Annotated in this window: 51 protein-coding genes (1 of these 51 running past the window's edge); 29 read left to right on the forward strand and 22 right to left on the reverse strand. The window is 71.4% G+C overall.

Annotation, left to right across the window (positions count from 1 at the left end):
• Nucleotides 1-109 precede the first annotated feature (109 nt).
• Nucleotides 110-1384: a diguanylate cyclase gene (locus tag QQ657_RS05255; protein WP_284740911.1), complete on the reverse strand. Its 1275-nt coding sequence runs from the start codon at nt 1382-1384 to the stop codon at nt 110-112.
• A 209-nt stretch (nt 1385-1593) separates the two neighbouring features.
• Here QQ657_RS05255 and QQ657_RS05260 point away from each other — a divergent pair, with 209 nt between their 5' ends.
• Nucleotides 1594-1878 carry a hypothetical protein gene (locus QQ657_RS05260; protein ID WP_284740912.1) on the forward strand — a complete coding sequence of 95 codons (285 nt, stop codon included), beginning with the start codon at nt 1594-1596 and terminating at the stop codon, nt 1876-1878.
• 30 nt (nt 1879-1908) lie between these two features.
• Here QQ657_RS05260 and QQ657_RS05265 read toward each other — a convergent pair whose 3' ends face one another.
• The 3 genes from QQ657_RS05265 to araD form a co-directional block, all read right to left on the reverse strand.
• Nucleotides 1909-3108 (reverse strand): MFS transporter, encoded by a 1200-nt coding sequence (locus tag QQ657_RS05265; protein WP_284740913.1) that lies wholly within the window; start codon nt 3106-3108, stop codon nt 1909-1911.
• A 51-nt stretch (nt 3109-3159) separates the two neighbouring features.
• The gene (locus tag QQ657_RS05270) at nt 3160-4959 is read right to left on the reverse strand and encodes a VanW family protein (protein ID WP_284740914.1); all 1800 of its coding nucleotides are present in this window, start codon (nt 4957-4959) and stop codon (nt 3160-3162) included.
• Between the two features lie 129 nt (nt 4960-5088).
• A complete protein-coding gene (gene araD, locus QQ657_RS05275; RefSeq protein WP_284740915.1) occupies nt 5089-6801 on the reverse strand; it encodes an L-arabinonate dehydratase in 1713 nt (570 codons plus the stop codon).
• A gap of 76 nt (nt 6802-6877) precedes the next feature.
• On the opposite strand from araD, the gene QQ657_RS05280 reads away from it, so the two are divergent.
• Genes QQ657_RS05280 through QQ657_RS05290 form a run of 3 tightly spaced genes read left to right on the forward strand, consistent with a single transcriptional unit; the run spans nt 6878 to nt 9012 of the window.
• The gene (locus tag QQ657_RS05280) at nt 6878-7531 is read left to right on the forward strand and encodes a GntR family transcriptional regulator (RefSeq protein WP_284740916.1); all 654 of its coding nucleotides are present in this window, start codon (nt 6878-6880) and stop codon (nt 7529-7531) included.
• A complete protein-coding gene (locus tag QQ657_RS05285) occupies nt 7528-8019 on the forward strand; it encodes a metallophosphoesterase family protein (RefSeq protein WP_284740917.1) in 492 nt (163 codons plus the stop codon). The genes QQ657_RS05280 and QQ657_RS05285 overlap by 4 nt, the downstream gene beginning before the upstream one ends.
• Before the next feature lie 9 nt (nt 8020-8028).
• The gene (locus tag QQ657_RS05290) at nt 8029-9012 is read left to right on the forward strand and encodes a PHP domain-containing protein (RefSeq protein WP_284740918.1); all 984 of its coding nucleotides are present in this window, start codon (nt 8029-8031) and stop codon (nt 9010-9012) included.
• Here QQ657_RS05290 and QQ657_RS05295 read toward each other — a convergent pair.
• The 3 genes from QQ657_RS05295 to QQ657_RS05305 all read right to left on the reverse strand — a co-directional run bounded on the left by QQ657_RS05295 (nt 8978) and on the right by QQ657_RS05305 (nt 11259).
• Nucleotides 8978-9559, reverse strand: coding sequence for a L,D-transpeptidase family protein (locus QQ657_RS05295; protein WP_284740919.1), 582 nt, complete (start codon nt 9557-9559; stop codon nt 8978-8980). The two genes, QQ657_RS05290 and QQ657_RS05295, sit on opposite strands and share 35 nt — an antisense overlap.
• The gene (locus tag QQ657_RS05300; protein WP_284740920.1) at nt 9559-10404 is read right to left on the reverse strand and encodes a chitosanase; all 846 of its coding nucleotides are present in this window, start codon (nt 10402-10404) and stop codon (nt 9559-9561) included. The genes QQ657_RS05295 and QQ657_RS05300 overlap by 1 nt, the downstream gene beginning before the upstream one ends.
• Nucleotides 10405-10668: 264 nt before the next feature.
• A complete protein-coding gene (locus QQ657_RS05305; protein WP_284740921.1) occupies nt 10669-11259 on the reverse strand; it encodes a TetR/AcrR family transcriptional regulator in 591 nt (196 codons plus the stop codon).
• A 66-nt stretch (nt 11260-11325) separates the two neighbouring features.
• Between QQ657_RS05305 and QQ657_RS05310 the strand changes: the two genes are divergently transcribed.
• Nucleotides 11326-12789 (forward strand): flavin-containing monooxygenase, encoded by a 1464-nt coding sequence (locus QQ657_RS05310; protein WP_284740922.1) that lies wholly within the window; start codon nt 11326-11328, stop codon nt 12787-12789.
• Between the two features lie 25 nt (nt 12790-12814).
• On the opposite strand, the gene QQ657_RS05315 is transcribed toward QQ657_RS05310, so the two are convergent.
• Both QQ657_RS05315 and QQ657_RS05320 read right to left on the reverse strand, forming a co-directional pair.
• A complete protein-coding gene (locus QQ657_RS05315; RefSeq protein WP_284740923.1) occupies nt 12815-13975 on the reverse strand; it encodes a saccharopine dehydrogenase family protein in 1161 nt (386 codons plus the stop codon).
• A gap of 201 nt (nt 13976-14176) precedes the next feature.
• Nucleotides 14177-14812, reverse strand: a complete 636-nt coding sequence (locus QQ657_RS05320; RefSeq protein WP_284740924.1) for a GOLPH3/VPS74 family protein — start codon at nt 14810-14812, stop codon at nt 14177-14179.
• Nucleotides 14813-14987: 175 nt separating this feature from the next.
• On the opposite strand from QQ657_RS05320, the gene QQ657_RS05325 reads away from it, so the two are divergent.
• From QQ657_RS05325 to hrpA, 5 genes are all read left to right on the forward strand, one after another.
• Nucleotides 14988-16451: an APC family permease gene (locus QQ657_RS05325; RefSeq protein WP_284740925.1), complete on the forward strand. Its 1464-nt coding sequence runs from the start codon at nt 14988-14990 to the stop codon at nt 16449-16451.
• Complete coding sequence (locus tag QQ657_RS05330) at nt 16448-16582, forward strand: hypothetical protein (RefSeq protein ID WP_284740926.1); 135 nt, start codon at nt 16448-16450, stop codon at nt 16580-16582. Before QQ657_RS05325 ends, QQ657_RS05330 begins: the two co-directional genes overlap by 4 nt.
• Before the next feature lie 48 nt (nt 16583-16630).
• Nucleotides 16631-17794 carry a lactate 2-monooxygenase gene (locus QQ657_RS05335; protein ID WP_284740927.1) on the forward strand — a complete coding sequence of 388 codons (1164 nt, stop codon included), beginning with the start codon at nt 16631-16633 and terminating at the stop codon, nt 17792-17794.
• Between the two features lie 116 nt (nt 17795-17910).
• A complete protein-coding gene (locus QQ657_RS05340; protein ID WP_284740928.1) occupies nt 17911-18261 on the forward strand; it encodes a hypothetical protein in 351 nt (116 codons plus the stop codon).
• A 167-nt stretch (nt 18262-18428) separates the two neighbouring features.
• Entirely contained in the window at nt 18429-22271 is a 3843-nt protein-coding gene (gene hrpA, locus QQ657_RS05345) for an ATP-dependent RNA helicase HrpA (RefSeq protein WP_434056723.1), read from the forward strand.
• Nucleotides 22272-22273: 2 nt separating this feature from the next.
• On the opposite strand, the gene QQ657_RS05350 is transcribed toward hrpA, so the two are convergent.
• Complete coding sequence (locus QQ657_RS05350; RefSeq protein WP_284740930.1) at nt 22274-22762, reverse strand: hypothetical protein; 489 nt, start codon at nt 22760-22762, stop codon at nt 22274-22276.
• Between the two features lie 148 nt (nt 22763-22910).
• Between QQ657_RS05350 and QQ657_RS05355 the strand changes: the two genes are divergently transcribed.
• Complete coding sequence (locus QQ657_RS05355) at nt 22911-24692, forward strand: sialidase family protein (RefSeq protein ID WP_284740931.1); 1782 nt, start codon at nt 22911-22913, stop codon at nt 24690-24692.
• Nucleotides 24693-24776: 84 nt separating this feature from the next.
• On the opposite strand, the gene QQ657_RS05360 is transcribed toward QQ657_RS05355, so the two are convergent.
• Nucleotides 24777-25175, reverse strand: a complete 399-nt coding sequence (locus tag QQ657_RS05360) for a hypothetical protein (protein ID WP_284740932.1) — start codon at nt 25173-25175, stop codon at nt 24777-24779.
• Between the two features lie 158 nt (nt 25176-25333).
• Complete coding sequence (locus tag QQ657_RS05365) at nt 25334-27025, reverse strand: bifunctional 3'-5' exonuclease/DNA polymerase (protein WP_284740933.1); 1692 nt, start codon at nt 27023-27025, stop codon at nt 25334-25336.
• A gap of 161 nt (nt 27026-27186) precedes the next feature.
• Here QQ657_RS05365 and QQ657_RS05370 point away from each other — a divergent pair, with 161 nt between their 5' ends.
• Complete coding sequence (locus tag QQ657_RS05370) at nt 27187-28821, forward strand: acyl-CoA synthetase (RefSeq protein ID WP_284740934.1); 1635 nt, start codon at nt 27187-27189, stop codon at nt 28819-28821.
• Here QQ657_RS05370 and QQ657_RS05375 read toward each other — a convergent pair.
• Nucleotides 28816-29148, reverse strand: coding sequence for a nuclear transport factor 2 family protein (locus tag QQ657_RS05375; protein WP_284740935.1), 333 nt, complete (start codon nt 29146-29148; stop codon nt 28816-28818). The two genes, QQ657_RS05370 and QQ657_RS05375, sit on opposite strands and share 6 nt — an antisense overlap.
• Before the next feature lie 40 nt (nt 29149-29188).
• Between QQ657_RS05375 and QQ657_RS05380 the strand changes: the two genes are divergently transcribed.
• A complete protein-coding gene (locus tag QQ657_RS05380) occupies nt 29189-32152 on the forward strand; it encodes a helix-turn-helix transcriptional regulator (protein WP_284740936.1) in 2964 nt (987 codons plus the stop codon).
• A 10-nt stretch (nt 32153-32162) separates the two neighbouring features.
• Here the strand turns inward: QQ657_RS05380 and QQ657_RS05385 are convergent, their stop codons facing one another.
• Nucleotides 32163-33089 carry a hypothetical protein gene (locus QQ657_RS05385; RefSeq protein WP_284740937.1) on the reverse strand — a complete coding sequence of 309 codons (927 nt, stop codon included), beginning with the start codon at nt 33087-33089 and terminating at the stop codon, nt 32163-32165.
• Between the two features lie 367 nt (nt 33090-33456).
• On the opposite strand from QQ657_RS05385, the gene QQ657_RS05390 reads away from it, so the two are divergent.
• Genes QQ657_RS05390 through QQ657_RS05410 form a run of 5 tightly spaced genes read left to right on the forward strand, consistent with a single transcriptional unit; the run spans nt 33457 to nt 37217 of the window.
• Nucleotides 33457-34209: an SDR family oxidoreductase gene (locus QQ657_RS05390; RefSeq protein ID WP_284740938.1), complete on the forward strand. Its 753-nt coding sequence runs from the start codon at nt 33457-33459 to the stop codon at nt 34207-34209.
• Nucleotides 34206-35261, forward strand: coding sequence for a phosphotransferase family protein (locus QQ657_RS05395; RefSeq protein WP_284740939.1), 1056 nt, complete (start codon nt 34206-34208; stop codon nt 35259-35261). The genes QQ657_RS05390 and QQ657_RS05395 overlap by 4 nt, the downstream gene beginning before the upstream one ends.
• Nucleotides 35262-35918, forward strand: coding sequence for a histidine phosphatase family protein (locus QQ657_RS05400; protein WP_284740940.1), 657 nt, complete (start codon nt 35262-35264; stop codon nt 35916-35918). It begins immediately after the preceding gene.
• A 10-nt stretch (nt 35919-35928) separates the two neighbouring features.
• A complete protein-coding gene (locus QQ657_RS05405) occupies nt 35929-36840 on the forward strand; it encodes an SMP-30/gluconolactonase/LRE family protein (RefSeq protein WP_284740941.1) in 912 nt (303 codons plus the stop codon).
• The gene (locus tag QQ657_RS05410; RefSeq protein WP_284740942.1) at nt 36834-37217 is read left to right on the forward strand and encodes a VOC family protein; all 384 of its coding nucleotides are present in this window, start codon (nt 36834-36836) and stop codon (nt 37215-37217) included. Before QQ657_RS05405 ends, QQ657_RS05410 begins: the two co-directional genes overlap by 7 nt.
• On the opposite strand, the gene QQ657_RS05415 is transcribed toward QQ657_RS05410, so the two are convergent.
• The 4 genes from QQ657_RS05415 to QQ657_RS05430 are packed head-to-tail and all read right to left on the reverse strand — an operon-like array spanning nt 37214 to nt 40989.
• Nucleotides 37214-38041: an enoyl-CoA hydratase family protein gene (locus QQ657_RS05415; protein WP_284740943.1), complete on the reverse strand. Its 828-nt coding sequence runs from the start codon at nt 38039-38041 to the stop codon at nt 37214-37216. The two genes, QQ657_RS05410 and QQ657_RS05415, sit on opposite strands and share 4 nt — an antisense overlap.
• Nucleotides 38038-38730 carry an SDR family NAD(P)-dependent oxidoreductase gene (locus QQ657_RS05420; protein WP_284740944.1) on the reverse strand — a complete coding sequence of 231 codons (693 nt, stop codon included), beginning with the start codon at nt 38728-38730 and terminating at the stop codon, nt 38038-38040. The genes QQ657_RS05415 and QQ657_RS05420 overlap by 4 nt, the downstream gene beginning before the upstream one ends.
• On the reverse strand, nt 38727-40244 hold the full coding sequence (locus tag QQ657_RS05425; protein ID WP_284740945.1) for a benzoate-CoA ligase family protein: 1518 nt from the start codon (nt 40242-40244) through the stop codon (nt 38727-38729). The genes QQ657_RS05420 and QQ657_RS05425 overlap by 4 nt, the downstream gene beginning before the upstream one ends.
• Nucleotides 40237-40989: a creatininase family protein gene (locus QQ657_RS05430; protein ID WP_284740946.1), complete on the reverse strand. Its 753-nt coding sequence runs from the start codon at nt 40987-40989 to the stop codon at nt 40237-40239. Before QQ657_RS05430 ends, QQ657_RS05425 begins: the two co-directional genes overlap by 8 nt.
• A gap of 47 nt (nt 40990-41036) precedes the next feature.
• On the opposite strand from QQ657_RS05430, the gene QQ657_RS05435 reads away from it, so the two are divergent.
• The 5 genes from QQ657_RS05435 (at nt 41037) to QQ657_RS05455 (ending at nt 45877) form a co-directional block, all read left to right on the forward strand.
• On the forward strand, nt 41037-41852 hold the full coding sequence (locus tag QQ657_RS05435) for a PaaX family transcriptional regulator (protein ID WP_284740947.1): 816 nt from the start codon (nt 41037-41039) through the stop codon (nt 41850-41852).
• The gene (locus QQ657_RS05440) at nt 41849-42643 is read left to right on the forward strand and encodes a tryptophan 2,3-dioxygenase (RefSeq protein ID WP_284740948.1); all 795 of its coding nucleotides are present in this window, start codon (nt 41849-41851) and stop codon (nt 42641-42643) included. The genes QQ657_RS05435 and QQ657_RS05440 overlap by 4 nt, the downstream gene beginning before the upstream one ends.
• Nucleotides 42640-43833 carry a kynureninase gene (locus tag QQ657_RS05445; RefSeq protein WP_284740949.1) on the forward strand — a complete coding sequence of 398 codons (1194 nt, stop codon included), beginning with the start codon at nt 42640-42642 and terminating at the stop codon, nt 43831-43833. The genes QQ657_RS05440 and QQ657_RS05445 overlap by 4 nt, the downstream gene beginning before the upstream one ends.
• Nucleotides 43834-44003: 170 nt before the next feature.
• A complete protein-coding gene (locus QQ657_RS05450) occupies nt 44004-45077 on the forward strand; it encodes a Glu/Leu/Phe/Val dehydrogenase dimerization domain-containing protein (RefSeq protein WP_284740950.1) in 1074 nt (357 codons plus the stop codon).
• A complete protein-coding gene (locus tag QQ657_RS05455; RefSeq protein WP_284740951.1) occupies nt 45074-45877 on the forward strand; it encodes a serine hydrolase in 804 nt (267 codons plus the stop codon). Before QQ657_RS05450 ends, QQ657_RS05455 begins: the two co-directional genes overlap by 4 nt.
• Nucleotides 45878-46019: 142 nt before the next feature.
• Here QQ657_RS05455 and QQ657_RS05460 read toward each other — a convergent pair whose 3' ends face one another.
• A complete protein-coding gene (locus QQ657_RS05460; RefSeq protein ID WP_284740952.1) occupies nt 46020-46967 on the reverse strand; it encodes a LysR substrate-binding domain-containing protein in 948 nt (315 codons plus the stop codon).
• 84 nt (nt 46968-47051) lie between these two features.
• Here QQ657_RS05460 and QQ657_RS05465 point away from each other — a divergent pair, with 84 nt between their 5' ends.
• Complete coding sequence (locus tag QQ657_RS05465; RefSeq protein WP_284740953.1) at nt 47052-48005, forward strand: MBL fold metallo-hydrolase; 954 nt, start codon at nt 47052-47054, stop codon at nt 48003-48005.
• Between the two features lie 126 nt (nt 48006-48131).
• On the opposite strand, the gene QQ657_RS05470 is transcribed toward QQ657_RS05465, so the two are convergent.
• Nucleotides 48132-48317, reverse strand: coding sequence for a DUF5302 domain-containing protein (locus QQ657_RS05470; RefSeq protein WP_284740954.1), 186 nt, complete (start codon nt 48315-48317; stop codon nt 48132-48134).
• 82 nt (nt 48318-48399) lie between these two features.
• The gene (locus QQ657_RS05475; protein WP_284740955.1) at nt 48400-49356 is read right to left on the reverse strand and encodes a winged helix-turn-helix transcriptional regulator; all 957 of its coding nucleotides are present in this window, start codon (nt 49354-49356) and stop codon (nt 48400-48402) included.
• A 137-nt stretch (nt 49357-49493) separates the two neighbouring features.
• Between QQ657_RS05475 and QQ657_RS05480 the strand changes: the two genes are divergently transcribed.
• From QQ657_RS05480 to QQ657_RS05500, 5 genes are all read left to right on the forward strand, one after another.
• Nucleotides 49494-50966 (forward strand): carotenoid oxygenase family protein, encoded by a 1473-nt coding sequence (locus QQ657_RS05480; RefSeq protein ID WP_284740956.1) that lies wholly within the window; start codon nt 49494-49496, stop codon nt 50964-50966.
• Nucleotides 50963-52657 (forward strand): class I adenylate-forming enzyme family protein, encoded by a 1695-nt coding sequence (locus QQ657_RS05485; protein ID WP_350310639.1) that lies wholly within the window; start codon nt 50963-50965, stop codon nt 52655-52657. The genes QQ657_RS05480 and QQ657_RS05485 overlap by 4 nt, the downstream gene beginning before the upstream one ends.
• Nucleotides 52658-52661: 4 nt before the next feature.
• A complete protein-coding gene (locus QQ657_RS05490) occupies nt 52662-53855 on the forward strand; it encodes an acetyl-CoA acetyltransferase (protein WP_284740958.1) in 1194 nt (397 codons plus the stop codon).
• Entirely contained in the window at nt 53852-54823 is a 972-nt protein-coding gene (locus QQ657_RS05495; protein ID WP_284740959.1) for an LLM class F420-dependent oxidoreductase, read from the forward strand. The genes QQ657_RS05490 and QQ657_RS05495 overlap by 4 nt, the downstream gene beginning before the upstream one ends.
• A 70-nt stretch (nt 54824-54893) precedes the next feature.
• Nucleotides 54894-55412 carry a pyridoxamine 5'-phosphate oxidase family protein gene (locus QQ657_RS05500; RefSeq protein WP_284740960.1) on the forward strand — a complete coding sequence of 173 codons (519 nt, stop codon included), beginning with the start codon at nt 54894-54896 and terminating at the stop codon, nt 55410-55412.
• A gap of 131 nt (nt 55413-55543) precedes the next feature.
• Here QQ657_RS05500 and QQ657_RS05505 read toward each other — a convergent pair whose 3' ends face one another.
• A protein-coding gene (locus QQ657_RS05505; RefSeq protein ID WP_284741277.1) for an SGNH/GDSL hydrolase family protein crosses the window boundary here: on the reverse strand, nt 55544-56141 show its 3' portion. Its footprint extends 245 nt past the window's final position; 598 of the gene's 843 nt are visible here — the last part of the coding sequence; its start codon lies off the right edge, out of view; its stop codon occupies nt 55544-55546.

Here is a 56141-nt window from a genome sequence, read left to right on the forward strand (position 1 = left end):
GGCGCCCCCCCCCCCCCCGCCCCGCCCCCCCCCCCCGCCCGGGCCTCTCCCGCCCACCCCCCCCCCCCCGCCCCGCCCCCCCGCGCCCCCCCCCCCCCCCCCCCCCACTTCAGAGGACGTCGGGGATCTCCGGGCGGGACAGCTCGGTGCGGGTGTCGGCCAGCACGACCCGGTCGCGGCCCGCCGCCTTCGCCTCGAACACCGCGTCGTCCGCGGCCTGCAGCAGGATCGTGTACTCCGTCGCCGTTTCCGGGTACACCGCCGCGCCGATCGACGCCGTCAGGCCGTCGATCACCTCGGGCTTGCCCGGGCGGATCACCGGGACCGGCACCTCGATCCGGGCGATCGCCGCGCGGATGCGGTCCGCGATGGACACGATCTCCGCGCTCGTCGCGCCCGGGAGCAGCACCACGAACTCGTCGCCGCCGAACCGGCCGACGTAGTCGCCGCCGCGCACCGAACCCTGGATCGCCGCCGCGATCGCGCGCAGGACCTCGTCGCCCGCCAGGTGGCCGTTGCCGTCGTCGATGGCCTTGAAATGGTCGAGGTCGATCATCAGCACGCCCGCGGTCGACGACAGCTCCGCCGCGCGGGCCAGTTCGTTGCGCGCCAGCTGGACCCAGAACTCCGGCGCGAGCAGTGCGGTCTTGGAGTCCGTGCGCGCGGCGGCCTGGAACTGCGGCAGCAGCAGGCCGATGTGCAGCGCCACCGGGGTCACCATGAGCACCGGCAGCAGCCACGGCCGGACCGTCATCACCAGCGCGATCCCGCAGCCGACGCCGACCGCGGCCAACACGATCAGCACGTCCGACGGGTTCCCGAACGCCTGCCGCGGCGGCTTTCCCGGGTTGCTCATCAGGATCGCGAGGATGACCAGTACGTAGTTGAGTCCGAAGTAGACGATCCCGGCCAGCAGCAGTGCGGTCATCCCGCCGAAACCGTCCAGGTACGGCACGTACGGCGCCACGTGCCCGGTGCCGGCCGACAGCACGGCACCCGCCGCGAAACAAGCGAGGATGACGGTGGCCCCGGAGAACACTTTCCGGTGAATCACGCCCCGTCGCTTGTAGACGCGCACCCACGCGTGGGCGTAGCTGACCACGATCACGAGTGTGGCCAACGGCGGCGGCAGCAGGAGCAGGCCGGCGAAGATCCAGATCGACTGCAGGTGCATGTGCGGCCGGCCGTCGGCGGCGAGCTCGCGGATGCGCTCGATGCGTTGTGCCGCTTCGAGGTGCACGATCTCGCCGGCCAGGATCAGGCCGCACCAGAGGAGGGACTGGGTGGTGACCGGCACGAGCGCGGTCGTGGCGACGACCGCGACCAGCGCCAGCGCGTCGACGATGAGGACGTAGCCGAACACCGGAGCGGTCAGCTTCCACATCGCCCACGTTCGGATACCTGATCGTGGACGTTCTGAGCTGGGCTTTCGCCCTTGGGACCCGGACAATCCCACGAAACGCCCTTCTTGTCAGGACGGAACCCCTTCGCGGAAATCGTCACTGTAATCGAATGAACGCGGTGTGTCACTAGGCTGGTCGGGCTACCGTCCGGTCACGCACCGTGCAAGATCCCACCCGAACAGGAGAAATCATGTCGCACTTCCTGCCCAACGCCAACATCGTCCCGTCCCGGCGTCGCGCGCAGCGGCCGACCGACTGGACGCGGCAGCTCCCCACCGACTGGACCCGGTCGATCCCGACGGACTGGACCCCGCGGCAGCTGCCGACCGACTGGACCGCGCGCGAACTGCCCACCGACTGGACCGTCCGCGAGCTGCCGACCGATTGGACCCGCCCCGGCGTCTCGTCACCGCTGCCGCAGTGCCCGACCGACTGGACCCCGCGGCAGATCCCGACCGACTGGACGCGGTCCTGACCAGTTCCCGGTGACCGGCGACCCCGCCGGTCACCGGGGTTCCGGTTGCGCACGCCGCCACAACGTCGCCGCGCCGAGGGCGGCCACCACGCCGATCGCCCCGGCCCCGGCGACGACCCCGTGCGGCGCCGCGCGTTCGGCCGCCAGCCCGGCCAGCACTACGCCCAGCCCCTGCGACACCCGCAACGCCGTCAACGCGAAACCGAACGCCTGCGCGCGCTGGGTGTCCGGGGTCAGCTGGACGAACGTCGTGTTGGCGATGAGGTTGTACGAACTGGCCACTCCGGACAGCGTCAGCAGCGCCAGGGTGGCCCCGAGGTCCGGCCGCAGCGCGCACCCCAGCAACGCCGCGCACGCCAGCACCGCCAGCGGCCCGAGCAGCCGGCCGCGCCGATCGGCGGGGATCCGCGACAACGCGGCCATCCCGATCACGTTCCCCAGCGCGTACGCCCCGAGCAGCAGCCCGACGACCACCGCGCCGCCGCCGAGTTCCGCCGCGTACGGTGCCGCGATCGCCTCGCCCGCGATGTAGATCCCCGACACGCACCCCAGCGCGACCAGCGCGAGCCGGCGCCGGTCGCCGGCCACGACCGTGAACCCGGCTCGGACGTGCTGCCACCAGCGGACGCCCGAGGACTCCCGCGGCGGCCGGGACCGGACGCCGGTGACCAGGAACAGTGCCGAGGCCGCGAAGCTCGCCGCGTCCGCGAGCAGGGCGCCGCCGGTGCCGATGGCCGCGACCAGCAGCCCGCCCAGCGCGAACCCGGCGACCTGGCCGGCCTGGACGAGCATCATCAGCAGGCCCATCCCGGGCACGAACGTCTCACCCGGCAGCACCTGCGGCAGCAGCGCCGCGCGCGCGGAGTTCCACACCGGGTTGAACAGCTGGACGCCGATCAGCAGCGCCGCGACCGCCGGCAGCGGCAGGCCCGGCAGCGCCATCACGGCGACCGCCAGCGCGCGCACGACGTCGGACAGGACCATCACCGCGCGCGGCGGGTGGCGGTCGGCCAGCCCGGACAGCAGCGGCCCGCCCACGAGGTCCGGCAGGAACGTCAGCGCGTACGTCAGCGCCGCCCAGCCCGGCGAGTTCGTCCGGTCGTAGACCAGGATCGACAGCGCGACCCGGGCCAGCTGGTCACCGGTGACCGAGACGAGCTGGGCGGAGAACAGCGCCCGGAACTCGGCCACCGCCAGGACGTCCCGGAACCCCACCGCACGCGCCGCCATGGGCACCCACGGTACCGCCGCGGACGCGGTGGGTGAACGGCCGTTAGGAGGTCACTGGCCTTCGCCGCAGGTGATTTTCGGCTGCGGGTTGTAGCGGACGTTGCGGGTCGAGCGGCTGACCTCGCGCCCGGTCGCGGCGTCCTTGAGCACGCGGGTGTCGCTCGTGGTGAACCCCGGCGCGCCGTTGGACGCGTGGCAGTTCTCCGCCGGGCCCGGCTTGGTCGGCGGGTCGGTCGGGTTGGACCGGCCGCCCTGGATCGACTCGACGGTGTAGCGCTTGGTGCCCCACAGCTTCACGGTGATCGACGACGGCGACCAGATCGTCTGGATCGCGATGCCGGTCGCCGAGTCGTTGGTGAACTTGATGTCGATGACGCTGGCGCCGTTGGGGTTCTGGAACACCGTCGCCTCGCGCGCGGCGGGGTAGCGGCTGATGTAGTAGCTGTGCTCCTTGTGCCCCGCGTCCTTCATGCCCGAGAAGTACGACGCGTTGTACAGCGTCGTCGCGAACTGCGAGATGCCGCCGCCGACCTCGCGCGCCGGGGCGCCGTTCTCGATCACGCCGGCCTCGACGTAGCCCTGCGGCTTGCCGCGCGGACCGGTGAACCCGTTGAGGCTGAAGGTTTCCCCGGGCTTGACGATCGCGCCGTTCACCTTCTGGGCCACCACGCGGATGTTGGTGCCGGAGTCGGCCGCGAAGCCGCCGGTGGTGAACTCGCCGACGACCTCCTTGACGCCCAGCTGGTTCGCCTGCTCGGTGGTCACCTTCGCCGGGCTGTCCTTGTAGATCGCGGCCACCTCGCGGCCGTCGCTCTTCTTGAGGACGTCGGGCAGCGGCTTGAGGCTCGGGTCCCAGTCGATGGTCCGGCCGTCGGTGGACGGGTCGACCGTCGGCTTGCCGCCCTCGAAGACGATGGTCGCCTCCTTGCCCTCCTTCTCGGTGGACTTCAGCTGCGGCCCGGCGGCTTCGGCGATCTTCGCGTTGTCAATCTTGGGGGTGAGGCCGCCGCCGTCGGCGGGCTCGAAGGTGAGCGCCGCGGCGATCGCGTCCGGCTTCACGGTGGCGCTCTTGCCGTCGCCCTTGACCACCAGCGGACCCGAGACGGCGGGCTTCGCGAACTGCTCCAGCGCGGCCTGGACGCCTTCGGGGGTGGTGCGGACGGGCGTGCTGGTGACCGGCAGCGCCAGGGTCTCCCCGCGCGCCCACTTCTCGACGACGGCGGCCTTCGCGGCCTCCACGTCGAGCTTCTGCCCGGGCTTCGGCGCGACGGCGACGGGGTTCGTGCCCTCGAACTTCACGGTGCCCTCGGCCGGTTCGCGGTCGACTTCGCCGCGGAGGCTGTCGAGGGCGGCGGCGAGCTTGGTGCCGTCGGCGTGGCTGACGACGCCGACCTCGCGGCTGGAGAACAGCGACGCGAGCCGCGTGAACGGGTTCAGCGGCTGCTCGCCGGCCTGGTCGAGGGTCTGCGGCCAGTCGAGCTTCAGCCCGGCGATGGTGGGTGACAGCGAGCCCTGGACGTCGCCGGCCGTCACGGCCAGCGGACGGGTGAGCCGCGGCTCGATCTGCCCGCGCAGCTCCTGCTCGGCGGCCTGGCGGTCCATCCCGCCGACGTCGATCCCGGCGACGGTCACCCCGCGCGGGACGCTGCCCTGGCTGACCAGCAGGTCGATGCCGTAGATCGCGACGAGCACGGCGAAGGCGCCGCCGGCGATCAGGCCGGTCTTGCGCAGGTTGATCCGCCGGGCGAGCTTCTGTGCCGGGGTGAGAGCCGGATCCGGCTCGGGCCGGACGACCGGCAGGACGTCCGTCTGTTCACCGTGTGACTCGGGCCAGCGCGGTTCGTACGGCAACTCTCCACCCCTTCAACGCGGCACCGGATCGCGCCGGTGACGACGTCAGCGTACGGGGCACCCGGACAAGCCGTACGACTCGCCCTAACGGGGGATGAACCGGTCACGGTCCGGCCACCGGACGGGTCCTCAGCGGGCGTCGGGTTCGGGATTCGCGCCCGCTCGGGCCAGGAAGTCGAAGTCACAGCCTTCGTCGGCCTGTGTGATGTGTTCGCTGTAGAGCGCGCCGTAACCGCGCTCGAACCGGGGCGGCGGCGCCACCCACGACTCCCGGCGCCGCGTCAGCTCCTCATCGGACACCTCGAGCCGCAGGACCCGCGAAGGAACGTCCAAGGTGATCAGGTCGCCGTCGCGGACCAGCGCCAGCGGGCCGCCGACGTGCGACTCCGGCGCCACGTGCAGCACGCACGCGCCGTAGCTGGTGCCGCTCATCCGCGCGTCGGAGATCCGGACCATGTCGCGGACCCCGGCTTCGAGCAGGTGCGAAGGGATCGGCAGCATCCCGTACTCGGGCATGCCGGGGCCGCCGAGCGGCCCGGAGCCGCGCAGCACCAGCACCGAGTCCGCCGTGATGGACGGGTCGTCGATCCGCTTCTTGAGGTCCGGGTAGTCCTCGAACACCACGGCCGGCCCGGTGTGCGTGAGCAGGTGCGGTTCGGCGGCGATGTGCTTGATCACCGCGCCCGACGGCGCCAGGTTGCCGTGCAGCACCGCGACCCCGCCCTCGGCGGCCAGCGGGTTGCCGCGCGGCCGGATGACGTCGTCGTTGTGCACCTTCGCCACCTCGAGGTCGGCACCGAGCGTGCGGCCGGTGACGGTGGGGCGGTCGAGGTGCAGCAGGTCGGTCAGCCGCGACAGCAGCCCGGGCAGGCCGCCCGCGTAGTAGAAGTCCTCCATCAGCCAGGCACCGCCCGGGCGGATGTTCGCCAGCACCGGCACGCGCCGCGCGAGCGCGTCGAAATCGGCCAGCGAGACCGGGATCCCGCTGCGCCCGGCCATCGCGATCAGGTGGATCACGGCGTTGGTCGACCCGCCCAGCGCCAGCACCGTGGTGATCGCGTCGGCGTAGGCCCGCTTGTCCAGGACCTGCGTGATCGTCAGGTCCTCCCAGACCATGCCGACGATCCGCGCGCCGCTCGCCGCGGCCATCCGGTGGTGGGCCGAGTCGACGGCGGGGATCGACGCGGCGCCCGGCAGCGTCATGCCGAGGACTTCGGCGGCCGACGTCATCGTCGACGCCGTCCCCATCGTCATGCAGTGCCCGGGCGACCGCGCGAGGCCGCGCTCCAGTTCGGACATTTCGGCGTCGCCGATCAGCCCGGCGCGCTTGTCGTCCCAGTACTTCCACATGTCGGTGCCGCTGCCGAGGACCTCGTTGCGCCAGTGCCCGCGCAGCATCGGCCCGGCCGGCACGAAGATCGCGGGCAGCCCGGCGCTCGCCGCGCCCATCAGCAGCGCCGGCGTGGTCTTGTCGCAGCCGCCCATCAGGACGGCGCCGTCGATCGGGTAGGACCGCAGGATCTCCTCGGTCTCCATCGCGAGGAGGTTGCGGTAGAGCATCGGCGTCGGCTTCTGGTACGTCTCCGAGAGCGTGGCCACCGGGAACTCCAGCGGGAAGCCGCCGGCCTGCCAGACGCCGCGTTTGACCTGCTCGGCGCGTTCGCGCAGGTGCATGTGGCACGGGTTGATGTCCGACCACGTGTTGAGGATGCCGATCACGGGTTTGCCGAGGTGCTCTTCCGGGTTGTAGCCGAGCTGGCGGCTACGGGCGCGGTGGCTGAAGTTGCGCAGTTCGTCGCCGCCGAACCACCGGTGGCTGCGGAGCTCCTCGGGTGCTTTCATGCGATCCAGTATGGCATCTGATATATGATCTCGTGGGCCTGGTTGAATGGACTTCGACACGATGTGAGGGAGCACCATGACGGGGACGTTCAGCCTGCCCGCCTCCCGGACCGAAGTGGTCCTGGAGGAGATCCGCCGCGGCATCCTCACCCGCGAGCTGGTGCCCGGCCAGCCGCTCGTCGAAGCGGAGCTGGCCGCGCGGCTCGGCGTGTCGAAGACGCCGGTGCGCGAGGCGCTCAAGGTGCTCTCCAACTCGGGCCTGGTGACGTTCAGCCCGTACAAGGGCGCCTCGGTGGTCCTGGTCGACGCCGAGCTCGCGAAGTCCGTCTACGACGTGCGGATGGTTCTGGAGCCGGAGGCCGTCCGCCGGACCGTCGAGCAGCACGACACCGCCCTGCTCGACGACGCGGCGGAGGCGCTCAAGGAGGCCTCGACGGCCATCGCGGACAAGGACCAGGCCGCGCTGAGCCTGCTCAACCGCCGCTTCCACCGCGCCCTCTACCGCGGCTGCGGCAACCCCCTGCTGATCAGCATCCTCGACGACCTCAAGGACCGCGCGGCGCTCATCAGCGTCGTCGGCTGGGAGGCCAACCCCAGCTGGAAGAAGGAGTGGACCGAGCACAAGGCCGTCCTCGCGGCGGCCAAGAAGGGCGACGCCGGCGGCGCGGCCGCCCTGCTGCGCGACCACATCGGCGGGTTCCTGGAACGGGTCCTCAAGGCCATCGGATGAGGCTGCTGCTCATCTCGGACACCCACGCCCGCGCGTTGCCGGCGCAGGTGTGGGACGAGGTGACCGCGGCCGACGTCGTCGTGCACGCGGGCGACTGGGTCGAGACCGGCCTGCTGGACGAGCTGGAAGTGCGCGGCAAGCGGCTGATCGGCGTCTACGGCAACAACGACGGCGCCGACCTGCGGGCGCGGCTGCCGGAGATCGCGCGGGCGGACCTCGACGGCGTGCGCCTGGCCGTGATCCACGAGACCGGCGCGAAGCAGGGCCGCGAGCAGCGGTGCGACGCGCAGTTCCCCGACACCGACGTGCTGGTCTTCGGGCACAGCCACATCCCCTGGGACACGACGACGCCGGCCGGCCTGCGGCTGCTCAACCCGGGGTCGCCGACCGACCGCCGCCGCCAGCCGTTCTGCACCTACCAGACGGCCCGGATCTCGCAAGGTGCGCTGGTGGACGTCGAGCTGCACGAACTGCCCCCGAGGGGGTAGACAGGTCCCATGGATCCGGCATGGGCCTTGCGGGAGATCGCGTTCCAGCTCGAACGCGCGGGAGAGCCGACCTACCGCGTCCGCGCGTTCCGGAACGCGGCCGCGACCGTCGACAAGACCGACGCCGAGCAGCTGAAGCAGATGGCCGAGAACGGCACGCTGACCTCGATGCCCGGCATCGGCAAGGCCACCGCGGGCGTCATCGAGGACGCGCTGGCCGGCCGCGACCCGGCGTACCGGGGGAAGATCGTCGAGAAGGAGCTGCCGTCCGGCGAACCGCTGCGCTCGGCGTTGCGCGGCGACTGCCACACGCACTCCGACTGGTCGGACGGCGGCAGCTCGATCGGCGAGATGGCCGTCGCGGGACGGGAGCTGGGCCACGACTGGATGGTGCTGACCGACCACTCGCCGCGCCTGACCGTCGCGAACGGGCTCTCGCCGGACCGGCTGCGGACGCAGATGCAGATCGTCGCCAAGGCCAACGAGCTGATGGCGCCGTTCCGGCTGCTGCAGGGCATCGAGGTCGACATCCTCGACGACGGCTCCCTCGACCAGGAAGAAGACCTGCTGGGGGAGCTGGACTTCGTCGTCGCGAGCGTGCACTCGAAGCTGCGGATGCCGGCGCGGGACATGACCCGGCGGATGCTCGCCGCGGTGCGGAACCCGCACGTCCGCGTGCTGGGGCACTGCACCGGACGGCTGGTCGTCGGGAAAGGCCGGCCGCAGTCGGAGTTCGACGCCGAGGCGGTGTTCACCGCGTGCCGCGAGAACGGCGTCGCGGTGGAGATCAACTCGCGCCCGGAACGGCTCGACCCGCCGATGAAGCTGCTGCGCCTGGCCGCGGAGATCGGCTGCGAGTTCGCCATCGACAGCGACGCGCACGCGCCGGGCCAGCTCGACTGGCAGGGCTACGGCTGCGAGCGCGCGATCCAGGCGGGCATCGGGCCGGAGCGGATCATCAACACCCGGACGGTGGAGGAACTGCTCGGCTGATCTCGATGACGGGGTGTTTCGCCGGATCGAGCCAGCGCAATAGGACTTCGAGGTCGGGCTTCGGGATCGCGACGCAGCCCGCGGTCGGCCTGCCGTCGGTGACGTGCAGGAAGAACGCCGAGCCGGCGCCGGGGACCACGGGGTCGCGGTTGTAGCCGATGACGACGGCGTGGGCGTAGGCCGGGCCCGCCGCGCCGAGGTTCTCCCCGGCCGTCTCGTCGAACGGGCACGTGCCGGGAGCACCGGAGAAGTGCGTGTTGTAGCAAGGGGAATCGACGTCGGACACCCACCAGTCGGCGGTGGTGACCCGGCGGTAGGGCAGCCGGGTCCGCGCCGGCTCGGTGCCGAACGCCTCGGTCAGCGGCCACACGCCGGCCGGGGTGTGCGCGGTCGACTCACTGGCCCGGCCGACGCCGTCGCGCCCGATCCACGCGGGGATCGGGCCGAGCACGCGGATCCGGCCGGTCGTGGTGCGTTCCCAGGCCGTGAGGACGGCGGTGGCCGCCGTCGCTTCGCTCGCGACGACGGCCACCACCTGTCGGGTCATCAGTTGATTGTGTAGGAGTCCCCGTAGACCTTCCACTTCAGCGGGGTGTGCAGGTCGAAGTTGCCCGCGTTGAGGAACACCAGCTGCTCGGTGTCGACGCGGGAGGTGTCGGCGTGCGCCTCCTCCTGCTTCATGATGACCTTGCGGGCGTCGAAGAACGCCTTGAGGTAGGCCGTCTCGTCGCCGCCCTGGGCCGGCGTCTTCGCCTTCTTCATCGCGGACTTGCGGATGCCGCCGAAGCTGTCGGAGCTGTCGCCGGGGCCGTGCATGACGATGGCGTCGTAGTAGGCGAACTGGCCGAGGTTGCTCAGGCCGTCCGACTTGCCCTGGCTCACCGCGGGGTTGAAGTACACGCGGTCGCGCTCGCTGTTCTGGGCGTTCTGGAACTCCGTGGTGGCCGCGGCCTGCTTCCACGCGCTCTCGAACGCCGAACCGAGCCCGCTGTGCGAGTCGGTGCCGTTCACCTTGCGCAGCGCGGGAAGGTACTTGGCGAGCGGGTTGTTCGGGACCGAGTTCGTGTACGCCTCGACGAGCTCGAGCATGTCGCCGGTGCCGGAGCAGAACCCGATGATGCCCGCGGTGTAGCCGCGGCCGTCACCGATGTCCTCGATGTACTTGTACTGCGCCTTCCAGTCCAGCGAGGAGTTTTCCGCGCTGGAGACCAGCTTCATCGCGATCTCCTTCTTCGCCGCGACCGAAAGGTCGCCGGTGGCGAGCACGGACGCGCTGCTCGCGGCCAGCGGAGCGGGTGCTGCCGAGGAGAGTGCGGGAGTGGTGATCACGAGGGCGGCGATCGAGGCCGCGCCGAGCGTGCCGATGAGGACCGGCCGCAACTTCTTGCTCATGGGGAAAGCCTTTCCGCGGGTCGGCCGTGGGGGAGCACGGCTTTTTGGCATGGCGGACGAGGCCCGGAATTCGGCGGCCTTTCGGACGTCGCCTTCAGGGCTTCGGGTGGTGCTGCGGCGTAGCGCCACGGTAGCGAAGGGTGAGGGGCTTCACAAGAGGCGGAAGATGTTCACGTTCCTGAACTGCGTGTTTCCGTCCTCAAAGGACTCGGATTCGGCAATTAGGTAAATCCGGGAACGGAAAACAGACGATTTCGCGCGGGGTCAGCGGCCGCCGGCGAACAGGCGGATGACGTCGGGCAGGACGTTGACCGGGATCGTCGGGTCGATCGCGCGCTGGACGCCGAGGCCGATGCCGAGGCTCAGCAACGCCGTCGCGGCCTCGTCGGCCGGCATCGGGAGCGTGATCCCGAACCGCTCGGCGTACCCGGTGAGCAGGCCCGCGATCGTGTCGCGGATGGCCTTGTCCCGCGCGGCCAGCTCGGCCCGCACGTGCGGGTTGCGCCGGGCGTTCGTGGCGAACTCGACTTCCAGGGCGGTCCACGCCTCGTCGCCGATGCTGTGCTCGGCCCAGGTCTGCAGCGCCGCCAGCAGCCCGTCCATCCCCTCGGCGCCGACGAGCGCACCGGCGACCAGCGCGACCTGCTCGTCGTGGATCCGGTCGAGCACCGCGAGGCAGAGCTCGTCCTTGTTGCGGAAGTTCGAGTACACCGCGCCCTTCGAGTACCCGGCTTCGTCCGCGACCTTCTCCAGCGACGTCACCGAGTAGCCGTCACGCAGGAAGAGCTGCTTGGCGGTCTCGATGAGCTGTTCGCGGGTGCGCGCCTGGCTTTCCGCGCGGGTGAGTCGGGCCATGGGATCACTCTAGCCAGGTCCGGAATTGGAGTACCGCTGGTATTGAGATACTGCTAGTCTCCGAAAATGGAACAACGCCACTTCGCGGTCCTCGTCGTCGGTGCCGGGGCGTCCGGGCTGGGTGCGGCCATCCGGCTGGGCCAGGCGGGTGTCGACGACCTCGCCGTGCTGGAGAAGGCCGATGCGCTCGGCGGGACCTGGCGCGACAACACCTATCCGGGCTGCGCCTGCGACGTCCCGTCCGCGCTGTACTCGTACTCGTTCGCGCCGAACCCGGGGTGGACGCGGGCGTTCGCCGGGCAGGCCGAGATCCGCGCGTACCTGGCGGACACCGCGTCGCGGTTCGGGGTCACGTCGAAGATCCGCTACGGCGTCGAAGTGACGCGGGCGCAGTGGAACGGTTCGGTGTGGGAACTGGAGACGACCCGGGGTCCGTACACCGCGCGGATCCTGGTCGCCGGCACCGGGCCGTGGCACGAGCCGCTGATCCCGGACCTGCCGGGGCTCGCCGGCTTCCCGGGCGAGGTCTTCCACTCCGCGCGCTGGAACCACGGCTACGACCTGGCGGGCAAGCGAGTCGCGGTGATCGGCACCGGCGCGTCGGCGGTCCAGTTCGTCCCGCGCATCGCGGGGGAAGTGGCGCGGCTGCACCTGTTCCAGCGCACGGCGCAGTGGGTCCTGCCGAAGCCGGACCATCACGTCCCCGGCGTCGAGCGGCTCCTGCTGCGGCGGTTCCCGGCGCTGCAGCGGGCGTTGCGCGGTGCCGAGTACGGGGCGATGGAGACGCTCGGGTTCGGGTTCCGGCACCCGTGGCTGCTGCGGCAGGTGCAGAAGATCGGGCTCGCGCACCTCCGGCTGGCCGTGCGCGACCCGGTGCTGCGCCGCACATTGACCCCGGACTACACGCTCGGCTGCAAGCGCCTCCTGATGTCGAACACCTACTACCCGTCGTTGACCCGGTCCCATGTGGACGTCCACCCGACGGCGGTGCGGTCCGTGGACGGCAGCCGGGTGCTCGGTGCGGACGGGTCGGTGTCCGAAGTGGACGCGATCATCTTCGGCACCGGCTTCCACATCCTCGACATGCCGGTGTCCGCCCGCGTCTTCGACGGCGACGGCCGCAGTCTCGACGACCACTGGAAGGGCAGCCCCCAGGCGTACGCGGGGACGACGGTGGCCGGGTTCCCGAACCTGTACCTGCTGCTGGGCCCGAGCCTGGGCACCGGGCACTCGTCGGCGTTCATGATCCTGGAGGCCCAGCTGCGCCACACGGTGGCGGCGGTGACCCGGACGCTGCGTTCCGGCTGGGCGTCGGTGTCGGTGCGGGCCTCGGTCCAGGACGCGTTCAACGCGGAGGTCCAGGCCGCCCTGCCGGGGACGGTGTACCAGTCGGGCGGGTGTTCGAGCTACTACACGGATGTCAACGGGCGCAACAGTTTCAGCTGGCCGTTTTCGACGGGACGGTTGCGGTCGCTGGTGGGTTCGTTCGACGAGGCGGACTACGAGGTCGTGAGTGGGAAACAGGGTTAGAACACTGTTTCCCGCTCACGACCGATCAGAGCGTCGCGAACCGCAGGCCCGCTTTGGTGAGCCGGTCGATCAGCGCGTCGCCCATCGCGGTTGCCGTGGTCACCTGGCCCGTCGTTTCCGGGAGGTCGTCCGTCGCGAGGCACAACGCCGATTCCGCGAGCATCTTCGCCGTTTCGTCGTAGCCGGGATCGCCGCCGGACACCTCCGTCACGACCCGCGAGCCGCCGCCTTCGCCGATGAACCGCACCGAGAACCACGACCGGGCGCGACGCTCGGGGCTCGGGCCGTCGCCGGGTGCCAGCAGGCGCGAAAGCCCGCGCCGCGCGGGCGGCACCTGGGCCGCCGCGAACAGCGCGCCGACGCCGAGCGCGCCGCCGGCCAGCACCGGCAGGTGCTTGACCGCGGCGAAGTGCCGGTAGGTGAAGTCCGGCCCGTAGCGCTCGGACGCGGCCGCCGACCGGCGGACGATCTCGGGGTCGATCGTGGGCAGCGGCACCGCCCACCAGCCCGCGTCGGCGACCCGGTGCGGCCGGCCGAACGGCGCCCGTGAGAACCGCCCGGCGGGCCGCGGTTCGGCGGCCGCGCGCTCCTTCGCGACCCGCGCCCCGGCCGGCAGCCGGGACATGATGGTCAGCGCGCTGAGGAACGTCCCGCCCGAGGGCATCCCGCTGGCCCGGACGTAGCCGTCGATCTTCAGCGGCACGCCTTCCGGCAGCTGCTTCACGGTGAAGTACGCGCCGAGGTCGTGCGGGATCGAGTCGAACCCGCAGGCGTGCACCAGCCGCGCGCCGGTCTCGCGGGCCCGCCGGTCGTGCGCGAGATACATCCGGTCGACGAACTCGGGCTCGCCGGTCAGGTCGACGTAGTCGGTGCCGGCCGCGGCGCACGCGGCCACCAGCGGTTCGCCCTGCGTCAGGTACGGCCCGACGGTGGTGACGACCACTTTCGCCGATTCGGCGACGGCCCGCAGCGACGCCGGGTCCCCGGAGTCGGCGACGAGCAGGTCCAGCCCGGCGAACCGGTCGTCGATCCCGGCGAGCCGCGCCCGGACGGCTTCCAGCTTGCCGCGGTTGCGGCCGGCCAGGGCCCAGCGCAGGTCCGCGGGCGCGTGGCGGGCCAGGTACTCGGCCGTCAGCCCACCGGTGAACCCGGTGGCGCCGAACAGGACCACGTCGTGCGCGCGCATGTCTCCTCCAGTGGACGTCGACGGCGGACGCGCCCAGGTTACCCGCGAGTCACATCCGGCCGCCGACCCAGACGACAGTGGCCGCGCGGGCCACTCCGGGTCACCTCAGGGCTCCGGCAAACGTCTTGAATGAGTCATTCAGGACCTCGCACGCCCTGAATGACTCATTCAAGACACCCGCCGCGGCCGCCATCCCGCGGGTCACTTCCGGTCGCCGGTGTAGACGACGGCCGCCGCCACCGCGGCCACCCCGGCGACCACGTCCGAGATGCGGCGCGGCAGGCCGTGGTGGGTGTCCTCCATCCACGCCCGCACGTGCGCCCGGCCGAGCTCCGGCTCGCACAGGTCGTCGACCCCCGCCGTCCAGGCCAGCAGCGCCAAGCACGCCGCGTGCGGGTCAGGCCGGTCGACGCCGAACACCGCTGCCCGCGCCTTGCTGCGCGCCGCCATCGACACGAGCAGGTCCTCCGGTGGGTAGCGGTGGCGCCGCCGCAGGAGCATTGGCGTCTGCCGGACGAGCCCGAGCGCGACGAGGTTCCCGGCCGCGACCGACGGCAGTTCCCCGCGCAGGTGGTTCACCCAGTCGCGCACGCTGTGCGTCCCCGTTTCCGAGACGATTTCGGAAAACACGTGATCGGCGGTCGGAATACCCGCGGGCCGTTCCGCGATCGCGCGGACCTTCCGGTTCTCGACCGTGATCCGGTCGGTGAAGAGCAGGTCGCACAGCGCCGCGCCGGCGAGGCCGATGCCCAGCGACGTCCGGCTGAGCGACGGGCGCCCGGTGAACTCGTCGTGCCCGAGGAAGAAGAAGGAATCGACCAGGGTGAGCCGGCGCATGACGGAAAAGGGCCCCCTGGGCGGTCGCGGTGAGGATCCCGAAGATAGCGGTCCGGCTTCGCGACGCTTTCGGTGCCATCACGTTTTACCCCGAACGGACGTACCGCCGTCCCGTGCGCACCCCCTACTCTGGGGCGCCGCGCCCAAGATCACCTACGGGCGCGGGGGAAGGTTCATGGGTACCCAGTCACCGCGGCGCGGCCTCGGGAAGCGGCGGCTCGGCGCCGTCCAGATCGTCTTCTTCGTCGTCGCGGCGGCCGGTCCGCTGTACGCGATCGCCGGCGGGGTCTCGGCGACCTACTCGGTGACCGGCAGCATCGGCGTGCCGTTGTCGTTCGTGCTGCTGGCCCCGGTGCTCGCGCTGTTCGCCGTCGGGTACGCCGCGATGAGCCGGTACGTCACGAACGCCGGCGCCTTCTACCCCTATGTGGCGCACGGGATCGGGCGCTCCGCGGGCACCGCCGTCGCCTACGTCACGGTGCTCGCCTACAGCTCCATCCAGACCGGGGTCTTCGGCCTGTTCGGCCTTTCCGTGTCCACCTGGCTGAACACGAAGTTCGGCTGGGACCTGCCGTGGTGGCCGGTGGCGCTGCTGATGGTGCTGGTCGTCGGCGTGGGCGGCGTGCTCCGGATCGATCTCGACGCGAAGGTGCTCGGCGTGGCGCTGGGCCTCGAGGTCGCGGTACTCGCCGTCCTGGACTTCGCGCTGTTCAGCCACCCGGCCGGGGGCTCGGTTTCGTTCACCCCGCTCACGCCGTCGAGCCTTTTCACGGCCGGGGCCGGCGCCGTTTTCGCGTTCTCCATCGCGGTTTTCCTCGGCTTCGAAGGCGCCGCGACCTACGGCGAGGAGTGCCGCGACCCGCGCCGGACGGTCGGCCGCGCGACGTACATCGCGATCGGGCTGACCGCCGTCCTCTACATCGTCTCCTCGCTCGGGATGGCGGTCGCGACCGGTCCGGACCACATCGTCGAACGCGCCGTGGCCGAGGGCCCGGGCCTGCTGTTCGGGCTCGGCGGCCGGTACGTCGGCACGGCGTTCGCCGACACGGCGTACGTGCTCTTCCTGACCAGCCAGTGCGCCGCCCTGCTGAGCCTCCACAACGCCGTCGCGCGGTACTTCTTCGCGGTGGGCCGGGAAGGGCTGCTGCCGGAGGGCTTCAGCCGCACCAGCAAGCGCACCGGCGCGCCGATCGGCGGCTCGCTGGCCCAGACCGCGATCGGCATCGTCGTCGTCGCGATCTTCGCGCTGGCCGGGCGCGACCCGTTCACCGACCTGTTCACCTGGACCGGCGTCACCGCCTCTACGGGCGTCACGATCATCATGATCGCGGTTTCGCTGTCGGTCATCGGGTTCTTCCGCCGCCGCCCCGGGCAGGAGACGTGGTGGCGGCGCGCGGGCGCGCCCGCGCTCGCGGCGGTGACGCTGACCGCGGTCCTGGTGCTGATCATCGTCGACTTCGACGTCCTGCTCGGCTCGGCGGGCTCGAACCCGCTGCTGCGCTGGGGCCTGCCGGGGCTGCTGATGCTCGCCGGGCTGGCCGGTTTCCTGCGGGCCGAGGCGCTGCGCACCCGGCGTCCGGACGTCTACGCGGGGATCGGCGGCCCGTTGCGCGAGGGCGAGCTCGTGGAGACGCGATGAGCGACGTCCGCGCCGCGGATCCGTCCGAAGTGGACATCGTCATCGGGATCGGCCGCCGCGCCGTCTCGCACCCCGCGTTCCACCCGCCCGACGGGCCGCCGGTGCAGCCGATGCGGCGTCCCCCGGCCTGAGCCGTTACCGGCGGGTACAGTGCGCGTTCGAACGCGAGGAGGAAGCCCGTGACCGAACGCTTCGGCAGCTACCAGAACGAGCTCTACCTGCAGGGACTCGGTGGGGTGCTGCCGCCGTGCTCGACCGACGCGACGAAGCTCGAAGCATCGGCCCGTGAGGTCATGGCGCCCGGCCCGTTCTCCTACGTCGCGGGCTCGGCCGGCTCCGGCGCGACCGCCCGCGCCAACCGCGAGGCGTTCGACCGCTGGCGCGTCGTGCCGCGGATGCTCACCGGCGCCACCGACCGCGACCTCTCGACCACCGTGCTCGGCACCCGGCTGGCCGCGCCGGTGGCCGTCGCGCCGGTCGGCGTCCAGTCGATCGTCCACCCTGACGCCGAGTCCGCGACCGCCCGCGCCGCCGCCTCGACGGGGCTCCCGTTCATCCTGTCCACGGCCTCGTCCACCGGCATCGAAGACGTCGCCGAGGCCAACGGCGACGGCCCGCGCTGGTTCCAGCTGTACTGGCCCGGCGACCCGGACGTCTGCGCGAGCCTGCTGGCCCGGGCGAAGGCGGCCGGCTACACGGCGCTGGTCGTCACGCTCGACACGTGGACACTGGCCTGGCGACCGTCCGACCTGGACCAGTCGTACCTGCCGTTCCTGCAGGGCGAAGGGCTCGCCGTCCCGTTCACCGACCCGGTGTTCCTGTCCCGGCTGGAGAAGACGCCGGAGGAGGACCGCGGCACGGCGATCCTGACCTGGATCGGCATGATCACCGGCACCGACCGGACGTGGGACCAGCTGCCGTTCCTGCGCGAGCACTGGGACGGCCCGATCGTCCTCAAGGGCATCCAGCACGTCGCCGACGCGCGCCGCGCGGCCGAGGCCGGGATGGACGGCATCGTCGTGTCGAACCACGGCGGCCGCCAGGTCGACGGCGCGATCGGCGCCCTGGAAGCACTGCCCGGGATCGTCGCGGCGGTCGGCGACCGCCTGGAGGTGCTCTTCGACTCGGGCGTCCGCACCGGCGCGGACGTGCTGAAGGCGATCGCGCTGGGCGCGCGGGCGGTGCTGGTGGGCCGCCCGTGGGTGTACGGGCTGGCGCACGCGGGCGAGGACGGCGTCCGCCACGTGCTGCGCAGCTTGCTGGCCGACTTCGACCTGACCATGGGACTTTCCGGCCACCGCACCCTCGCCGACCTGGGCCCGGACTCGCTCCAGCGGACGTGAGATAACAAAACGGGAAAACCGGGGACAGCTCGGGAACCGGCGGCTACTGTTCGAGTCCCATTGCGGGCCGTCGGGGCGGCCGGCTCCTGTTTCCCTTTTCCCGTTGGGGGTTTTCCATGTCTTCGATCATGATGCGCATCGGCATCCTGTTCGCCGTCCTCGGCTTCGGTTCGCTCGTGCTGGAGCAGTTCGACTACGAGTTCCGGCTGCTGTCCTGGGCCACCGACATGCAGCCCGGCTTCGGCATCGTGCTCGGCCTGGTCGGCGTCGCGCTGATCGGCGGCTCGGTGGCGATGAACCGCGCGAAGTCCGCTCCGCAGCCGCAGCAGCAGTTCGCCCAGCAGCCGCCGGCGCCGGGCGGGCAGTTCCCGGGCCAGCAGCAGCCCTACCCCGGCCAGCCGCAGCAGTTCCAGGGCCAGCCGCCGGCGCAGCAGCAGTACCCGCAGCAGCCCGGCCAGCCCGGCTGAATCCGGCTCCGAAGGCCTCCGCACCCCCGGTGCGGAGGCCTTTCGCGTGCGCCCGGTCACGCGGCGGGGATATTGAGAGGCCCGCGTCGTCACGCACGGCTATCCTCGGACCAAGAATGTCCACGCCATCCCTCTCCGAAGCGCTGCGTGCGCGCCTGCCCGAGCTGATGCCGCGCGACGAGCACCGGCTGCGCCGGCGGCTCGACGGCGCCCGCAAAGCCCGTGATCGCGACGCCGCCCTCGCGCAGATCTCCGCCGACATCGACAAGGCCGAGCTGCGCCTCGCGTCGCGCCGCGAAAGCGTGCCCAAGATCGAGTACCCCGAAGAGCTGCCGGTCAGCAAGCTCAAGGACGAGATCGGCGCGGCGATCGACAAGCACCAGGTCGTGATCGTCGCGGGGGAGACCGGCTCGGGCAAGACCACCCAGCTGCCGAAGATCTGCCTCGAGCTCGGCCGCGGCATCCGCGGCCAGATCGGCCACACGCAGCCGCGGCGGCTGGCCGCCCGCACGGTCGCCGACCGGATCGCGAGCGAGCTGAAGACCGAGCTGGGCGACGCCGTCGGCTACAAGGTCCGGTTCACCGACCAGTCCGGGCAGGACACGCTGGTCAAGCTGATGACCGACGGCATCCTGCTGGCCGAGATCCAGACCGACCGCTCGCTGCGCCAGTACGACACGCTGATCATCGACGAGGCCCACGAGCGCAGCCTCAACATCGACTTCATCCTCGGCTACCTCAAGCAGCTGCTGCCGCGCCGTCCCGACCTCAAGGTGATCATCACCTCGGCGACGATCGACCCCGAGCGGTTCTCGAAGCACTTCGACGACGCGCCGATCGTCGAGGTCTCCGGCCGGACGTACCCGGTCGAGACGCGCTATCGGCCGCTCGTCGACCCTGACGATCCCGAGGGCGACGACGAGCGCGACCAGACCCAAGGCATCCTCGAAGCCGTCGAGGAGCTGTGCGCCGAGGGCCCGGGCGACGTCCTGGTGTTCCTCTCCGGCGAACGCGAGATCCGCGACACCGCGGACGTGCTGAACCGCGCCGACCTGCGGAACACCGAGGTCCTGCCGCTCTACGCGCGGCTGTCGGCGGCCGACCAGCACCGCGTGTTCCAGCAGCACACCGGACGCCGGGTGGTGCTCGCGACCAACGTCGCCGAGACGTCGCTGACCGTGCCGGGCATCAAGTACGTCGTCGACCCGGGCACCGCGCGCATCTCGCGCTACAGCCACCGCACCAAGGTGCAGCGGCTGCCGATCGAACCGGTGTCGCAGGCGTCGGCGAACCAGCGCAAGGGCCGCTGCGGCCGGACGTCGGACGGCATCTGCATCCGGCTCTACTCCGAAGAGGACTTCGAGGCGCGGCCCGAGTTCACCGACCCGGAGATCCTGCGGACCAACCTCGCGTCGGTCATCCTGCAGATGACGTCGCTGGGGCTGGGCGACATCGCGGCGTTCCCGTTCGTCGAGCCGCCGGACCGCCGCCAGGTCACCGACGGCGTCGGGCTGCTGCAGGAGCTGGGCGCGTTCGACAGCGCGGCGGCCAATTCGCCGGACCGGCGGCTCACCGACATCGGCCGCAAGCTCGCGCAGCTGCCCGTCGACCCGCGGATGGGCCGGATGGTGCTGGAGGCCGCGAAGAACGGCTGCGTCCGCGAGGTCATGATCATCGCGGCGGCACTGTCCATCCAGGACCCACGGGAGCGGCCGGCGGAGAAGCAGCAGGCGGCCGACCAGCAGCACGCGCGGTTCGCCGACCCGACGTCGGACTTCCTCGCCTACCTCAACCTCTGGGAGTACGTCGCCGAGCAGCAGAAGGCGTTGTCCGGCAACCAGTTCCGCCGCATGTGCCGCACCGAGTACCTGAACTACCTGCGCCTGCGCGAGTGGCAGGACATCTTCAGCCAGCTGCGGCAGCTGGCGAAGCCGCTGGGCATCTCGCTGAACACGAACACGACCCCGGCCGACCCGCAGCGCGTGCACACGTCCCTGATCGCCGGGCTGCTCTCGCACATCGGGCTCAAGGACCCGGCCAAGGGCGACTACCTGGGCGCGCGCGGCGCCCGGTTCGGCATCTTCCCGGGATCGGCGCTGTTCAAGAAGCAGCCGCGGTTCGTGATGTCGGCCGAGCTGGTCGAGACGTCGCGGCTGTGGGCGCGGGTGAACGCCCGGATCGAGCCCGAGTGGGTCGAGCCGCTGGCCGGGCACGTCGTCAAGCGGAACTACTCCGAGCCGCACTGGGAACGCAAGCAGGGCGCGGTGATGGCGACGGAACGGGTGACGCTGTACGGCGTCCCGCTGGTCGCCGACCGCCGCGTCAACTACGGCCGGATCGACCCGGAGATGTCGCGGGCGCTGTTCATCCGGCACGCGCTGGTCGAGGGCGACTGGCAGACGCGCCACCACTTCTTCGCCGAGAACCGGGCGCTGCTGGAGGAGGTCGAGGACCTCGAGAACCGCGCGCGGCGCCGCGACATCCTGGTCGACGACCAGACGCTGTACGAGTTCTACGACGCCCGCGTCCCGGCTGACGTCGTCTCGGTGCGCCACTTCGACACGTGGTGGAAGAAGACGCGCCACGCGCAGCCGGACCTGCTCTCGTTCGAGAAGTCCATGCTCATCAACGAGACCGCGGGCGGCGTCCGCGAGGGCGACTACCCCGACTCGTGGACGCAGGGCACGCAGGTCTTCACGCTGACCTACCAGTTCGAGCCGGGCGCGGACGCGGACGGCGTCACCGTGCACGTCCCGCTGCCGGTGCTGAACCAGGTGACGCCGGACGGGTTCGACTGGCAGGTGCCGGGGCTGCGCGCGGAACTGGTGACGCAGCTGATCAAGTCGCTGCCGAAGGCGGTGCGCCGCAACTTCGTCCCGGCGCCGGACACCGCCCGGGACGTCCTTTCGCGAGTGTCCCCTTCGGACGGTCCGCTGCTGGAGGTGCTCGGCCGCGAGCTGCGGGCGTTGCGGGGTGTGATGGTGCCTTATGCGGACTGGGATCTTGCGTCGGTGCCGGACCACCTGAAGATCACGTTCCGGGTGGTCGACGAGCGCGGCAAGCGCGTCGCCGAGGGCAAGGACGTCTCGGCACTGCAGCGGCAGCTGGCGCCGAAGGTCCGGGCGACGATCTCGAAGGCGGCCAACACCCTGGAGAAGGCCGGGCTGACGAAGCCATCGTTCGGTTCGCTGCCGAAGGTGTTCGAGTCGACGCAGCGCGGCCACGACGTCAAGGCGTACCCGGCACTGGTGGACGAGGGTGCGTCGGTGGCGGTGCGCCTGCTGGACACACCGGCCGAGCAGCGCCACGCGATGTGGGCGGGCACGCGCCGGATGCTGCGGCTGAACCTGAACTCGCCGATGAAGTTCATCACGCGGTCGCTGTCGAACTCGTCGAAGCTGGTCCTGAACCGCAACCCGCACGGAAGCGTGGCGGCGCTGCTCGAGGACTGCGTCGACTGCGCGGTGGACGCCCTGATGACGACCGGCGGCGGCCCGGCGTTCGACGAGACGAGCTTCAAGGTCCTGCTGGAGAAGGTCCGCGCGGGCCTGCACCCGGTGGTGCTCGACGTACTGACGGACGTGGAGAAGATCCTCCGTGCGGCGAACGACGTCGAGGTGGCGTTGCCGTCGTCCCGCGGGCCGGCGGAGTCGCTGGCCGACATCCGGGCCCAGCTGTCGGGCTTGGTGTACCCGGGTTTCGTGACGGCGACGGGTGCTTCGCGGCTGCGGAACGTGATCCGGTACCTGCAGGGGATTTCCCGCCGGCTGGAGAAGCTGGCGTCGGAGCCGACCCGCGACCTGCAGCGGACGGCGGACATCGCGTGGATCACCGGGGAGTATCAGGAGGCGCTGGCTTCGCTCCCGCCGGGGACGTCGTCACCGGCATTGGACGAAGTGCGGTGGATGATCGAGGAACTGCGGGTTTCGTTCTTCGCGCAGACGTTGGGGACGGCGCATCCGGTGTCGTTGAAACGGATCACGAAAGCCATCGACGACGCACTGGCCTGAGGTCACTGCAGGAGGGTGAAGATCAGCGCGACGAGACCCGACAGGATGGCGGCGCCCGCCAGGTAGACGGCCCTCGCACGGCGGCTCCCGCTGTAGTCTCCGCGTGCCAGGCCGATCCAGTAGGCTCGCGTCCGGAGCAGAGCCCCTTTTTGGTCGACGTGAGAAGGCTCCTCGCAGGCCACGAAAACCCCGCGAGTCTTGCCCTTGCAGGGCCCGCCCCTGCTTCGTTCGGCGCAGCACCACGTCGGCATAGTGCAGAGGCTGAACCCGGCGAGCAGCCCGGAGGCGACGGCAATGACCGGGAAGAAAATGGCGCTGAGCGGACTGGCGACCCACAATGCGGCAACGGCAATGGCTCCGCCGTATATCTCCGACTCCGCCTGTTTTCGCGTTTTCCCTCGCCCCATGTGAATCAGGTTAGGTCGCTGCTGGCCGGTGCGGGCAGCACCACGTGGATGATTCACCGCCCGGATGTCCGGCGGTGCGGTCACTGTCGGTGCCGGCGCTCGTCGTCCCTGTGGTCAGTGTTTCCAGGCGTGCTCCTGGGGTGGAATGTCCGGCTCCGAACTTCCGTCGGTTGACCGCGTGCGTGCGGGAGTCAAGCCTGGCTGCCGACGCCTCCTGGGAAAGGACCTTCGGATGTCCTTGCGTGTTTCGTCCACCAAACGAAGAATCTTTGCCACGCTCACCGCGCTCGTCCTGCCGCTCGCCGTCGTCCTCGCGCCGGCCGCGCACGCCGCCACCGGGGGCTCGCCGCTTCCCGTGGATCCCCACTCCGGCAAGCACAAGATCGCCGCGGCCGCCGCGGAGCCGCGGCACGATGTGCCGAATCCGCTGCTCAAGGAGCGCTTCGCCGAGGAGGAAGAAGAGGACGGCGACGATCCCGCGCTGTCCGCGCTCTGCCAGACCTACATCGGCAAACCGAACCCCTACCGGCCGCTCGCGCCGAACACCGACGTCATCGCCGGGGACACCATCGTGCCCACCGGCAGCCAGACCGGCTGTAGCACCGCCCAGAACGAGACGACCATCGCCGTCAACCCGGAGAACCCGCGCAACATCGTCGCCGGGTCCAACGACTACCGGCTCTACAACACCCGCGAGGCCCGCAACGACTCCGGCGGCTTCGCCTACACGTCGTTCGACGGCGGCCGGACCTGGGCGAACGTCCAGCTGCCGCACCTCGACTTCCCGACCGGGGCGGCCGCGCCACTGTCCTACATGGACGCCGCGGGTGACCCGGCCGTCGCGTTCGGGCCGCACAACACCGTCTACTACGCGACGCTCGTGTTCAGCCGGGCCGCGGTCCCGGACGACGAGCAGCTCGCCAGCGGCATCGCCGTGTCGGTGTCGCACGACGGCGGCCGCAGCTTCGGCGACCCGGCGATCCTGCACCTCGACGGTGTCACGCCGGCCGGGACGCCCACGCCGACGAACATCTTCAACGACAAGGAGTGGATCGCCGCCGACCCGGTGACGGGGACGGTGTACGTCACCTGGACGCAGTTCACCTACGACGCCGACGGGAACTTCACCGAGTCGCCGATCGTGCTGTCGAAGTCGGGCGACTTCGGGCGGACGTGGTCGCCGATGCGCCGGGTTTCGCCGTCGCTGACCGGCTTCCACGGCGGGATCACGCCGTACGGCAGCGGCTCGAACCCGGTGGTCACCCGGGACGGGACGCTCCAGATCGCCTACGAGACGTCGGTGTGCGCCAGTGCCGCCTGCGATCAGCCCGCCGACCACGACGCGGTGGTCGTGGCGACCTCACGCGACGGCGGTCGCACGTTCCGGCACGCCGAGGTGGGGCTCGACTTCGACTTCCCGGTCGACGATGACGTCGCCAACAACGCGCTGACCGGGGAGAACTTCCGGATCAATAGCTTCCCGCAGCTGACCTACGACCGCGTGACCGACCGGCTCTGGGTGACCTGGGCCGACGACCGCAACGGCACCTACCGCGACGGCGAGTCGGTCAAGACGAACGGCGACGCGTTCCTGAGCGGGTCCGACGGCCGGCACGGCTGGTCGAAGCCGGTGAAGATCGGCACGGGCGCCGACGAGGTGTTCCCCGCCGTCGCGGCGCTCGCCGGCCGCGTCGCGGTCACGTTCTACACCCGTGCCTACGACCCGCGCGGCATCGGGCTCGACTACGCCTACGCCACGGGCTGGGGTGACGGCGTTGGTTCGGCGCCGGTCCGGCGGATCACGACGCAGACGGCGAACCCGCAGGTGCAGTTCGTCTCGACCGGCGCGGTGACCGGCAAGGAACTGCAAGGCGTGTTCATCGGCGACTACACGGCGACGGCGGTCGGCGCCGACTTCCGGCTGCACCCGTGCTGGACCGACTTCCGCGGCAACCCGGGTAAGACGCTGCCGAACCAGGACGTCGGAACGCAGACGCTGTCGATGTTCCCGTAGGTGACTGGCCGGCCGCTCCGAGCAGGGGAGCGGCCGGCACGGTTCACCTGGCGACGGCGAAAAGATCACGACGACGAGCCAGTCTCACTTGGCGATCAAGGTCACGGTCGCCGCGCACGCGGAAACCATTCCGGCAAAGGCGGAGAAGGTCGCGGCTTGCCCGCCGACACTGCCGAACACCCGGCGGCCCAGCTTTCCCCAGTACTGCTGCCGGACAGCCATCTTGACCTTCTGCCATTTGTGCTGGCGCAAATGACAGCCGAGCAGAATGCCGTACGCGTTGTTGCGGCACGGTGCACGGCTGCGGGTTTCGGCGCAGCACCACATCGGCGCCTGGAACAAGGTGTAGAGAACCACCAGCGCCGACAAAATGGCGATCACCCCAGGACCGATCGACGGCAGGAACCACAGCCAGAGCACCGCGGCCAAGAGCAGGTATCCCCACAGGCTTCCCAGCAGCTTTCCGGTCGTTTTCTTCGCCATATGAGCTGAACGTAGTCAGTGTCCTTCGCGGGAAAGCGCTGGTCGGTTGGTTCGCTGCCACTCAACCGGTGGTTCGGCTGACAGGCAGCAATCCCGATTGCGCCGAAGGGGTACTCCGGTGATCGTCCATGTGGTCACTGATCAGAGCGGTGATGAAGTTACTTCGCGTCGGCGTAGGTGTCGACCGGGGCGATGTGCAAGGGGAACCGGACCGGGCAGGCCGGGCCGAACAGCATTCTCGCCGCCTCCGCGATCGAGTCCGTGATCGCCGCCGTCACCTCCTCGGCCAACGCCGCCGGCGTGTGGACGATGACCTCGTCGTGCTGGAAGAACACCAGGTGCGCCGGGGCCGGGAGGCGTTGGCGCAGCGTTGCCAGCATCACCGCCGTCATGTCGGCCGCGCTGGCCTGGACGACGAAGTTGCGCGTGAACCGGCCCCAGCCGCGGGAGGCCCGGCGGGCCTTCACCTCGCCGGCTTCGTCCGACGCCAGCCCGCCGGTCAACGCGCGCCAGGCAGCCGAAGGCGCGGGAGACGTCCGGCCCAGCCGGGAGCGGACGCGCTCGCCGCGTTCGCCCGCCTGCGCGGCGTGCTCCACATAGGACACCGCGTCCGGGAAACGCTGGCGTAGCAGGGCAAGCAGCGGCCCCGCCTCGCCGGACGTGCCGCCGTACATCGCCGAGAGCATCGCTATCTTCGCGCGCGCCCGGTCGTCTCGGTCGTCGTCCGGTGACAACGGGACCCAGCGGGCGCCCGAGAACAACGCCTCGCCGAGGCGCGCGTACAGGTCCGTCGCCGCCGCGACGTCGGCCAGCCTGCGGTCGCCCGACAACGCCGTCAGCACCCTCGGCTCCAGCTGGGCCGCGTCGGCCACCACCAGCTTCCAGCCCGGGTCCGCGCGCACGCACGTGCGCAGCACCTTCGGGATCTGCAGTGCCCCGCCGCCGCGGCTGGCCCAGCGCCCGGACACCACGCCGCCGACGACGTAGTGCGGGCGGAACCGGCCGTCGGTGACCCACTCCTCGAGCCAGGCCCAGCCGTTCGCCGCGTACAGCCGGGACAGCTCCTTGTACTCCAGCAACGGCGCGACCGCGGGATGGTCGATGCCCTTCAGGAGGTACTTCCGCGCCGCCGGCACCTCGATCCCGGCCCAGGCCAGCGCCTTGACCACGCTCGGCGGCGAGTCCGGGTTGACCGGCCGCCCGCCGAACGCCTCGCTGATCTTCGCCGCCAGGTCCACCAGCACCTTCGGCCGCTCCCCGGGGCGCACCCGCGGGCCGAGCCGGGAAACCAGCAGCTCCTCGTGCAGGTCGGCGCGCCACGGCAAGCCGTCGGCCGACATCTCCACCGCGGCCAGCGCACTCGCCGACTCCGCGGCCAGCAGCAGCCGCAGCCGCTCGGGGTGCTCGGCCGCCGCCACGCGCCGCTCCTGCTCCGCGAGCACGCGCCGCACCGCCGTGACGACCGTCACGCCCTCGGGCAGCGTCGGCGCCCGGGTGTCGAACAGCGTCGGCTGCGCCAGCTCGACGGCCGTGGAATCGGGCGGCGGCTCCTCGCCGTTGGTCCTGGCCCAGGCCGCGCGCAGGCTCCGCGACTGCCCCTCCTGACCCTCGTACGCCAGCAGCAGCCCTTCGGCCAGCGCGAGGTCGTAGCAGCGCCGGACCCGCAGCCCGGCCGCGACGAGCGCCGGGTACACGCCCTCCACCGACGGGAACACCCAGCGCGGCCGCAGCGACGTCTCCAGCTCCCGGGCCAGCGCCGCGAAACCCGCTTCGTCCAGGCCGTTCACCGTCGACGCCGTCGACTGCACGGTGAAGCTCCCGTCCTCCTCCCGCCCGGCGATCACCTGCACGAAGACATCATGACGGCCACCACCGACAGTTTCCGCCCGAACGCGACTGGTGCGTTCGGCCGAAGGTTGGGCTACTCTCCGGTAGCCCCCATACCGCCGGTACGCCTGCCGTCGGCGTGGGCGAGGAGCCTCACTCTTCCCGCAGCAACGGAGGTGCTTGGATGAGCCTGGTCGAGCTCGCCACGCAGGTGGCGGACAAGGTGGCGGAGACAGCGCGCAGCGTGGATGTGATGCGGCGGGCCGGTCTCGTTCCCTTTCCCCGGCTCGACGAGGGGGTCCGGTCACTCGTCGCGCTCCGCAAGTTCGGGCCCTTCGCCGGCGCGAACCACATCTCCGCGCGCCGCGACCCGACCGCCGTCGGCATCGTCGACGAGCTCGGCCCGCTGACCTACAAGCAGCTCGACGACCAGTCGAACGCGCTGGCCCGGGCCTGGTCCGAGCGTGGGATCAAGCCGGGTCAGGTCGTCGCCGCGCTGTGCCGCGACCACCGCGGCCTGGTGATCACGATGGCCGCGTCGGGCAAGCTCGGCGTCCGGCTGCTGCTCATGAACACCGGCTTCGCGAAGCCGCAGCTGGCCGACGTCGCCAAGCGCGAGGGCGTCACGGCGCTGGTGTACGACCAGGAGTTCACCGGCCTGCTCGACGCGATCCCCGCCGGCGTCGAGCGCTACCTGGCCTGGGTCGACCCGGACAGCGACCTGACCGACCGGGACGTGCCGGTGCTGTCGGAGATCATCGCCAGCACCGACGACCGGCCGTGGCCCGCGCCGGCCAAGCCGGGCGGTTTCGTGCTGCTGACCAGCGGAACCACCGGCACGCCGAAGGGCGCGCCGCGGCCGCACACCTCCGCGCTGGCGTCCGCGCAGTTCCTCGACCGGATCCCGCTGCGGTCCAACGAAGCCACCTACATGGGCGCACCGCTGTTCCACGGCACCGGCCTTTCGCAGTTCATCCTCTCCTTCGCGCTCGGCTCGAAGGTCGTGATGCGCCGCAAGTTCACGCCCGAAGAAGCGCTGCGTGGCGTCGCCGAGCACAAGTGCACCGCGCTCGTGCTGGTCCCGACCATGCTGCAGCGCATCGTCGACCTGCCGAAGGACGTCCGGGAGAAGTACGACACGTCGGCGCTGCGCATCATCTTCGTCGCCGGCTCGGCGCTGTCGCCGGACCTCGGCAACCGCGCCAACGAGGCGTTCGGCCCGGTCGTGCACAACCTCTACGGCTCCACCGAGGTCGCCGTGGCGACGGTCGCGACGCCGGAAGACTGGGCGAAGGCGCCCGGCACGGTCGGCCGCGCGCCGGTCGGCTGCAAGGTGGCGCTCTACGACGAAAAGGGCGGCAAGATCACCGAGCCGAACGTCACCGGCCGGGTGTTCGTCGGCAGCGGCCTCAGCTTCGGCGGCTACACCGACGGCCGCCACAAGGAGATCATCGACGGCCTCCTCTCCAGCGGCGACGTCGGCCACTTCGACGACGACGGCCTCCTCTTCATCGACGGCCGCGACGACGAGATGATCGTCTCCGGCGGCGAGAACGTGTTCCCGATCGAGGTGGAGAACCTCCTGGTCGAGCGCGAAGACGTGCTGGAAGCGGCGGTGATCGGCGTCCAGGACCCGGAGTTCGGGCAGCGCCTCAAGGCGTTCGTGGTGCTGGCGGACGGCGCGAAGCTCGACGTCGAGGGCGTCCGCGACTACGTCAAGGCGAACCTGGCGCGCTACAAGGTGCCCCGCGACGTCGAGTTCCTGGACGAGCTGCCGCGCAACGCGACCGGGAAGGTGCTGCGGACCAAGTTGTCATGAGCCGCGCTGGACGTTGACGATCTGCCAGCGTCCCTCGCGCCGCGCCGCCACCACCGTGCAGCCGGTGCCGTCGCGCTGACCGGTCGCCACCCCGACCGACGGCGTCACCCGCAGGCCCGTCCACCGGAACGCGCCCGCGGGGGCCCGGCCGGGCCAGGCGTCGCGGTCGAGCACGCGGCCGTCCGGGCCGTCGCCGCGGAAGTCGGCGGCGAGCAGCGGCTCCCACGCGGGCGCGTCGCCGCGGGCCTCGGCGTCCCGCCAGCGGGTCAGCAGCTCTTCGAACGTCTCCACGTCCTCGAAGGTCGCAGCCGCGGCGCGCCGGGACATCTGCCACCTGGCCGAGATTCGCTGGCAGACTGGCCGGGCCATGACCGAGACGAACCTCCTCCCCACGGGCACGGTCACGATCCTGTGCGCCGGTGACGCGACCCCGGCTGTCTTCGCGACGCCCGGCGAAGCGCTCGAGACACTGAACGGCGGGCCCGCCGCCCTGCACACCGGCGAAGCGCTGGTCCGCGACGACGGCACGCCCACCGGACCCGCCGTCCGCCGCTGCGAACAGCTGCGGGAGCTGGCCGGCGACGGCCGGACGCTCGTCTCGGCGTCCGCCGCCGCGGCCCTGACCGGCGTCACGCTGCACGACCTCGGCGTCCACCGGCTGCCGGACCTCACCGCGCCCGAGCGGATCTTCCAGCTCGGCGGCACCCCCGCGCCGCTGCGCTCGTTGGACGCGATCCCGAACAACCTGCCGGTGCAGCTGACCGGATTCGTCGGCCGCGAGACCGAGGCCGGTGAGGTCCGGGGCCGGCTGGCCGGCGGCCGGCTCGTCACGCTCGCCGGGCCGGGTGGCAGTGGCAAGACGCGGCTGGCCGCCCAGGTCGCGGCCGCGGCGGCCGGACGCTGGCCCGACGGCGTGTGGTGGGTCGAGCTCGACGCCGTCAGCGGCCGCGCCGAAGTCGCCGAGCAGGTCGCCGCGACGCTCGGCGTGCCGGTGGAGCCGCACGCGGGTGCCGCTCGCACGGTCGCGACGGAGCTGCGCGACCGGCGCGTCCTGCTCTGCCTCGACAACTGCGAACACGTCCTCGACGGCGTCGCGGACCTCGCCGTCGAACTGCTCCGGTCCTGCCCCGAGGTCGCGGTGCTGACGACCAGCCGGGAACCCCTGGACGTGCCGGGGGAGACGGTTTGGCGGGTGCCGCCGCTGGCCGTCGAGGAGGCCGTCGCGCTGTTCGTCGAACGGGCCGGCGCGGTCCGGCCGCTGTTCACTTTGGACACTTCGAGCGCGGTCGCCGTCCGGTCGGTCTGCACCCGGCTCGACGGCATCCCGCTGGCCGTCGAGCTCGCCGCCGCGTGGCTCGGAACCCTTACCCCGCACCAGATCGACGCCGGCCTCGACGACCGGTTCGCTTTACTCACCCGCGGCCCGCGCGGCGTGCCGGCGCGGCAGCAGACACTGGCCGCGTCCATCGCGTGGAGCCACGACCAACTCGACGACGAAGACCGCACAGTGTTCCGCCGGCTCTCGGTGTTCGCCGGCGGGTTCACCCTGGACGCGGCCGGTGGCCCGGCCGTGCTGCCCGCACTGGGCCGGCTCGTCGACAAGTCCTTGGTGCTGGCCGAAAACGGCCGCTACCGGCTCCTGGAGACCCTGCGCGAGTACGCGGCGGCACGGCTGGCCGAGGCGGGCGAGGCCGACGCCGTCCGGGACCGGCACCTCGACCACTTCCTCGCCCTCGCCGAAGCCGCCGAACCCGACCTCGATCGGGACAAGGACGCCTGGCGCGCGCGGGTGGAACCGGAGCGCGACAACTTTCGCGCGGCCCTGGAATGGGGACTGGCGAAGGAAGATCCCACGCGGGGACGCCGGCTCGCCGCCGCCGTCGCGTGGCTGTGGAACCTGCGGGGCCGCGGCCACGAAGGCCTGGCGTACCTGAAGCGCGCGGTCGCCCGCTGCCCGGACGAGCGTTCCCCGTTGCAGGCCCGGCTGCTGACCGGGATGGGGCTGGTCGCGGACACGACGGCGCCGTTCGACGTCGAAGCCGCGCGGCTGGGCCTGGAGATCGCCACCGAACTCGGCGAAGCGGGGTTGCGCGCGCGATGCCTCTCGTTGACCGCTCTTGGGCACCTCTACACGGACTTCGACGCCGCCTGGGACCTCGCGCTCGAAGCCGAGAAGGTCGCCGAGGCGGCCGAAGACGGCTTCGCGCGTGACAGTGCGTTGTTGCTGCGCGGGATCGTCCTGCACGCCCGTGACCGGCACGACGAAGCCGACCTCCTGCTCGCCGAAGCGGCCGAAGGACTCCTTCGCCGGGGCGACCGCGGACTCGCGTCGACAGTCCTCAGCGCCCGGTCGGCGAGCGCGGTCGCGTCGGCGGATCTGCCGCGGGCGCGCGAACTCGCCGAGCACGCCGTCGAGGTCGCCGCGCCGCTCGGGGACTTCCACCGGGTCAACACGACGTTGTGCCGGCTGGCGATCGTGCACTGCCTGGCCGGCGACGTCGACGCCGGTTTCCGCGTGATGGAGCCGTTCCTGCGGCTCCTCGAGACCGCGGGGGACGTCTTCGTACCCGGCATGGCCGGGGTGATGGGCGAGCTGCACCGGCGGCGCGGCGAGTGGGACGAAGCCGCGCGCTGGTTCGAACGCGAAGCCATTCCCGGGACGTACCTGGCGTCGCAGGGGCTCGCCGAACGCGGTGCGGTGCTGCGTGCGCAGGGCCGCACCGACGAGGCCGCGGAGGTGCTCGCCACCGCCGTCGACCTGACCCGGCGCTGGGGCTTGCGTTCGGCCTTGGCCGACGCCTTGGACCAGCAGGGGTACCTGGCCGGGCCGGAGCAGGCCGCCGAGCTGCACCACGAGGCGCTGACGCTGCGCGTCGACCACGGGCTGCGCCTGGGCGTCCTGGGCAGCCTGGACGCGCTGACCGCGCTCTTCGCCCGCACCGGCCGTGAGGCCGACGCCGCCCGGGTGTTCGTTTCGGCGTCCCGTATCCGTGCTGAACTGGGCTTTCCCCGGCGCCGGGAAGAGCAGCGGGAGCTGGACGCGCTCGGGCTCACGACGGACGAGGCGCCGATGAGCCTCGACGACGTCGTCGCGTTCGTCCGCCGGACCCGGGGTGCGCGCGGCCGCCCGTCGAGCGGCTGGGGCAGCCTGACGCCGACCGAGCGGGAGGTCGTGAAGCTCGCGGCCGAGGGCTGCACGAACCCGGAGATCGGCGCCCGGCTGTTCATGAGCCGCGGCACGGTGAAGACGCACCTCGCGCACGTCTACGCCAAGCTGGGCATCGCGAACCGCACGGAACTGGCCACCGCGGCGGCCGCCCACCTCGGCTGACGGCGGTGGATCAGTCCCAGTCGATGCCGAAGACGCCGGGGCCGAAGTCCAGCGCCACCGCGTGGACGCCGTCGCCGCCGTCGAGCTTCAACTGGCGGCGGGTGCGGGAGCCCGTGCCGCCGTTGCGGGCGTACTGCCAGCAGCGCTCGGGCGCCGTGCCCGGGGCGAACCGGACCTCCAGCAGGTACTCCCGCACCGGGCGCCGGAACTCGCGGTAGTACGTGTTGCGGCACTCCGGGTACGGCGGCCCGCCGTTGGTCAGCGTGTACTCGATCAGGTGCGTCTCGCCGCGGTCGATCGGCTGGTCGAAGATCAGCTCGGCGACGATCAGGCCGTGCGCCTCGTCGGTCTCGGCGCGCCCGACCCGGCAGTTGCGCACCGCGTGCAGCTCCGGCGCGCCGGCGGCCGGGTCGTCCTGGGTGTAGACGAGCAGCCAGCGGTCCTGGCCGTCCGCGCCCGCCTGGAACACCGCCCGCGCGGTGACCGCGCGCTGGCCGCCGTCCGCGGCGATCTCGCACAGGTCGTGCAGCCCGACCAGCTTGAGCGGATGCTGGCGCTCGAGCGCGTCCGGCGCACCGACCTTGTCCAGCAGCGGCTGGAGCGTTTCGAGGGGGAACGTCATGGGCTCGCCGCCCGCCTGGCGCTTCCCGGCTCCACCGCGGGGCCGGGGCGGCGGCAGCAGCCCGAGCAGGGACCCGGCGGGGACGTCGAGGATTTCTTCCAGCGTGCGGACGGCCGAGAGCGAGCTCTGCCGCTCGGGCTGGCGCTTGCCGGACTGCCAATAACTGAGTGCGGTGACGCTGACGACGACGCCGCGGGCGCGCAGCCGCGCCTGGATCCGGTCGAGGGAGAGCCCGCTGGTCGCGATGGCCGCGCGCAGGTGGGTGGCGAACGCGGTGCGCTCACCCTGCTGACCGCCCGCCGTGCTGCCCGCCATTGCCGACCCGCCCCGTAACGTCCCCCGACGATCCCCGACACGGTGCACGTTAGCAGGATCTTCCGCCCTCATCGCCGGGGTGGCCGGTGGCCGGTGACCCGGGGTCCACTCGGGCGAACGGGCTAGTACTGGCAACTGTGAACCATTGCCCCGGCCTGGGCGGACGCGCTTGTATGACTTGCCCGCGCCGGTGGCTCCGCCTCCCCCCTCACGGCCCATCCGGGAGCGGGCGACAGCCGTGGACAACGGCTCCGGCTCACCCGGCCGCGTTGTGCGACCGGCCGGGCGGCCGCGCGATGACCGGTGGCCCGGCGACGCCCCCAGCGCCGGGCCACCGGTCTTATTACTTCCGGGTAGCATCCCGTCCATGACGGTCCGGCAGAACATCCTGATCACCGGCGCGAGCAGCGGTTTGGGCGAAGGTATGGCCCGCCAGTTCGCGGCGAGAGGGCGCAACCTCGCACTCTGCGCGCGGCGCACCGACCGGCTCGAAAAGCTGGCGGCCGAGCTGACCGCGGCGCACCCCGGGATCACGGTCGTCACGCGCAAGCTCGACGTCACCGACCACGACAGCGTCTTCACCGTCTTCGAGGAGTTCCGCGCCGAGCTGGGGTCCCTCGACCGGGTGATAGTGAACGCCGGGCTCGGGAAGGGCCAGCCGGTCGGGAAGGGCCGGTTCGACGCCAACCGGCAGACCCTCGAGGTCAACTTCGTCGCGGCCGCCGCCCAGATCGAGGCCGCCGCCGGGATCTTCCGCGAGCAGGGCACCGGCCACCTGGCCGTCGTCTCGTCGTTCAGCGCCATCCGCGGCCTGCCGGGCAACCTGACCGCGTACGCCGCGTCGAAGGCCGGGATCTCGGCGTTCGTCGACGGCACCCGGCTGGAGCTCAAGCGCAAGGGCATCACCGTCACCGACATCCGGCCGGGCTACATCGAGTCGGAGATGAACGACCGGATCGGCCGGAACCCGTTGCTGGCCAAGGCCGAGACCGGCGCGCGGGCGCTGGTCAAGGCGGTCGAAGCCGAGCGGGCGCGGGCCTACGTCCCGGCGTGGCCGTGGGTGCCGCTGAGCCTCGCGATGCGCGTGGTGCCGGCTTCGATCCTGCGGAGGTTCGCGTGACCACGGTCGAGGTGCGCGAAGAAGACGCCTTCGACGCGGCCGCGGTGCACGCCTGGCTGGCCGCGCGGGTCGAGGGCCTCGGCGCCGGGCCGCCGAGCGTGCGGCAGTTCCCCGGCGGCGCGTCGAACCTGACGTACCTGCTGACCTACCCGGACCGCGAGCTGATCCTGCGCCGCCCGCCCGCCGGGCACAAAGCGGCGTCGGCGCACGACATGCGGCGCGAGTACCGGGTGCAGCACGCGCTGCGGCCGGTGTTCCCGTACGTGCCGCGGATGCTGGCGTTCGGGGACGACCCGGCCGTGCTCGGCGGCGACTTCTACGTCATGGAGAAGCTCGACGGCCTGATCCTGCGGGGCGACCTCCCCGAGGGCATGACGCTGACGCCGGAGCAGGCGCGGGCGCTGTCGGGCAAGGTCGTCGACCGGCTGGTGGACCTGCATGCCGTCGACGTCGAGAAGGCCGGGCTGGCCGACCTCGGCAAGGGCGCGGGGTACGTCGAACGGCAGATCCGCGGCTGGTCGGACCGGTACGCCGCGGCCCGCACGGACAACGTCGGCGACTTCGCCGAGGTCCGCACGTGGCTCGCTTCGAACCAGCCCGGCGAGGTCAAGATCTGCCTGATCCACAACGACTACCGCCTCGACAACCTGGTCCTCGACGGCCCGGAGACGCTGAACATCGCCGGTGTCCTCGACTGGGAGATGGCCACGCTCGGCGACCCGCTGATGGAGCTGGGCAGCATGCTCGCCTACTGGGTCCAGGCCGATGACGACGACGTCATGCAGGCGAGCCGCCGCCAGCCGACGCACCTGCCGGGGACGTTCACGCGCGAGGAGTTCGTCGCGCGGTACGCCGAGAGGACCGGGCTTTCCGTGGACGACTGGCGGTTCTACGAGGTCTACGGCCTGTTCCGGCTCGCCGCGGTGCTGCAGCAGCTGTACCGGCGCTACCACGACGGCGCCACCCGCAACCCGGCGTTCAAGGACTTCTGGCAGTTCGTCGGCTACCTGGACTGGCGCTGCCGGGAGATCATCGCGAAGGGGAGGGTCTGAGTGGGCGCGATCTACCTGGTCCGGCACGGGCAGGCGTCGTTCGGTGCGGAGGACTACGACGCGCTTTCCCCACGCGGGTTCGAGCAGTCCACTGTGGTCGGTGCGGAGCTGCTGCGGCGCACCGTCTCCTTCAGCCAGGTCCGATCGGGAACGCTCGCGCGGCAGCGGGACACCGCGGCGACGGCGCTCAAGGTCGTCGGCACCGACGTCCCGGTCGTCGAGGACCCGCGCTGGAACGAGTACGACCACGTCGACATCGCGCGGCACCACGCCGGAGGCGCGCCGCAGGAGGATTCCCGCGCGTACCAAGGACTGCTGGACGCGGCGCTGACGGCGTGGATCTCGGCGGGCGACGGCGGGCCGTGCGCCGAGACGTGGCCCGCGTTCCTCGCGCGCTGCCGTTCCGCTCTGGAGGATCTGGTGGCGTCGCTGGGCAAGGGCGAGCACGCGGTCGTGTTCACCTCCGGCGGCGTGATCGCCACGATCTGCGGCCTGCTGATGGGGACGCCCGAAGCCGGGCTGCTCAAGCTCAACCGCGTCACGGTCAACGGCGGCATCACGAAGCTGGTGTCCGGCCGCGGCGGCGTCACTATGCTGTCGTTCAACGAACAGCCGCACTTCGAGGCCGAAGCGGCTTCGCTGCTGACCTACCGGTAGGAGACGTCCGATGCGGTTCGGCGAGGTCACGGTCATCCCGGTCAACGGGCACGGCCCGGAAGACGTCGTGGTCGACGGCGAGGGCCGGATCTACGCCGGCGTCGACGACGGGCGCATCCTGCGCGTGTCCCCGGACGGCCGGCGCATCGACGTCATCGCCGACACGGGCGGGCGGCCGCTGGGGCTGGAGCTGTACGGCGAGGACGAGCTGCTGATCTGCGACGCGCGGGCGGGCCTGCTGGTGGTGCCGCTGGCCGGTGGCAAGCCGTCGACCTTGGCCACTTCCGCCTTGGGCCTGGACTTCGTGTTCTGCAACAACGCGGCGGTGGCGTCCGACGGGACGGTGTACTTCACGGATTCTTCGCGCCGCTTCGGCATCGACAACTGGCGCGACGACCTGATCGAGCAGACGGCGGGCGGGCGGCTCTTGCGGCGTTCCCCGGACGGCTCGATCGACCTGCTCCTGGACGGCCTCCAGTTCGCGAACGGCGTGGCGCTGCCCCCGGACGAGTCGTTCGTGGCGGTGGCGGAGACGGGCGCGTTCAGCGTGTCCCGCGTCCGGCTCTCGGACGGTCACCGGGACGTGCTGATCGAGGACCTGTGGGGCTTCCCGGACAACATTTCGACGGGCTCGGACGGGCTGATCTGGATCACCCAGGCATCCCCGCGCGTGCCGGCACTGGACGTGGTGCGCCGCCTGCCGGCGTTCCTGCGGGCCGGCGTCCGGGCGCTCCCGACGTCGCTGCAGCCGAGTCCCGGCCGCGAAGTGGGCGTCCTGGGCGTATCGGCGGAAGGCAAGGTGGAGCGCGAGCTGCGTGGGGAGATCGACGGTTTCCACATGCTGGTGGGCGTGCGGGAGTGGCAGGGGAAGCTGTACTTCGGTTCGCTGGAGGAAGACGCGATCGCGGTGACGCAATGCTGACCGACTTCCGGTTCGAATCGCGTCTCCCCACCCAGGACCTCGAGCGCGCCCGGCGCTGGTACAGCGAGAAGCTGGGCCTCGAGCCGGTCGAGGAGCGCGAAGGCGGACTTCGCTACGAAGGGGCGTCAGGAGTCTTCTGCCTGTACGCGTCGGCGGGCGCGTCCGACGGGTCCTTCACCCAGGCCGGGTTCTACATCGACGACCTGGAAGCGACCGTCGCGGCCCTGCGCGAGCGCGGGGTGGTCTTCGAGGAGTACGGCGACGACGGCATCGTGGAGATCCGGGGCAACTACCCGAGCAAGGGCAGCGGCGAGCGCGCGGCGTGGTTCCGTGACAGCGAGGGCAACCTGATCGGCCTCGCCCAGGTCGTCCCCTAACGCCCCGTCCATCGGGGCTCGCGGCCCGCGGTCCACGCCGCGTAGAACTCCTTGTGGTCCTTCGCCGTCATCAGCAACGCCTGGGTCATCGCCTCCAGCTCGATGGCACTACCCAGGTCCATGTCCAGTTCGCGGGTCAGCAGCACCTTCGTCGTCGCGTACGCCAGCGCTGGCCCGTCCGCCAGCCGGCGCGCCAACGCGGTAGCCGTCGAAGCCAGATCGGCGTCCGGCACCACCTGAGTAGCCAACCCGATCTCGGACGCACGCGAAGCCGACACCTTGTCGCCCAGGATCAGCAGCTCGGTCGCGCGACCCAAGCCCACCAGCCGCGGCAGGAGATAAGCCGAACCCATGTCGGCCCCCGCCAAGCCCACCTTCGTGAACAGGAACGCGAACTTGGCCGACTCCGCCAGCAGCCGGAAGTCGCTCGCCAGGGCGATCACCGACCCCGCGCCCGCCGCCACGCCGTTGACCGCCGCGATCACCGGCAGCGGGCACTCGCGCAGCGCTTTCACCACCGCGCCCGTCATGCGCGTGAACTCCAGCAGCTCCGCCGTCTCGAACTTCTGCAGCTCGCCGATGATCTCCTCGACGTCGCCGCCGGAGCAGAACCCGCGGCCCTGCCCGGTGATCACCAGCACGCGCACGTCTTCGTGCTGTGGCAGCTCCAGCACCAGGTCCCGCAGGTCGGCGTAGACGTCGAACGTCAACGCGTTCAGCTTCTCCGGCCGGGTGAACGTCACCGTGGCGACCCCGTCGGAAACCGTGAACTCGAAGTGTTCCCACTCCTTCGTCAGCGGTGCGGTCGCGCGGAACGGGCTCATGTCTGGATTCCTCCGCCGTCGAGTACGAGGGTCTGGCCGTTGATCGCGGCGGCTTCGGGGGCCGCCAGGAAGGAGACGGCGAACGCCACCTCCGAAGGTTCCAGCAGCCGGCCGAGCGGGGACGCCGCCGCCAGTGCCGCCTCCGCCTCGGACGAAGCGCGTCCCGTGCGCTCCTGGATGCGCGCCACCGAGGTCGCCGTCATGTCCGTGCGGACGAACGCCGGGCAGACCGCGTTCGCCGTGACGCCGGTGCCGGCCAGCTCCGCCGCGACCGCCCGCATCAGCCCGGCCGCCGCGTGCTTCGACGCCGTGTACCCGGCCGTATAGCGGTAGCCGACGTGCGACGCCGTCGACGCCACCGTGACGATCCGGCCGCGGTCCCGCGAGCGCATCCCCGGCAGCACCGCGCGGGTGCACAGGAACGCGCCGGTCGCGTTGACCTCGATCTGCGACCGCCAGTCGTCCAGCGAAGTCTTCGAAAGGGGCGCGCTCGAAGAGATCCCGGCGTTGTTCACCAGCACGTCCACCGGCCCCGCCGCCGCGAAATAAGCCGCGACGGCGTCCTCGTCGGTGACGTCGCATTCGGCGCGACCCGGCGCGAGCACCTCGTCCCCCAAAGCACGGAACCGCGCCGCGATCGCGGCACCGATGCCGCGGGTGCCGCCGGTGACCACGACCAGGCGGCTCACGACCGGCCCGCCAGGGTGCGCCGGTCGAGCTTTCCGTTGGCCGTACGGGGAAGTTCCGTCATGAACACCACTTCGCGGGGGTACTTGTGCTTGGCCAGCCGGTCTTTCGCGTGGGTCTTCAGCTCGTCCGCGGTCACCGAAGCACCGGCCCGCAGCACGACGTACGCGCGCGGCACGACCAGCCCGTCGACCTCCTGGCCGACCACCGCGCAGTCCACCACCGAAGGGTGCCCGAGCAGGCAGTCCTCGATCTCGCCGGGCGCGACGAACACCCCGCCGACCTTGAGCAGCGCGTCGGCGCGGCCGTGGTGGCGGAAGAATCCCTCGGAACGGCTGAAGAGGTCACCGGACGTCAGCGTGTCGCCGTCGAACGTCTTCGCGGACTTCTCGGGATCGCCGAAGTACTCGAGCGCGATCGTCGGCCCGGTGACCCGCAGCGGCCCGATTTCCCCGTCGGGCAAAGGATTCCCGAGTTCGTCGACGACCTGCGCGGTGTAGCCGGGCACCTCGGTGCCGAGCGTTCCGATCCGCGCCGAGCCCGGGCGGTTCGACAGGTAGATGTGGTACGCCTCGGACGAGCCGATCCCGTCCACCACCGGCACCCCGAACATCGCGTCCCACTTCCGGTGCAGCTCCGGCGGCAGCGCCTCGCCGGCCGACGTCGTCATCCGCAGGCAGCTCAGGTCCTGCGCAGCCGCGGCCGGGTGCGCGACCATCGCGCTCATCATCGTCGGCACGTTCACCAGCACGGTCGGCCGGTGGCGGGCGATCAGCTCGAACATCAGGTCCGCCGTGCTGCGCTCGGGGAACGCGATCCCGGCCGCGCCGACGCCGAACGGGAACAGCGCCACGAGGTCGCGCGCGTAGCCGAAGAACAGCTTGGGCACGGCGAGCACCCGGTCGTCCTCCCGTAGCCCGAGCACCTGGACGGCGTACCGCTCGAAGCTCTCTTTCGCACTGCGCAAGGGATGTACGCACGCCTTGGGCGCGCCGGTGCTGCCCGTGGTGAACTTCCAGATCCCGACGTCGTCCACAGTGGTCGGTGCGGCTTCCAACGAGTCCGGAGCCGCGTCGACGAGTGTCCGGAATGGACGCTCGCCCGGAAGCAGTTCGTCTTCGGGCACCCCGGTGACCAAAAGCCCGGTAGCGCCCGCTTCACGAAGAGCGGGCAGCGTGACGGCGTCCGCGATCACCGCGACGGCCTCGGTGTAGCCGAGGTAGTACGCGTAGTCCTTGGGTTGCAGGAACGGGTAGACCTCCGCGGTGACGGCGCCGATCTTCTGCGCGCCGTACCAGGTCGCGACGAACTCGTCGCCGTCGCTCAGCGCCAGCAGCACGCGCTGTCCTCTTCGGACACCGGCGTCGAGCAGCACGTTGCCGACGCGGTTGGTCAGCCGGGCCAGTTCCGCGTAACTCACCGAACGATCCCCGACCAACAGGGCGGTCCGATCGCCCCGCCCCGAAGCCACGTGCCGGTCGAGGAAATGCGTGGCGAGGTTGAACGGCTCAGTCACGGGCCAGCTCCCGGATCGCTTCCACCAGCAGATCGGTCAAGGTCGAGAACGTTGAAGTGCCTTCTTCCGCGGTCGCCTCGGCCGGTGAACCGCAGTACGCCTCGGTCATCCCCATCTCGCGGAAGCCACCATCCTCAGGAGCCGAAGCGAGACTCACGGGCACGTGCGGCAACGTCCGCATCAGCGGCTGGTCGACCAGTTCGGGCCGGTCGGCGAGCACGAGCGACGTCTCGTAGCGGCCCGCGTGGCACTCGCCGGAGCGGAACTCCTCGGTCAGCCGCTGCGCGTGGCGCCGCCGGACCAGGTCGAGCAGCGCGACGCGGCCGTCGTAGGCGAAGTTCAGCGTCTCGGCCGCGCGCCGCAGCGTGACCAGGTGTGCGGGCTCGAAGTGGTTGTTGACCAGCAGGATCCGCCGGAGCCGCTGGCCGATCAGCGCCGCCCCGATGTCGACGAGCAGCGAGTGCAGCGTCTCCTCGCCGATGTGGACACCGCCGGCGAACCCGGCCGCGAACCGCGTCACGCCGTACGGCACCTCGGGCAGGACCAGCACGTGGACGTCCTCGTCGGCCGCCAGCCGCTCGGCCGCGCGCTCGCACATCCCGCGCGAGATCAGCGGGTCCGTGCCCAGCGGCGCGTGCGGGCCGTGCGGCTCGATCGCGCCCAGGGGGAGCAGCAGCACCGGCGTGCGTGCGCCGTCCGCCAGGGCTGCGACCTGCCGCGAGCTGAGGTCCGCGAAGTACGTCACGCAAATCAAGCTACACCGCAGCGGCCTGAGGTGTATAGAGTTGTGCCATGCCCGGAGACGCCTTCGACGCCAGCCCCCAGGAGCTGGTCGTGACGTTGCTGGGCAGCTACGTGCACCCGCGCGAGACCCGCAGGGTGTGGTCGGGTGGCCTGGTCGCGGCGCTCGCCGAGTTGGGCTTCTCCGACGGCGCGGCCCGGATCGCGCTCACCCGCGTGGTGCGCCGCGGCCTGCTCCAGCGCCACCGCGAGGGCCGCACCGTGCACTACTCGCTGACGCGCCGCACCGTCACGCTGCTCGCCGACGGTGACCACCGGATCTTCTCCCTCGGCCGCCGCGAGCGTCCCGCCGGCGAGTGGACCGTGCTGTGGCAGAGCATCCCGGAGAGCCGCCGCCAGGCACGGGAACGCCTGGTCAGGCGGCTGCGGTTCCTCGGCTTCGGGCCCTACCAGGACGGCACCTGGATCGCCCCGCACGACCGCGAGGCCGAGGTGGTCGCCCTGCTCGGCGAGCTGGACGTCACCGAGCACGCCGGGCTGCTGCTCGGCCGGCCCTCGGCCGCGCTCGACGTCCGCCGCTTCGCCGGCCGGGCCTGGGACCTCGACGACCTCGCCGCGCGCTACACGGCGTTCGTCGGGCAGTTCAGCGGTCACTCCGGCGAGGAGCTGCCCGACAAGACCGCGTTCGACGTCCGCACGCGGCTGGTGCACACGTTCCGCGCGTTCCCCTCGCTCGACCCCGAACTGCCCGCCGACCTGGTGCCCGCGCCGGATCACCGGGCGGCGGCGGTCGAGTTGTTCCACGATCTGTACACCGCGCTGGCTCCGGCCGCTCAGCGCCATTTCGACGAGGTGACCCAGGGATGACCGAAACCAGCCAAGCGACTCAGGAAGCCCTGAGCTACACCTCGTACCTCGCCTTGGACGAGGTGCTGGAAGCCCAGCGCCCGCGTTCGGACGAGCACGACGAGCTGCTGTTCATCGTGATCCACCAGGTGTACGAGCTGTGGTTCAAGCAGATCCTCCACGAGGCCGAGTTCCTCCAGCGCAACCTCGAAAAGGGCAACACCGCGCACTCGATCCGGATCCTGCGGCGGATCCTGACGATCCTCAAGGTCGCCGTCGCGCAGATCGACGTGCTGGAAACCATGACCCCCAGCCAGTTCACGAGTTTCCGCACCCGTTTGGACGCTTCGAGCGGCTTCCAGTCGGCCCAGTTCCGCGAGCTGGAAGCCGTGCTCGGGCGGCGTGACGAGCACGTGTTCGCGCACTACCCCGAAGGCGGCGAGCAGCGGAAACGCATTGCCGAAGCGATGGCGCGGCCGTCGTTGTTCGACTCTTTTCTCGCGTACCTCAAGGTTTCTGGCTACGCGGTCGGGTGTGACCGAGACGTCACTCGACCGGTGGAGCCCTCCCCGGCCCTGCAGGCGATATTGCTGGACGTGTACAGCGACGACGGCGGTCCGTCGGTCGTCGCGGAATGTCTGGTGGATCTCGATGAAGGGATGCAGGAGTGGCGCTACCGGCACGTGAAGATGGTCGAACGCACCATCGGCGACAAGACCGGGACGGGAGGATCATCCGGCGCGACCTACCTGCGTACCACGCTCTTCCAGCCGATGTTCCCGGATCTCTGGGCCGTACGGAGCCGACTGTGACCACTTTGGACGACCTGCGCGGTGACCACAACGCGCTCGCCCCGCACTACTCCCGGTTCGGGGTGGCCGAACGCCTGCTGCTGTCCGGGCATTCGCACCAGGCGTGGCCCGACGTCGCGGAGGAGGGCCTGCGGGAGTCCTTCGCGGACGCCGCCCGCGACGTCGACGAGAAGTGGGAGCGTGCCTTCGCGAAGGCCGACGAGCTGCGCGCGGGGTTCCGCCTGCTGCTCGGCGACCCGCACGGCGAGTACGCCCTCGGCGCGAGCACGCATGACCTGGTGCTGCGCTTCCTGTCGGCGATGGAGCTGCCGCGAAGACCACGCCTGGTTACCACCGAAGGCGAGTTCCACACCCTGCGCCGTCAGCTCGCCCGCCTCGAAGAGGAGGGCGTCGAGGTCGTGCGGGTGCCCCTGGACCCGGTGACGACGCTCGCCGAGCGCGTCGCGGCCGAAGTGGACGACAACACCGCCGCGGTGCTCGTCTCGGCCGTGCTGTTCGAGACGTCGCGGCTGGTCCCGGGGCTCGCGCACCTGGCCGACTCGTGCCGTGACCGGTCGATCGAGCTCGTCGTCGACGCCTACCACGCGGTCGGTGTCGTGCCGTTCGCGCTGCACGACCTCGGGCTCACCAACGCCTGGGTGCTCGGCGGCGGCTACAAGTACCTGCAGCTCGGTGAGGGCAACTGCTTCCTGCGGCTGCCCGCGCACGCCCAGGAGCTGCGGCCGGTGATCACCGGCTGGTACGCCGAGTTCGGCGCGCTCGCCGACGAGCGCGAACCGGGCAAGGTCGCCTACGCCACCGGCGGCGACCGGTTCGCCGGCGCGACCTACGACCCGGCCAGCCACTACCGCGGCGCCCGGGTCCAGCGGTTCTTCGCCGAGCAGGGCCTCACGCCGGAGTTCCTGCGCGAGGTTTCGCAGCACCAGGTGGGCCTGCTCGCGTCGGTGTTCGACCAGTTGACACTGCCTGCGGACGTCGTCACGCGGGATAAATCGGTGCCGCTGGACCGGCTCGGCGGGTTCCTCTCGCTGCGCTGTGCCGACGCCGGCGGCCTGCAGGCGGCCCTGGCCGCCCAGGGTGTCCGCACCGACAGCCGGGGGCCGTACCTGCGCTTCGGGCCGGCGCCGTACCTCTCCGACACGCAGCTCGAGACGGCGATGAACGCGCTCGGCAAGGTGATCGGCGGCTGATCTCCGCGTTACTCGTCCGTATCCCGGGACCTGCACTGGTCCGGTGATCGGAAGGGATCTAGGTTGGTGCCGGGAAGCACTCGGGCGGACGACCTCCGCCCCGGCCTCCTGCCACCCTTGGAGCGCGTCCCGGCCACGAACCGGGCGCGGGAGACAAAGGAGTCACCACCGTGACCGAAGGAGTGTTCGCCCGGGGCACCGGGCACGAACAGGTCGTGTACTGCCACGACCAGGCCAGTGGCCTGAAGGCCATCATCGGCATCTACTCCACCGCGCTCGGACCCGCCCTGGGCGGGACGCGCTTCCACCCCTACGCCACCGAAGCAGACGCGCTCGACGACGTGCTCGCGCTGTCCAAGGGCATGGCGTACAAGAACGCGCTGGCCGGGCTCGACCTCGGTGGCGGCAAGGCCGTCATCCTCGGCGACCCGAAGACGCTCAAGTCCGAAGCGCTGTTGCGCGCGTACGGGCGCTTCGTGCAGTCCCTGGGCGGCCGCTACATCACGGCGTGCGACGTGGGCACGTACGTGCAGGACATGGACATCGTCGCCCGCGAATCCGACTTCGTCACCGGCCGTTCGCCCGAGGACGGCGGCGCCGGCGACTCCTCCGTGCTGACGGCGTTCGGGGTGTTCCAGGGCATGCGTGCCTCGGCCGAGCACCTCTGGGGCAGCCCGGACCTGGCCGGCAAGCGCGTCGGCGTGGCGGGTGTCGGCAAGGTCGGGCACATCCTCGTCGGGCACCTCGTGGACGCCGGTGCGCAGGTGACCATCACCGACGTCTACGAGCCGGCGATCTCGCGGACCCGCGCGATCTACCCTTCCGCTCAGGTGGTGTCCGATGTGGACACCCTGGTGCGCGCCGAGCTGGACGTCTTCGCGCCGTGCGCGCTCGGTGGCGTCCTGAACGACTCGACGGTGCCGGTGCTGGGTGCTCGCATTGTGTGCGGTGCGGCGAACAACCAGCTCGCGCACGCGGGCATCGACAAGCAGCTCGCCGACCGCGGCGTCCTGTACGCGCCGGACTACCTGGTCAACGCCGGCGGCGTGATCCAGGTGGACGACGAGCGCCACGGCTTCAACTTCGAGCGCGCCAAGCGCAAGACGACGGCCATCTTCGACACGACGAAGGCTGTGTTCGCGCTGGCGGACACCGACGGCGTGCCCCCGGCGACGGCGGCCGACCGCCTCGCGGAGCGCCGGATGGCGGAGGTAGGGCGGCTGCGGTCCATCATGACCGTGTGAGTCCTTCAGACATTTTCGCGGCGGCGGGCGTGCGGGGCTTCCTGCACGCCCGCCGTCTCGGTTCCCCTGTTTGTGTCGGGGTCGACGCCGACGCGCCGGTCGTGCTGGCTTCGGTGGTGAAGGTGGCGCTGGCGTTCGAGTTCGCCCGGCAGGTGGCGGCGGGCCAGCTGGACCCGACGGACCGGGTGCGCGCTTCGGCGGCCGACCGCTTGGGCGGCAGCGGTTCGGCGGGGTTCGCCGACGACGTTGCGTACAGCTTGCGAGACGCGGCGCTGCTGGCGTTGTCGGTATCGGACAACACGGCCGCGGACCTGCTGTTCGACCGCGTGGGCGTGGAGAACGTGCGGTCGTTGCTGGCGGAGCTGGGCTTGTCCCGGACGTCCGTCATCGGCGCACCGCGGGATCTGCTGCGCACGATCATCGATGACACGGCCGCGGGAGTTCCGTTGCGGGCGCTGGATCCTTTGCGGACTTCGTCGACTACTCCGCGCGAGATGACTTCTCTGTTGGCGGCGATCTGGAGTGATCCGGGGCCGGGGGCGCAGGTCCTGGAGTGGATGTCGGCGCAGGTGAGCTGGCATCGGCTGACGGCGGGATTCCCGCCGGAGGTGGTCGTGGCGGCCAAGACGGGCACGATGCCGGGGATCCGCAACGAGATCGGCATCGTGACGTACCCGGACGGGGCTTCCTATGCGATCGCGGTGTTCACGGTCGGCGGCGCGGAGACGTTGCGACGCCCGGACATCGACCGCGCAATCGGCGACGCGGCGCGAGCGGCGGTGGATCAGCTGCGCTCGTAGCGCGGCGGCGGTTGTCCACAGCCTTGTCGTGTTGTGGATACCTGGCCCACCGGAGAGCCGGACCGGCGGTTTCGTCGGTGGCCGCCAATAGACTGGACTCGGGGACGCCCCCCAGGGATGGGCGGGGGAGCGCCGGCCGCCGTCAGCTGCGCTCGTAGAACACGTCCCACGGCCGCGCGCCGCCCGGGTCCGGCGGCACCAGACGCGAAACCCCGTCGTCCCTGAGTACCCCCGCCGCGATCTCGGCCAGCTTCGCCGCCTGCGGGTGCGGGCTCGTCGATGGCCAGGCGAACGCCGTCCGTTCCCGGAGGACCTGGTCGGTCAGCGGCCGCCAGACCACCCGCGGTTCCTTGCGGGCGCGCGGCTCGAACGCCACCCCGTGCCCGGCCAGGACCAGGCCGAGCACGAACTCCGGGTTGCGCGCGTGCCGGATCGATGCCGGGCGGAAGCCGTGGTCCCAGCACGTGCGCAGCAGCGCGTCGTAGCTCCCGGGTGCGGCCGCGCGGGGCGCGTGCACCAGGCCTTCCCCCGCGAGGTCGGCGAGGGCCAGCTCGGACCGGCGCGCCAGCGGTGAATCCCGGGGGAGGACCACGCCCAGCGGCGTGTCGACGGCCGGGCCGAGGTCCAGTCCCACGACGTCCACCGGCAGCTGCAGGAGCCCGGCGTCGAGCTCACGGTCGGCCAGGAGCCGGGCCTGCTCGGCGGTGGTCAGCTCCTGCAGGTCGAGCCGGACGGCGGGGTGCTGCGCCGCGAACTCCGTGAGGATCGCGGCGAGCACCCGTCCCGGCAGCTCCGGCGGCACGCCCGCGCGCAGGGCGTCCATCTCGCCGCGCTCGGCCTTCGCGACCAGCGCCGTCATGCGGTCCCAGCGGCTCAGCAGGTCGCGGGCCTCGGCGCGTAGCACTTCGCCGGCTTCGGTGAGCGTGACGCGGCGGCCGCGGTCGAACAGCTTCGCGCCCAGCTCGGCTTCGAGCCGCTTCACCCGCTGGCTCAGCGGCGGCTGCGCGATGCCGAGCCGGTCGGCGGCGCGGCCGAAGTGCAGTTCCTCGGCCACGACGAGGAAGTACCGCAGCGAACGGAGGTGGTCCACGCTGCGACGATACCCGTCCGCATATCGACATGCCGACGTCCCGATCTTGGACAGCGCAGCCGGGGCCGTGGTCGAGTGCGCGTCATGAACACAGGACTCAGCAGACGGGGGCTCTTCGGCGCGGGCGCGGCGGCGGCCACGATCCTCGCCGGGGTTTCGGCGGCTTCGGCGGCGCCGGCGCGCCAGGGGACGTCGCGGATGACGCTGCGGTGGTGGGGGAACAACGGCTGGGAGATCCGCGTGCCGGGCTCGACCGGGACCAAGACGGTCCTCATCGACCCGTGGCTGACGCGGTTCAAGACCGGCACGTACACGCCGGCGGGCGCGGACCCGCGCACCCCGCTCTCGGTGAACAAGGCGCTGATCGACGGCTACGTCGACCGCGGCGAGCTGCGCGCGGACCACATCCTCGTGACGCACGGCCACTACGACCACCTCACCGACGTCCCCTACCTGGCCCACCGCACCGGAGCGACGGTGATCGGGACCGAGACCCATTTGAGTCTCATGGCGGCGCTGGGCGCGCCGGAAGACCAGCTGTCGATCGCGAGCGGTGGCGAGGACCTGACGTTCGACGGCTACTCGATCCGCGTCTTGAGGTCCCTGCACTCGGCGACGGGCGAGCGGGCCCGGGTGCCGTTCCCCGGCTCGCGGCCGCTGTCCCGCCGCGACCGTCCCCGGGTGATCGAGGACCTGCTCGAGGGCGGCACGCTCGCGTATCAGGTGACGGGCGGAGGAGCGAGCGTCCTGGACTTCGGCGGCTCGAACTACGTGGAGTCCGAGCTGGCGGGGTTGCGCCCGGACGTGGTGTGCGTGCCGGTGGGCGGCGCGAAGGTGACGCAGTACGTGCCGAGGCTCCTGCGCACGCTCGGCAACCCCGCGCACGTGGCGGCAACGCACTGGGACGACTTCGACCTGCCGCTCGGCCAGGCGAAGGACCCGAACGGCGGCTTGGAGGTGCTGCGCAAAGCGGTGGCGGCGGCGAGCCCGGCGAGTGAGTTCGTGGTGCTGGACCACCTGGGCGAGTTCACGCCCTGACCCGAGCCATGAGGGGCACCCTCATGGACATAAGAGCCATGAGGGTGCCCCTCATGGCCATTCGGCCGGCCCGGAACACGCAGAAGGCCCCCACCGCGAGCGGCGGGGGCCTTCGAGGCGGAAACCTCAGCCGCTCTTGCGGCGGAACGTCCTCTTGTTGGCCGCCGGGCCGTGGGCGTGCTGGTTCTTGCCGCTGCCGGTCTCGTGGGATGCTCCCGACCGCGTGTGGGCCTGCTTGCGCTCCAGCGCCTCCCGGAACTTGCGCTTGACGTCGTCCTCCTCGCCGCTGGGCGACGGATTCGGTTCACTCATGCTTACCTCCGGAACTGACGACGTGTGACCGCTCCAGCCTGGCATCAGACAAACCGCTTGGCGAGTCGATTTGGTCACCCGCTCAGCGTTTGGGGGTCGGCACTCCGCCGAACTGCACCGACTTGCGGGTCAGCGGCCGGCCGCAGTGGTCGCACAGCAGCATCGGCTGCAGCCGGTTGCCGCATTCGACGTGGTGCAGCGTGATGTCCGGCTCCTGGCCCGCCACCTCGAACCCGCGCGACCACTCCGCGATGAACGCCAGCGCCGGGAAGAACGCCAGCCCCTTCGCCGTCATCCGGTAGTCGCGCGCGTCCGTGCGGGTCTTGGCCGTGCCGGTGCGCAGCACGCCGACCTCGACGAGCTTGCTCAGCCGGGCCGACAGCACGCTCGGTCCGATCCCCAGCTCGCGCTCGAACTCCGAGAAGTGCCGGCAGCCGAGTAGCGCGGACACCAAAAGCCCCGTCGACCAGCGGTCGCCCAGCAGTTCCATCGTGTCGGGGAAGAACATCATCGGGTCGCCGGCCAGGGATTCCGCGTCCTTGCGGCGGAAGCGCTTGGACGCCGTCGCCGCCGCGACGCCGGTGCTGTCCAGCCGCGAAGCCCGCACGTCACGCGCGTCTACGCGGCGGCCGCACGCCCCGCAGCCGAGGGGCGCTGATGTAGCCAGCTCGCAGTCGAGGTGGATGAGCGTCGGCAGCACCTCGCGGCGGCCTTCGACCCACTCGCGCTCCCAGGCCCAGATCGAAATCAGCAACGGCCACAGCTGCAGGCCGCGCTCGGTGAGCCGGTACTCGTGGCGCGTGCGGCGCGCGTCGCGGTACGGGACGCGCGTGAGCATGCCCGCTTCCACCATGTCCCGCAGCCGCCCGGACAACGCCGTCGGCGAGATGCCCAGCCGCAGCCGCAGCTCCTCGTAACGCCGGAAGCGCAGGAACAGGCTCTGCAGGATGAGCAGCGTCCACTGGTCACCGACCAGTTCGAGTGCTCTCCGGAGCGGATCCCCCGCCGGCCGGATGCGTTGCGCAGTCGCCTCGGTCACCGAAATCCCCCTTGTAACTCGCTGCCTCAGCGTACACCTGACTACAGCAAAAGAAGCCTATTGACACCTGACTACACAAATCATAGTCTCGTCCTCATCAGCCAGCGCGGTGAGCCCGACATCCAGGGAGAAGCCCGATGACCAGCACCTCCGAACAGCCGCTGATGGTGGCCCGGACGGCGGACACCGGCGAGGCCAATCCCTACCTGCTCGGCGTCTACGCCCCGGTCGACACCGAGATCGACGCGGAAGACCTGCAGGTCATCGGCGAAATCCCGAAGGACCTCAACGGCGTCTACCTGCGCAACGGCCCCAACCCGCGGTTCGCCCCGGAAGGCCGCTACCACTGGTTCGACGGCGACGGCATGATCCACGCCGTCCACCTGGAGAACGGCAAGGCGCGCTACCGCAACCGCTGGGTCCGCACGAAGGCCTTCGAGGCCGAGTCCGAGGCCGGCAAGGGCCTCTGGACCGGCGTCATGGAGAACCCGAAGGACAACCCCTTCGGCAACGCGCACGGCCTGGGCCTCAAGGACAACGCCAACACCGACGTCGTCTTCCACCGCGGCCGCGTCCTCGCGACCTGGTACCTCTGCGGCTCGCCGTACGGCATCGACCCGCTCTCGCTCGAGACGCTGGGCGCCGAAGACTTCCTCGGCACGCTGGTCGGCGACATGATGGCCCACCCCAAGGTGGACGAGGCCACCGGCGAACTGTTCTGGTTCGACTACGGCCCGCGCCCGCCCTACCTGCGCTACGGCGTGATCAGCGCCGACGGCCAGGTCGTCAAGACCACCGAGATCGAGCTGCCCGGCCCGCGCCTGCCGCACGACATGGCCATCACCGAGCACTACGCGGTGCTGATGGACCTGCCGCTGGTCCAGGACGCCCAAGCCGCGAAACTGGGCCGCCACAAGCTGCACTTCGACCGCTCGATGCCGAGCCGCTTCGGCGTACTGCCACGCTACGGAGACGGTAGCCAGATCAGGTGGTTCGAAGCGAGCCCGTGCTACATCTACCACGTCGTCAACGCCTGGGAAGAGGGCGACGAGGTCATCCTCGACGTCTGCCGCGTGCGCAAGCCGGCCCCGCGGGCCGACGCGCACACGCCGCTCGCGAAGATGCTCTCCTACCTGCGGCTCGACGCCCAGCTGCACCGCTACCGCTTCAACATGCGGACCGGCGCGTGCCGCGAGACGCCGCTCGACGACGCCAACACCGAGTTCCCGACCGTCGACTCCCGCAGGGTCGGCGCGCGGAACCGGTACTCCTACGCAGTGCACATCTCGCCCGAGTCGACGCTGAAGTTCGACGGGCTCGTGCGCTACGACAATCTTGCCGGCTCCAAGACCGAATACCGGTTCGGTCCAGGTCGGTGGGGCAGTGAGGCGCCCTTCGCACCCCGCGATGGCGCATCCGTCGATTCGGCGGACGGTTATCTGGTGACGTTCGTGCAGGACGAGCGTGAGGGACGCTCGGAACTGGACATCTTTGACGCCGCCGACCTCGCTGCCGGACCCGTGGCCAGGGTCCTGTTGCCCCAGCGGGTTCCGCTCGGTTTTCACGCGACCTGGGTCCGGGCGGACCAGCTGGAAAACCTCCGTTCATGAGATGCCATCGAGAGGGTCGCGCCCGGGATTTCCGGACGCGGGGATGGTGGAGTGCGGAGACGATCGACCGGCTCGTGAAGGAGCGGGTCAGTGCCGACCCGGAGGGTCTCGCGCTGGTCGATCCACCGAACACCACCGCACTGGTCGGACGCGACCCGGTGCGGTGGACCTGGAACCGGCTCGACGAACGTGTCGACGTCCTGGCCGCGTTCCTGCTCGCCAGAGGGGTGCGAGCAGGTGACGTCGTGGCCGTGCAGCTGCCGAACTGCTCGGCTTTGGTCCAGGCGTTCCTCGCGATCGTCCGGCTCGGTGCCGTGGTCACCCCGTTCCCGGTGTCCTATCGGGAGCACGAGATGGGTCCGATGTGCCGGCGCACCGGGGCTGTCGCGGTGGTGACCGCATCCAGATACGGCGAGCACGAGCTCGCCGGGGCGGCCCTTGGGCTAGGCGCTTCGGCGCCGTCGGTCCGGTTCGTCGTCGCCCGGGGGGACGACGAACCGGCCGGCGCCCTGGCCTGGCCCGAAGCACCACTGTCCACGGCGGACCAATCCACTTTGGACGCCTATCTGTCCGAACTCGACACCGACGTCAACGACTGCGTGACGATCTGCTGGACGTCCGGCACCGAAGCCGAGCCGAAGGCGGTCCCGCGCTGCCACGGCGACTGGCTCGCCACGGCGGGCGGCTGCGCCCAGGCCGCCGGGATGACCCGCGACGACGTCCTGCTGTCGCCGTTCCCCATGACGAACATGGCCGGCATCGGCGGGATGTTCCTGCCGTGGCTGCTGACCGGCGCCGTGTTCGTCCCGCACCACCCGTTCGACCTGCCGGTGTTCCTGGGACAGCTCGCGGCCGAACGCGTGACGTACACGCTCGCGCCACCCGCGTTGCTGACCATGCTGCTGCACAACGAAAAGATCCTGTCCGGAGTGGATATCTCCGCCCTGCGGAAGATCGGGTCCGGCTCGGCGCCGCTCTCGCCGTGGCTCGTGCGCACCTGGGCCGAGCGGTACGGCATCGACATCATCAACTTCTTCGGCTCCAACGAAGGCACCGCGCTGCTGTCCGGTCCGGTCGACATCCCGGACCCGGACCAGCGCGCGAGCTACTTCCCGAACTACGCCTCCGGCGTCACGTGGTCGACGCCCGTCGCCGGCTGGACGTCGGTGCGGCTGCACGACCCGGTCACCGGCGAGCGGGTGACCGAACCCGGGCGCCCCGGTGAGCTGCACATCGCGGGGCCGACGGTGTTCGCCGGCTATCTCAGGGAGATGGGCGAGCCGCTGGACACGGCGTCCTTCGACGAGGATGGGCACTTCCGCACCGGCGACGTCTTCGAGATCGCCGGCGAGCGCGGCGAGTTCCTGCGGTACGTCGACCGGATGAAGGACCTGGTCATCCGCGGCGGCATGAACATCTCGCCGGCCGAGGTCGAAGGCCTGCTCGCCGGGCACCCGGACGTAGCCGACGTCGGGGTCGTCGGCGTGCCCGACGACGTCATGGGGGAGCGCGTGTGCGCGATCGTCGTGCCGGGCGCGCGGAAGCCGTCGCTCGACGAGCTGGTCGCGTACCTGCGCGAGAAGAAGGTGGCCGCGTTCAAGCTGCCGGAACGCCTCGAGTACGCCGATGCCTTGCCCCGCAACCCGGTGGGGAAGATCCTGAAGCGGCAGCTGCGGGAAAGTCTGGAGTGAGGCCATGACCGTGTTCGTGCTGGGCGGGGCGCAGACCGACTTCGCGCGCAACTACGCGAAGGAGGGGCGCGGGATCCTCGAGCTGTTCGCCGAGGTCGTGCCGGCCGCCCTCGCGGACGCGGGGGTGACCGCGGCCGACGTCGGGGTCGCGCACGTCGGCAACCTCGCGGCGGAGCTGTTCACCGGCCAGGCCCAGCTCGGCGGGCTGCTGGTGGCCGCGGTGCCGGAGCTCGACGGCGTGCCCAGCACCCGGCAAGAAGCGGCGTGCGCGTCCGGCAGCACCGCCGTCCTGGCCGCGTGTGCGGACCTCGAAGCGGGCCGCTACGACCTGGCGCTGGTCGTCGGCGTCGAGCTGATGCGCAACGTCGACGGGCAGCGGGCTGCCGAGCACCTCGGGTCCGCCGCGTGGGCGGGGCACGAAGCCGTCGCCGCGAAGTTCCCGTGGCCCGCGCTCTTCGCCGACGTCGCTTCCGCGTACGACGAGCGGTACGGCCTCGATCCCGAGCACCTCGGGCAGTTCGCGTCGCACGCTTTCGACCGTGCGACGCGGAATCCGCTCGCGCAGGCCCGCGACTGGCGCTTCCCGGCCGGCGCGTTCGGGCCCGACGACGAGCTGAACCCGGTGATCGAAGGCAGGCTGCGCAAGCAGGACTGCGGCCGGATCACCGACGGCGCCGCGGCGGTCCTGCTGGCCTCTCCGGCGTTCGCCGAGCGGCTCGGCGGCGGCTTCCCGCGCATCGCCGGGTTCGGCCATCGCACCGCGCACATCGGCCTCGCCGAGAAGATCAAGTCTGACGGCGAGTACCTGTTCCCGCACCTGCGCGGCGCGGTCGTCGACGCTTACGAGCGCGCGGGCGTGGCCGGGCCGGACGCGCTCGACGTCGTCGAACTGCACGACTGCTTCACGATCACCGGGCTGGTCGCGCTGGAGCACCTCGGTGCCGCGCCGCCCGGCGACGGCGGCAAGTTCATCGCCGACGGCGGCCTCGACGCGGCCGGGATCAACCCCGGAGGCGGCCTGATCGGGCTGGGTCACCCGGTCGGCGCGACCGGCGTCCGGATGCTGCACGACGTCGCGCGGCAGGTGACCGGGAAAGCGGGCGAGACGCAGGTCGAGGGCGCGAGTACGGCGTTGACGCTCAACGTCGGCGGCTCGTTCACTACGGTGGTGACCATGATCGTGCAGGCGTCCGCATGAGGCTTTCGGTGTCGCTGGGGCTCTGGCAGGACCGCCCGCCGGAGGAGGCGCTGGACACCGCGCGCGCCGCCGAGGCCGCTGGGTACCCGGAGCTGTGGATCGGCGAGATGGCGACGTGGGACGCGTTCGCGCTGGGGACGGCGATCGGTGCGGCGACCTCGTCTCTTTCGCTGACCTTCGGGCCGCTGGCGGTGACCGTGCGGGATCCGGCGACGATCGCGATGGGTGTCGCGTCGGTCGCGGCGCTGACCGGCCGGACGACCGGCGTCGCGCTCGGCACGTCCAGCGACGTCGTGGTGCGGGGCTGGCACGGCCGGTCCCGGGCTCGGGCCGCGACCGCTTTGGAGGAATCGGCGATCGCCGTGCGGCAGCTGGTTTCCGGGGAGAAGTCCACTGTGGACGGATCAGTGGTCGGCTCCCAGGGGTACCGATTGCGTTTGGCCGCCCCGAAATCGCCGCTGACGATCGCCGCGTTCGGCCCGCGCGCCCTCGACGTCGCCGCGCGGCACGCCGACCGGATGGTGGTGAACCTGGTCAGCCCGGCCGCGGCGGCGACCTTGGTCCGCGGTCTGCGGGAGGCGGCTTCGCGGGCGGGAACCACGCCGCCGCCGGTGGCCGCGTGGGTGGTCGGCGCGGTCGATCCGGACCCGGCGGCGCTCGAACAGCTGCGTCGCGGCGTGGTCGGCTACCTGGCGGCGCCCGGGTACGGCGAGATGTTCCGCGCGGCGGGGTTCGGCGACCTGGTCGACTTCGCGCGGTCACGGCCGCACCCGCGTGAGCTGCTGGCGGCGGTGCCGGTGGAGGCGATCGCGACAGTGGGCCTGCTGGGCTCGCCGGCGGAGATCACCGCGAAGGCGCGGGAGTACGCCGAAGCGGGGATCGACGAGCTGGCGATCGTGCCCGCTACCAGCGACGACGACCCCGGCGGCGCGAAGACCCTCGCGGCGGTGGCCGCGGCGCTGAGCTGATCCGGCGCGGCTTGGCCATGCGAATTCCCGCCGCGTGTCGATCCGCCGTCGTCCCGTTCGACGCGTAGGCATGACCGAACCGACGCACACCGAGAACCTCGACCAAAACGGGTCCGCGGCGCTGCCGTGGAGCAGGGCGCGCGACCTCCTCGCCACCCAGACCCCCAAGGAGGACCTGACGTTCTTCGTCGGGACCGTCCGCCCCGACGGCCGCCCGCACGCCGCCGGCGTCGGCGCGATCTGGGTCGACGACGCTCTGTACTTCGTGAGCGGGCCCGGCACGCGCCGGGCCCGCAACCTGGCGGCGAACCCGGCGTGCACCGTGTCGGTGCGCCTGAAGGGGCTCGACCTCACCTTGGAGGGCGAGGCCGAGCACATCGCCGATTCCGCCACGCTCGAGCAGGTGGCGGCGGTATACCGCGAGGGCGGCTGGCCCGCAACGGTGACCGACGGCGGGTACACGGCGCCGTTCATGGCGCCGAGCGCGGGACCCGCACCGTGGTTCCTGTACCGGCTCGTGCCGACCCGGGCGATCGGCGTCGCCTGCGCCGAGCCGTACGGCGCGAGCCGGTGGGACTTCAGCCGCTGATCGCCGCGGCCGAAGTCCTGCGGTGCGGCCCGGGTCCTGGCCGCAGGTGCCGGCCGCCGGGATTCAGCCGTTTGACCGCCGCGGCTGAACCCCGTGGCGTCGGCCGTGGCCGACCGGCGCCGAGCCCAGCCTCAGCCGCCGATCGCCCCGGCCACCACCGCGCCGATGTGGCGCATGCCGTTCGCATTGGGGTGCAACGGCGCCGCGACCGATGTCGGGATCACGCTCTCGAACCACTTCACGCCGGGCAGCTTGCAGACGTCATGGCCGATCGAGGCCGTCCGGATGTCCACATACCGCGCGTTGTGCGCCGCGGCCTGCCGGGCGAGCGCCGCGTTCGTCTTGTCGATGCTGCCCTGGATGTAGTTCGCGTCGCGCGGGGTGAGCGGTGCGACAGGCCAGCACCCGTTGTGCGGCAGGTAAGTGCCGTAACCGGCGACGAAGACGTCCGCGTTCGGCGCGTGCGCGTGGATCGCGTCCAGCAGCGCGCCCCACGTCGGCTCGAACGCGGCGATCTTCTCGGCCAGCTGGTCGTGCCCGCCCGCGGTGTAGCGGTCCACGCAGTCCGGGTTGATGCCCGGCAGCAGGTTGATGCAGCTGGTCGCCGCGCCGACCAGGCCGACGTCGTTGCCGCCGATGGTCAGCGTGACGGTCTTCGTGGTCGCGCCGAGCGCGTCCAGCTGCGGCGGGACCGCGCCGGTCTCCGTCGACTGCGGCGCGTACATGTCC

The organism is Amycolatopsis ponsaeliensis (assembly GCF_030182635.1).
Lineage (GTDB): Bacteria > Actinomycetota > Actinomycetes > Mycobacteriales > Pseudonocardiaceae > Amycolatopsis > Amycolatopsis ponsaeliensis.

Excerpts from the sequence above, each read along its gene's own strand:
- QQ657_RS05265 (WP_284740913.1), bottom strand. The coding sequence starts at position 3,108 with ATGGCGGCGCGTGCGGTGGGGTTCCGGGACGTCCTGGCGGTGGCCGAG.
- hrpA (WP_434056723.1), top strand. The coding sequence starts at position 18,429 with ATGCCGCGCGACGAGCACCGGCTGCGCCGGCGGCTCGACGGCGCCCGC.
- QQ657_RS05500 (WP_284740960.1), top strand. The coding sequence starts at position 54,894 with ATGACCGAACCGACGCACACCGAGAACCTCGACCAAAACGGGTCCGCG.
- QQ657_RS05290 (WP_284740918.1), top strand. The coding sequence starts at position 8,029 with ATGGATCCGGCATGGGCCTTGCGGGAGATCGCGTTCCAGCTCGAACGC.
- QQ657_RS05435 (WP_284740947.1), top strand. The coding sequence starts at position 41,037 with ATGCCCGGAGACGCCTTCGACGCCAGCCCCCAGGAGCTGGTCGTGACG.
- QQ657_RS05255 (WP_284740911.1), bottom strand. The coding sequence starts at position 1,384 with ATGTGGAAGCTGACCGCTCCGGTGTTCGGCTACGTCCTCATCGTCGAC.
- QQ657_RS05315 (WP_284740923.1), bottom strand. The coding sequence starts at position 13,975 with ATGCGCGCGCACGACGTGGTCCTGTTCGGCGCCACCGGGTTCACCGGT.
- QQ657_RS05305 (WP_284740921.1), bottom strand. The coding sequence starts at position 11,259 with ATGGCCCGACTCACCCGCGCGGAAAGCCAGGCGCGCACCCGCGAACAG.
- QQ657_RS05405 (WP_284740941.1), top strand. The coding sequence starts at position 35,929 with ATGCGGTTCGGCGAGGTCACGGTCATCCCGGTCAACGGGCACGGCCCG.
- QQ657_RS05320 (WP_284740924.1), bottom strand. The coding sequence starts at position 14,812 with ATGCGCCGGCTCACCCTGGTCGATTCCTTCTTCTTCCTCGGGCACGAC.
- QQ657_RS05355 (WP_284740931.1), top strand. The coding sequence starts at position 22,911 with ATGTCCTTGCGTGTTTCGTCCACCAAACGAAGAATCTTTGCCACGCTC.
- QQ657_RS05415 (WP_284740943.1), bottom strand. The coding sequence starts at position 38,041 with ATGAGCCCGTTCCGCGCGACCGCACCGCTGACGAAGGAGTGGGAACAC.
- QQ657_RS05465 (WP_284740953.1), top strand. The coding sequence starts at position 47,052 with ATGAACACAGGACTCAGCAGACGGGGGCTCTTCGGCGCGGGCGCGGCG.
- QQ657_RS05330 (WP_284740926.1), top strand. The coding sequence starts at position 16,448 with ATGAGCGACGTCCGCGCCGCGGATCCGTCCGAAGTGGACATCGTCATC.
- QQ657_RS05370 (WP_284740934.1), top strand. The coding sequence starts at position 27,187 with ATGAGCCTGGTCGAGCTCGCCACGCAGGTGGCGGACAAGGTGGCGGAG.
- araD (WP_284740915.1), bottom strand. The coding sequence starts at position 6,801 with ATGAAAGCACCCGAGGAGCTCCGCAGCCACCGGTGGTTCGGCGGCGAC.
- QQ657_RS05385 (WP_284740937.1), bottom strand. The coding sequence starts at position 33,089 with ATGGCGGGCAGCACGGCGGGCGGTCAGCAGGGTGAGCGCACCGCGTTC.
- QQ657_RS05260 (WP_284740912.1), top strand. The coding sequence starts at position 1,594 with ATGTCGCACTTCCTGCCCAACGCCAACATCGTCCCGTCCCGGCGTCGC.
- QQ657_RS05340 (WP_284740928.1), top strand. The coding sequence starts at position 17,911 with ATGTCTTCGATCATGATGCGCATCGGCATCCTGTTCGCCGTCCTCGGC.
- QQ657_RS05495 (WP_284740959.1), top strand. The coding sequence starts at position 53,852 with ATGAGGCTTTCGGTGTCGCTGGGGCTCTGGCAGGACCGCCCGCCGGAG.
- QQ657_RS05480 (WP_284740956.1), top strand. The coding sequence starts at position 49,494 with ATGACCAGCACCTCCGAACAGCCGCTGATGGTGGCCCGGACGGCGGAC.
- QQ657_RS05485 (WP_350310639.1), top strand. The coding sequence starts at position 50,963 with ATGAGATGCCATCGAGAGGGTCGCGCCCGGGATTTCCGGACGCGGGGA.
- QQ657_RS05380 (WP_284740936.1), top strand. The coding sequence starts at position 29,189 with ATGACCGAGACGAACCTCCTCCCCACGGGCACGGTCACGATCCTGTGC.
- QQ657_RS05285 (WP_284740917.1), top strand. The coding sequence starts at position 7,528 with ATGAGGCTGCTGCTCATCTCGGACACCCACGCCCGCGCGTTGCCGGCG.
- QQ657_RS05295 (WP_284740919.1), bottom strand. The coding sequence starts at position 9,559 with ATGACCCGACAGGTGGTGGCCGTCGTCGCGAGCGAAGCGACGGCGGCC.
- QQ657_RS05310 (WP_284740922.1), top strand. The coding sequence starts at position 11,326 with ATGGAACAACGCCACTTCGCGGTCCTCGTCGTCGGTGCCGGGGCGTCC.
- QQ657_RS05280 (WP_284740916.1), top strand. The coding sequence starts at position 6,878 with ATGACGGGGACGTTCAGCCTGCCCGCCTCCCGGACCGAAGTGGTCCTG.
- QQ657_RS05440 (WP_284740948.1), top strand. The coding sequence starts at position 41,849 with ATGACCGAAACCAGCCAAGCGACTCAGGAAGCCCTGAGCTACACCTCG.
- QQ657_RS05470 (WP_284740954.1), bottom strand. The coding sequence starts at position 48,317 with ATGAGTGAACCGAATCCGTCGCCCAGCGGCGAGGAGGACGACGTCAAG.
- QQ657_RS05375 (WP_284740935.1), bottom strand. The coding sequence starts at position 29,148 with ATGTCCCGGCGCGCCGCGGCTGCGACCTTCGAGGACGTGGAGACGTTC.
- QQ657_RS05325 (WP_284740925.1), top strand. The coding sequence starts at position 14,988 with ATGGGTACCCAGTCACCGCGGCGCGGCCTCGGGAAGCGGCGGCTCGGC.
- QQ657_RS05300 (WP_284740920.1), bottom strand. The coding sequence starts at position 10,404 with ATGAGCAAGAAGTTGCGGCCGGTCCTCATCGGCACGCTCGGCGCGGCC.
- QQ657_RS05490 (WP_284740958.1), top strand. The coding sequence starts at position 52,662 with ATGACCGTGTTCGTGCTGGGCGGGGCGCAGACCGACTTCGCGCGCAAC.
- QQ657_RS05360 (WP_284740932.1), bottom strand. The coding sequence starts at position 25,175 with ATGGCGAAGAAAACGACCGGAAAGCTGCTGGGAAGCCTGTGGGGATAC.
- QQ657_RS05390 (WP_284740938.1), top strand. The coding sequence starts at position 33,457 with ATGACGGTCCGGCAGAACATCCTGATCACCGGCGCGAGCAGCGGTTTG.
- QQ657_RS05410 (WP_284740942.1), top strand. The coding sequence starts at position 36,834 with ATGCTGACCGACTTCCGGTTCGAATCGCGTCTCCCCACCCAGGACCTC.